Genomic DNA, 57,671 nt, shown 5'->3' on the forward strand with positions numbered 1-57,671 from the left:
GTGGCTCAAGCAATGTGGTAATGTCCGACAAGACTTCACGAATGCGTGGCTGCAACTCAAAAGCTCGCTCGGTTGGTGTCATGCCTTCGGACGAACGCACCAGCAGCGGATCATTAAACAGCGAACGCAATCGCCGCAAAATGTTACTCATCGCAGGCTGGGTAATGCCCAACTGCTCTGCCGCTCGTGTTACATTTTTTTCACGCAGTAGCACATCTAAATAAAATAATAAGTTTAAATCCACTTTTTGTAAATTCATACAGCCAACCTATGTCCAATTTGTCCATGTGCTTATCATGATTTGCTCATATTTACCAATGCTTGCCAACCGCCAAACCACTTTATCAAATTATCAGATTTTAGAAAATCTAAATATTTAGCATCTAAATGTTTATTTGCAAAATGTTCTTTTTAAAGTGCTTATCTATTAATGACATCAATGCCCATCGCTTGCAAAATTTGGCAATTTTAGCGGTTTTAGCAGTTTTGTATTGCCAGTTTGCGTTATCCAATTTGTGCTATTGAATCAAAACCGAACAGCCAACCGCCACTTGCTCATACAGCCAAACCAGCTCATCGTTTCGCATTCGCACGCAGCCATGCGACAGCGGCTCACCCATCGGCTCACTGTCAGGCGTGCCGTGGATATAGATATAGCGAGATTTGGTATCCACGCTGACACCATCGGCATTGACACCACGATTAAAGCCGTCTTCGCAACCTGCCAGCCACAAAATCCGCCCCAAAATCCAATCACGACCCACAAACTGCTCGCCTAGTGCCGCATCGTATAGCTCGCCAGTGAATTGACGAGCCACAAAAACCGCATTGGCAGGCAAATTATCGCCAAATTTTTCGCTGATGATGTGCCGACCCAATGGCGTGCAGCCCGAGCCTTCGGATTGACCTGTGCCATTTTTGCCTGTTGAGATGGCAAATTGGCGTAGCAAACGCTCACCAGCCATCAGTGTTAGCGTCTGTGTTTTGGTATCAATAATCAGATGCGTGTTATCCTGTGTCATCATTTGCCATCGGTTTGGTTTGGTGGTTTGGTGATTGATTTTGATGATAATTTTGGCTGGTGATTGTTTTGGTAAATTGGCAACTTTTGAGTATCTGACCATTTGACAGCTGATCAAATTTGTCATTTTAAAAACTTGCAAGCCTACAAATAATTTAGCAAAATCACACCATAAATCCTGATTAAAATAATCATCATTTCTAAAAATGATAGTATAGCAAAGCTCGCTGAATTTAACAGAGAAAAATCATCAAAAATGCCAAAAATTTGCGTTTATTTGTAAAATTTTTATAAAAATCGCTCCAGCAAGCCATCACAAAATTCCAAAAAATGCTATAATCTAGCAATAAGTTTATTTTTAGTGGATTTTGGTTAATTTATTTAATTAATCAGCTTAATCAATCAGTTTAACCAATCAAGGATATTGCCATGAGTAATGCAACCATCTTACAGCACTTGCCAGTCGGCAAAAAAGTCGGTATCGCTTTTTCTGGCGGTTTGGACACTTCGGCAGCACTGCTTTGGATGAAACAAAAAGGTGCTAAGCCATATGCGTACACCGCCAATTTGGGACAGCCTGACGAAGATGACTATAACGCCATTCCTGCCAAGGCTGAACAATACGGTGCTATCCAAGCTCGCTTGATTGATTGCCGCTTACAGCTTGCCCAAGAAGGCATCGCCGCTATCCAATGCGGTGCATTTCATGTAACCACAGGCGGCATGCCGTACTTTAACACCACGCCATTGGGGCGTGCGGTAACAGGCACAATGCTGGTCTCTGCCATGCGTGAAGACGATGTCAATATCTGGGGCGATGGCTCAACTTATAAAGGCAACGACATTGAGCGTTTTTATCGCTATGGTCTGCTTGCCAATCCTGAACTAAAAATTTACAAACCTTGGTTGGATCAGACCTTTATTGACGAGCTGGGCGGTCGTGCCGAGATGAGCCAGTTTTTGATTGATAATGGCTTTGATTATAAGATGAGCAAAGAAAAAGCCTACTCAACCGACTCAAATATGCTTGGAGCGACGCACGAAGCCAAAGATTTGGAATATCTGGACGCCAGCCATAAAATTGTTGAGCCAATCATGGGCGTTCGCTACTGGGACGAAAGCATCAAAATCGATGCCGAAACCGTCAGCATTACTTTTAAAGAAGGTGTTCCTACTGCCATCAATGGCGAAACTTATGACAGCCCTGTGGATTTGATTTTAAAGGCCAATGAAATCGGCGGCCGCCACGGTCTGGGCATGACCGACCAAATCGAAAACCGCATTATCGAAGCCAAATCTCGTGGCATCTATGAAGCACCGGGCATGGCACTGCTGCACATCGCTTATGAGCGTCTGGTAACAGGCATTCATAACGAAGACACCATCGAGCAGTACCGCATTAATGGCTTGCGTTTGGGTCGTCTGCTGTACCAAGGTCGCTGGTTTGATAGCCAAGCATTGATGCTGCGTGAGACGGCACAGCGTTGGGTCGCCAAAGCCATCACTGGCACGGTAACGCTTGAGCTGCGTCGTGGTAATGACTACTCTATCCTAAATACCGAATCGCCAAATCTAACCTACGAAGCCGATCGCCTGTCGATGGAAAAAGTCGAAGATGCCGCATTTACGCCGCTGGATCGTATCGGACAGCTAACCATGCGTAATTTGGATATTGCCGACACACGCCAAAAACTGGGTCTGTATGTCCAATCAGGCTTATTGGGTCTGGGCGGTGGCAATGCCGTGCCACAGCTTGAGCAACAAGACGAACAGCAGGGCAAATAACAACACAAATAAAGCCCAAATCAATGATAAAATTCCCAGTCCGAGCCGATTGGGAATTTTTTTAAACAATTTTTAAAATTATTTGACACCGTTTTTTTTTTGATATATTTCCCATAAACAGTTATTTTATAATATTGGGAGTATTCTATGGCATTTAATAGTGCAAAATATAAAATGGTGAAAAATACCGCCAAAACTTCTGGTGTCGCCTGCGATTTAGAGACCTTTGTTTATGCCAATCAAAAACTGATTAATAATTTTAAATACCTGAAGTATGTCAGTATTTTTTTATTGTTCTAGCAACTATCATGCTGCTAACAGTTATTTTAATCCCTGTCGGAATTTTGTTTTTGCCTATGGGTATATTTGGTTATATCTATACCAATAAACAGATTAAGGAACATCTCTCTTTTATTGAATACGCCACAAACCAAGACCCAGATTTTCGTTAATTCAAACACGCTTATTAGCACAGTCGCTTGCAATCTCTTTGCAAGCGACTTTTTATCTGCGTAGCAAATTTAAAACTTGACAAAATCGCCCCATGCTAGAATAATGGCAAGATATTCATTTTTAGCCATTTTATTGAGAAATATTATATAATTTATCAAATATTACTCAATAAATCAAATAGCCAAGTGAGCCAATTATGACCACACAACTGACCATGATTCAGCCAGATGACTGGCATATCCATCTGCGTGACGGCGATGCACTTGCCACCACTGTACCACATGCGGCAAGCAGTTTTAACCGTGTGATTTGTATGCCAAATCTCGTGCCGCCTGTCAAAACCGCCCAACAAGCGGTGGATTATCGTGAACGCATCTTGGCAGCCTTGCACCAAAGCGACATTGACACCAAACGCAAAGACAGCTTTGATCCACGCATGGTGCTATATCTGACCGACCACACAACTGCCGATGACATCAGTCAAGCAGTTGCCACAGGCGTGGTCTCGGCGGTCAAGCTCTACCCTGCTGGAGCGACCACCAACTCTGCCGATGGCGTAACCGATATTTTGGGGCGTGGTTCGGTATTTGATGCCATGCAAAAGCACGGTTTGCCGCTTTTGGTGCATGGCGAAGTTACGCACGCACAGATTGATATTTTTGATCGTGAAAAGCGGTTTTTGGACGATGTGCTAAGCCAAATTATCAAAAATTTCCCCGAGCTAAAAATCGTCATGGAGCATATCACCACCGCCGATGCTGCTGATTTTTGTCTGGCTCAAGGCAAGCACATCGCCGCCACCATTACGCCGCAGCATTTGTTATTTAACCGCAATCACTTGCTGGTTGGTGGTGTCAAACCGCATTATTATTGCCTGCCAATTCTTAAGCGTGCCGACCACCAAAAACGCCTGCTGCAAGTGGCAACCAGTGGCAATCCCAAATTTTTCTTAGGCACAGACTCAGCCCCACACGCCACACACACCAAAGAAGCGGCTTGTGGCTGTGCAGGCTGTTATAGTGCATTGCACGCCCTGCCGCTGTACGCCGCCGCCTTTGAGAGCGTGGACGCACTGGATAAACTGGAAAACTTTGCCAGCGTCTATGGTGCAAACTTTTATGGCTTGCCAGTCAATAACAGCACCATCACACTGGTCAAAAAACCACAAACCATACCGCAAAGTTTTGACTATTTGGGCGACAAAACGCTCACGCCACTGCTGGCAGGTGAAACACTGGATTGGCAAGTGGTGCAATGATGGATAAGCCAAATAAGCCCACCATTGCCAATCGTTTTCGTGGTTTTTTGCCTGTTGTTGTCGATGTGGAGACAGCTGGGTTTAATGCCCAGACTGATGCCCTGCTTGAGATTGCCTGCATTCCCATCTTGATGAATGATGATGGAAAACTGTACCAAGGCGAAGCGTTAAATGCTCACATTGAGCCTTTTGATGGTGCCAATCTTGAGCCGACATCGCTCAAATTCACAGGCATCAATCCTGACAGTCCGATTCGCAAAGCCATCAGCGAAGACGAAAAAACCGCCTTGCGTCGCATTTTTAAGGCACTCAAAGCCGTCAAAAAACAGCACGGTTGCCGTCAGTGTATCTTGGTTGGGCATAATGCCCATTTTGACTTGGGATTTTTGAATGCCGCCATTGCTCGCACGAATAGCAAAAACCAGTCGCCCTTTCATGCCTTTAGCGTGCTGGATACCGCCAGTTTTGCCGCTTTGGCTTATGGGCATACGGTGCTGGCACGCACTTGTGTGATGGCAGGCATTGACTTTGACAACAGCCATGCCCATTCAGCACTGTACGACACCCAAAAAACTGCCGAGCTGTTTTGCCACATTGTCAATCAAAGCACCCTACTGCCAGCCGTGGCTGATTCGACAGACAATACCGAATTGTCAATCAGAGTATCCGCCTGCCAGCCGTGGCCGATTTGACAGACAATGTCGATAATGTAGATAATTTAAACAATACAGATAATGCAGACAGTCAAAGTGACACCAGCGAATAAACCATTTTATCATTAATAAAATCAAGGAGTTGTTATGCCATCTTTTGATGTTGTATCCGAGTTACAAACCTTTGAAGTCAAGCACGCTGTGCAAAATGCCGAAAAAGAAGTCGGCACACGCTTTGACTTTAAGGGTAGTGATATTCAAATTGAGCTGAACGAAAAAGCCAAAACCGTTACCATCACCACCGACAACGAACTGCAAGCAGACAATGTCTATGCCATCTTTGAAAAGCAGCTCATCAAGCGTGGCGTGGATTTACAAAGCCTAGACCCACAAGACAAAACCCAGTCAGGCAAGCACACCAAGCAAGTCATCAACCTAAAAGACGGTCTGGACGCTAACACCGCCAAAAAAATCTCCAAAGCACTCAAAGAGTCTGATCTAAAGGTCTCTGCCAGCATTCAAGGCGATAAAATCCGAGTAACCGACAAGAAAAAAGACAATTTGCAGCTGGCGATGGCATTTTTGAAAGAAAAACAATTTGGCGTACCGCTACAATTTAACAATTTCAAAGACTGATTGCCAAAACTGATAAAGCCCACAACGGTAATCATCAACAAAGCTATCAATAAAAACGGCTTGAAAATCTGTGTTTTCAGGCCGTTTTATTTGACCATTCATCACATCGTCATTGCTGTAATTAATCCAAATATCCAAAATAATTATTTATAAATCAAATAGTTATAAACTTTTATCAGGTTTTTATAATTCAATGCTTGACGACTAAAAATATTTTGCTATAATAGCACCACTTTCGAAACAACGGTGAAAGCGTCGAAAGTTGGTAAAGCATCTGATGATGACTTTGCACACTGTGTCCCATTCGTCTAGAGGCCTAGGACACCGCCCTTTCACGGCGGTAACAGGGGTTCGAATCCCCTATGGGATGCCAATATTCTAAAATACGCTTGGTTAATCAATCAAGCGTATTTTTTTATTTGCCAAATCATCAGATAATTGGCTTGGCTTTAATATCAATATAAAACCGCTTTGGGTTTGATGAGATTCTAAGCAATGGATAAAACGCTTAAGTTTTACAACCAAGCGTTAAGGTTTTGGATTTGAAATTTTGAGCCTTTGGGCGAATTCATCTTTGGAAGATTTGCCCCATTGCCTAGCACGACACGCCGATAATCCACGCCTGCCCATCGGCACTGCCCTTATCCAAGTCCGCTCGGCGAACCAAAGGCTCGGTACAGCCCTTTGGCTCAATATATGCCACCGCCAGCTCTGCCGCCACTTCATGCAAAACACCGCCACCATGTTCGGCACGCACATAGATATAAAATGGCTGCTCAAGTGGCTTAACAAAGCTGTCAAGCACATATACCGCCCCTTGATGCTCCATCTTGGCGTGATAATCTTCAAAATGCAGCATTGGCTCACCGCCCACCACCGCATCAAACAGCTTGGATTTCACAAAAATCACCAAAGGCAACTGATCTGCTTGCACTTGGTTTGTGGCACGGTCAAAGGCCTTGCCAGCAGCATTGGCACATACGCCAACCAATAAAGATGCCAAAACCGACAAAGACAGCAGTAGCACATGTAGCGATTTTTTCATTATATATTCCTTAAAACGCATCATATTTTAACTGCGGGCGATTAAATCAGGTGGTTAAATCAAGTAATTAAATCATATTTCAACCCATCAATTATAAGCCATATTGTCCATCGTGTCATCAATCATGCCGTCAAGTATCAAGCACAAATTTAATCAACTCATACACTTATCCATATCATAGCAACCAACAAAAGCCAAAAGCAAAAATCCCCAAAGATAAATCTTTGGGGATTTGGTAGGTTTGCACTGTTTAAATTTAATGCAAAATCAATGGCTTGGACAATGTATTACATCATACCGCCCATGCCACCCATACCGCCCATGCCAGCAGCAGCCATCGCCGCACCGTTGTCTTTGGCTGGTAGGTCAGTAATCATCACTTCGGTGGTCAGCATCAGACCTGCCACAGAAGCAGCATGCTCCAGTGCTGAACGAGTAACTTTGGCAGGATCTAGGATACCCATAGCGATCATGTCGCCATATTCGCCAGTGGCGGCGTTATAGCCATAGTTGCCTGAGCCGTTTTTGACTTCGTTAATGATGACAGACGCTTCTTCGCCAGCGTTGGTAACGATTTGGCGAAGTGGTGCTTCCATCGCACGGCGTAGGATATTGATACCAGCGTTTTGGTCTTCGTTATCGCCTTTTAGGTCGCTTAGAGCAGCCAAGGCACGCACCAACGCTACGCCACCACCCGGTACGACGCCTTCTTCAACAGCGGCACGAGTGGCATGCAAGGCATCATCGACACGGTCTTTTTTCTCTTTCATTTCGGTTTCGGTTGCTGCACCGACTTTGATCACCGCAACACCGCCTGACAGTTTTGCCACACGCTCTTGCAATTTTTCTTTATCATAATCAGAAGTTGACTCTTCAACTTGACGGCGGATAGACTCAACTCGTGCTTCGATGTCGGCTTTATCGCCTGCACCATCAACAATCACGGTGTTTTCTTTGCCGATGGTAACTTTTTTGGCAGTACCCAAATGAGCAATCTCAGCCGCTTCAAGGCTTAGACCCACTTCTTCTGAGATAACCACGCCGCCTGTCAAGATGGCAATGTCTTGTAGCATGGCTTTACGGCGATCGCCAAAACCCGGTGCTTTGACCGCACAAGTTTTTAGGCCACCACGCAAAGTGTTCACTACCAAAGTCGCCAATGCTTCGTTTTCGACATCTTCGGCGATGATTAGCAATGGACGGCTGGTTTGCATCACTTTTTCAAGCAATGGCACGATTTCACGGATATTGCTGATTTTTTTATCCACCAACAAAATCAATGGATTGTCAAATTCGCAAGTTAGGCTGTCTTGCTTGTTGGCAAAATATGGGCTGATATAACCACGATCAAACTGCATGCCTTCAACCACTTCCAAAGCATCTTCAAAGCCAGAGCCTTCTTCGACAGTGATAACGCCTTGCTTGCCAACGGTTTCCATGGCTTTGCTGATAAGCTCGCCGATGGTGGTGTCTGAGTTGGCAGAGATTGAGCCAACTTGAGCGATGGCTTTGTGGTCATTGGCTGGCGTTGATAATGCACGGATTTCTTCGACGGCAGCACGCACGCCTTTGTCGATGCCACGCTTTAGATCCATTGGGTTCATGCCAGCGGCGACAGTTTTCATGCCTTCAACCAAAATCGCCTGTGCCAATACTGTCGCAGTCGTCGTACCATCACCTGCCACATCGTTGGTTTTGGCGGCAACTTCACGCACCAGCTGAGCACCCATATTTTCAAATTTATCTTCTAATTCAATCTCTTTTGCCACACTCACACCATCTTTGGTGATGGTTGGTGCGCCAAATGATTTGTCAATCACCACATTGCGACCTTTTGGGCCTAAGGTAACTTTGACGGCATTTGCCAAAATGTTCACGCCATCGATCATCTTTTCTCGAGCGTTAGTGCCAAAACTTACATCTTTTGCCATGGTTTTACTCCATATTCAATGTTAAAATTTTAAATGATTTATTTTATAAATAATAAAAGTCAAACAGCATTAGGCTTCCAAAACGCCCAATACATCACTTTCTTTCATGATAAGTAGCTCTTCGCCATCAACTTTGACAGTTTGACCTGCATATTGGCCAAATAGCACAGTGTCGCCAACTTTGACATCTAGCGGGCGTACTTCGCCGTTATCACGCACTTGACCGTTACCAGCGGCAATCACTTCGCCTTGTTGTGGTTTTTCAGCGGCACTGCCCGGCAGCAAGATGCCACCTGCGGTTTTTTGCTCTTCTTCGGTGCGGCGAACAACAATGCGGTCGTGTAGTGGACGAATTTTCATAATCACTCCGTTAATTTAAACTTAAAAGATAAAAGAAAAAGGTTAAATTTAATGTGTCATAAGTGGTGTTTTGTTGATGAATTTCAAGTTTTTTATGAAAAAAAATTACTAAAATTTTATTTTTTGGGTGAATTTATCGTAAAATAATGGCCAACAGATGAATACATTTAACATTGCAATAATGATGCTAGGGATAGCACCGATACACCCTTGCATCAGATTATCAAACCATCGGTAAATCTTAAGCAATATTTAATCAATATTAAAACCAAAGCCAAACCACCAAACCAAGGTCAATTGCAGGTTAATCATGACAAATACGCCCAATTCACCCCATTTGCCAAATACCGCCTTTGCCCAGCTTTTTGAGCATTGCCAACAAGCACAGTTGGATATTGGCTTGCCACCCAAGATTGTCGGCACTAGCCAAAATAACGCCGCCATACGCCAATATTTAGAAAATTTAAATATTGCCATTAATCAAAAAATGCTCACTCATGGCGTCAAGGCAATGTCGCACATTGAAAATTTGCTTGCCATTCGCACGCTGGCGATTGATGGGATTTTGATTGAGATGTTTGATTTTTATCAATTTCCCAAAGATTTTGCCCTGTTTGCGGTTGGTGGCTATGGCCGTGGCGAGTTGTCGCCTGCATCAGACATTGATATTTTATTGATTGGTGAGACGATTGCTTGTGCCAAAGATAATATTGAAAAATTTGTGGCAGATCTTTGGGATATTGGCATTACGCCAGCGTTTTCGGTGCGTAGCCTTGATGAGACACGCACAGCCGCCAGTGAGCAAACCATCGCCACTGCCATGCTAGAAGCACGAATTTTGGCAGGCAATTGGGATTTGGCAAATTTTCCTTATCAAGTTGTAAAGTCAGTTTGGACAATCCAAGATTTTTATGCCGCCAAAATGGCCGAAGCCAAAGAACGCTATCTTGCCTATAATGCCACAGCGTACAATCTGGAACCAAACATCAAAAATGCCCCGGGTGGCTTGCGAGATTTGCACATGATTGGCTGGCTGTGGCGGTTTTATTTTGGCAAAACTGGCATGGCAGAGCTGGTAGCGAGTGGCTTTATCAATGCCGATGAATGTGAAAGTTTGCTGGCAGGACAGCGGTTTTTGTGGTGCATTCGCCATCATTTGCACACCTTGACCGCTCGAGGTGAGGACAGATTGCTGTTTGATTACCAAAAAAGCATCGCCCAACATTTTGGCTATTATGCATCAAGCGACACCATCACGCACCATGAGATTACCGAGGCACTTGAGGCGATGATGCGGCTGTATTATCGCCATGTGATGCGTATTTCGGCATTATCAGAAGTATTGTGCGAATATTTTTATGAAAAATATCTGGCAAATGCCGTACAGACGACGGCGATTGATGATGATTTTTGTTTGGTGAAAACAAGCGTTGGGCAAAATCAACCAAACACACCAAAAGCCGTCAAAATCGCCATCGCTCATGCCGATACTTTTACCAAAAATCCTGCCAATTTATTAAAGATTTTCTTAATTATGGGACAACAAGGCATCAGCCAAATCACTGCCAGCACTTTGCGAGCCATGTATCTGGCAAGTGCTTTGGTTGATGAAAAATATCGCAGTATCGATGAGCATCGCCGCCTATTTTTGGCAAATTTACAAGAAAACAACTACCTGTTTCATCGCCTAAGACTAATGAAGCGTTTTGGGATTTTGGGCAATTATTTGCCAGCATTTGGCAAAATCATGGGGCTGATGCAGTATGATTTGTTCCATCGCTATACGGTTGATGCCCATACGCTGCTATTGGTGCGGATTTTGCACCGTTTTGCTGACAAAAATCAGCAGGACAAATACGATTTGGTGAGTGAAGTTTACCAAAAAATCGCCAGAAAAGACATTTTGGTAATTGCAGCGATTTTTCATGACATTGCCAAGGGGCGTGGCGGCGACCATTCGACATTGGGAGCCGTGGACGCTTATCAATTTTGTATCACGCACGGCATGAGCGAAGCAGACAGCCAACTGGTACAGTGGCTGGTGCTTGAGCATCTGACCATGTCGCTGACCGCCCAAAAACAGGACATCAGCGACCCTGAAGTGATTGCCAAATTTGCTGAATTTACTGGCTCAATCACACGGCTCAATCACCTGTATGTGCTGACTGTTGCTGATATGAACGCCACCAATAACCAGCTTTGGAACAATTGGCGAGCGTCTTTATTAAAGCAGCTGTATGTGAGCGTGCATCGTGTGCATAGCCTTGGCGTGCATGTTACCGATAAAGATGTGGTGATTGCCAGCCGTAAGCAAAAAGCCCAAGAGCTGCTGCCGATGATTGATAAGCATCGCTTAAATGCACTGTGGGACAGTTTTGGTGAAGAGTTCTTTTTAAAACAAAAACACCGAGACATTGCTTGGCAATCGGCACAGCTTTTACACGCCAAGCATAAACTGGAACAAAATCAGCCGATTATCGCCCTAAGACCGCACAGTGATGTGTCCTTGCGTGGCGTTCAGCTGCTGGTTTGTGCACCTGACCAAGACAATTTGTTTGCCACGACGGTGTGTTTTTTGGACAAAATGGGCTTTAGTGTGCTAGATGCGACCATTATCTCAGCGACCATTGATGGCATTAATATCGCCGTGGATTCTTATGTATTGCTTGATCAGCAGGCAGAAACCGCACGGGCGATGGCGGACGATACTTGCCCACAAATTGATGATAAGCGTACCGAGCAAATCATCGATGGACTGACCCAAAAGCTAAAAACTGGCGAGCTTTGCCAGCCAAATAAAATTTTTAAGGCAAATAAACTCAAGCATTTTACCGTGCCAACGCAGGTGCATTTTTCAAAGGCGACCACTTTGGCAAATCTAGGGCATCACAAAATGTACTTAGTGACTAAAGACAATCCGTCACTGCTTGCCAAAATCGGCATGATTTTTAGCCAACAAAATATCCAAGTGCATGGTGCACGCATCACTACTTTGGGCGAGCGAGCCGAAGATACTTTTTATTTGAGCGGCAGGCACGGCAAGCCACTTGATGAGATGCAGTTAGATAAGCTCAAAGATACGATTATTAAGACACTTGGTTAAATCAGTCAAATTCGCTTTTTAATTATCTGCTTGATAACCAGTGCATGATTTGTGAAAATTTTGATAAAAACAAGCAAGATTTTGTTGAATTTTTTGCACAAAAAACCGCCCAAAGACAGCTTTATGGCATGGCATTTTGGGCGTTTTTATGCCAAAATGGTGATGTTTATATTGACAAAAATAAGGATTTTTTTATGAATTTTTTACCCCAGCTGCGTATTTTTGCTTTGGCTGCTGCCTTATCATCAACCGCCTTGGCAAATCAAACCATCAGCACGCACGCCTTGGACGAAGAAGAGCTGCCAGCGTGTGCCAAAATGCAACTGTCGGTCGGTGTTGAATTTGCCAACATTTACCCAGATTGTGGTTATGCTGAAGGCTTGGCGGCGGTGATTAAAGACGGTAAATATGGCTATGTTGATAAATCAGGCAAAATCGTCATCGCCGCCGTTTACCAAGAAGCCTATCCGTTTAGTGATGGTCTGGGGCTAATTAAGCAAAATGATAAATATGGCTATCTAAATAAATCAGGCAAAATCACCATCAGTCCACAATATCGTGATGCTTGGGGCTTTTGGGAAGGGCGTGCCAAAATCAAAAAAGACGGCAAATATGGCTTTATTGACACCACAGGCAAAGTGGTCATTAAGCCGCAATATGACATACTGGGCGATTGGTTCGAAGAAGGTTTGGTGCTGTTTAAAAAAGACGGCAAATACGGCTTTTTAGACAAATCGGGCAAAGTTGCCATTCGCCCAGAGTTTGACTCGGCAAAAGATTTTTCAGAAGGCTTGGCGGCTGTAACCAAAAAAACAGGTCAAAAAGACGCTCAAGGCCGCTCTTTGCACAAATATGGCTTTATTGATAAAACTGGCAAAGTGGTCATCGATATCAAATACGATTTGGTCTATGATTTTTTGTCAGGGGCGGCGTATGTGGTCGATGGCGATGAAGCGTATTATATCGACAAACAAGGCAACCGCACCAGCATGCCCAATTATCGTGATTTTTAGGCGATTTGGAGCTTGGTTTTGATGGATTTGGCGTGATGGCGTGTAATAAAATCTTTGCTATTTGTCAAAAACCTGCTATAATAAAAAGTTCAAGGGGATGTTCTGGCTTCGACGCTGGTAGCGAAACCTAATGATGCATGTCAAGAGCGTGTGACTCTTGTAAATCAACATACATTTAAAATAGTCGCAAACGACGAAACTTACGCACTAGCAGCCTAAGGGCAGCTTGGGACGGCACGGATTGCCTTTGGTCTGGTTGCTCTCCCCGATGCGAACGTACAAAGGATAGTCAAATTTGGCGTTGCGACAAGTTTGGCGAAACTCTTAGCAAATCGTCCAAGCCTACCTGACTGTCGGTTCGGTGCGGATTAAAGCGATAGGCAGATTCTAAACATGTAGAGTCATAGATGTAGTGCTGGCGGACGCGGGTTCAACTCCCGCCATCTCCACCAGTTATATAACCAAACACCACCACATACCACCCAAAACCCTAAGAAAATCAACGGCTTAGGGTTTTTTCTTTGCCTTATATTGCCATGTATAACCACCTATAATATACTGTTTTTTGTATATCTATTTGTATCTCTCAATGTTCACCAAAGTAGAGATGCAAATTCACTTCACAGAGATACATTAAACCACACAAAATTGTCAGATTTTTGCTTTTAAAATGTGCAAAATAAACAAAGATAAAACCGAAAATTTCTTAGAGCCACAATTGGACGCTGACCCAAGCAGAATTGAGCTTACCGCCGCAGATGGCGAATTATTACAACAGCTATTGGATAATCCGCCGCCGCTTAGTCCTGTATTGCGTGATTTGCTATCAACAAATAAACAGGAACGCCCAAAAGATACCCCTGTTCATTTATCAAAAATTGTTGATTGAATTTATCTATTTTTAACAAAATGATAAACTTTTTTAAATAAAGACCACAGCTTGACTGTGCGACTTGGCTCAAAATCCGCCTTGCCATCAGGAATAATCACCGCATTGCCATCTTCATCGATGGTGCGACGAGCTTCATGGTCAAAGCCGTTACTGTCGCCTTCTTCGTTGGTGTGTTCATCGACAATTTGGGCAATCTCTTGCTTTTGACGCAGTGGTGCTGATTCAAACAAAACCGCCAAAGGCATCTCCAGCTCTTTGCTGGCGGTGCTTTCGATTTGGCTAAGATGGCGATACAGCTCAATAAACCACGGATCATAATCGGCCGACTCAAGCTGGTCAAGCTCATGGCGAATCGGCAATGGATAAGGCAAATTTTTATAAAATTGCCACAGGCTGATGGTATGCAGATCAGTTTTTAGGATATATTCGCCGTTTTTGGTCTCAGTAATCAAATCGTGATACCGCAGCTGCTCCAGATAAATGTTCCATTTTGGCATCTCTTTACGGCCAAGCATATGTCGCAACTCGTTTTCGCTGACGGTTTTGCCATCTTGGTAGCGTTTGTAGGTCAAATTTAGCATATCCAACAAACTGAGCAGTGGGTGGCGGACTGGCACTTCTTTGGTCTCAAAAATGGTCAGCGTGTGGCTAATTTGCACGCCAAGCAAAATCAAATTCCACGACAAATAAATCCACAGTAAAAAAATCGGCAAAGCAGCAAACGCCCCATAAATCGCTTCATAACTGGTAAAATTACTCATCACGCTGCCAAAAATGTGCTTAAGACTTTCAAACAGCACAGCGGTAATCAAGCCAGCGATGGCGGCATTTTTGATGGGAACTTGTGCTTTTGGGACGAACCAATACATCAGCGTAAAACCTGCCGTCATCAAGCTAAACGAGATGATATACGCCCAAACGCCCCAATCGATGCCATAGCCGCCGATTTGTCGATTGAGAAAATCAAGGCTACGAATGGCACTGGACGCACCAAAAGCCACACCTAAAATCACTGGCCCCAAAGTCAAAATCATCCAATAATGCACAATGCTGGCAACGCCGCCTGAGCGATCTTGGACACGCCAAATTTTATTAAACGCATGCTCAATGGTGTTTAGGGTCATGATGGCGGTTACGAACAACCCTGCAACACCGACAATGCCCAGATTGCTGGATTTTTCGGTAAAACTTTCAATATAGCCACCAATTTGGTTGCTGGCAGCTGGGAACAGATTTTCAGAAATCAGCTGCTGCAGATGCTCACGAAAATCCGCCAAGGCAGGCACGCTAGAAAAAATCACCAAAACCACCGTCAGCATCGGCACCAGCGACAGCAGCGTGGTATAGGTCAGACTGGCGGCTTTTTGTTGGCATTCATCTTCTATAAAATGGCGTGCCAACAACCGCAAATACATAAACCAAGCATGATGGGCAAAAGGCAATTTGTTCAAAAATTTTGTCATAATATCGATGAGATTTTGCTAAATGGCTTATTAGTCTAACAAATATTGTCAAATTATGCAGGTTAAGTTGTGTACAATTATGTATAAAAGTTTTACAAAGCGGCAATTTTTCCAAAACAAATCCCAATTCAAACTCCAGCCAAAACCGCTTTTTATTCTGCCAAATTTGCCAATTATTAAAATTGCCAATTTTGCTCGATAATTTGGACAAAAACCAACCCAAACGCCAGTTTTGCCATTGGATTTGCCCCATTTGATAAAAATCTTGGTATAATGCATTTTTGGCAAAATCATTCAAATTAAATCTTATCTCATGAACAATACAATCTCACCGTATGTTTTGGTGCTGTACGACACCAACAAAGATTCAACCAAGCAGCTTGCCTACTTTATCGCCCAAGGTGTAACTGATGCTGGCGTGGCGGTAAAAATTCGCCGTGTGCCAAAGGTGTCGGCGGTCAGTGAGCAGACCATGCCAGCGATTCCAGACGATGGGGATTTGTATTGTACGGCCGATGAGCTGATTGACTGTGCAGGGCTGGCAATGGGCAGCCCGACGCATTTTGGCAATATGTCGGCAAGTTTAAAATATTTTTGGGACAATACCGTCTCAGCCTGGCTGGCTGGCAATTTACAAGGCAAGCCTGCGTGTGTGTTCACCAGTACTGGCAGTCAGCATGGCGGTCAAGAAAGCACTTTATTATCAATGATGTTGCCGCTACTGCACCACGGTATGCTACTTTTGGGTCTGCCTTATGCCCACCCTGAGCTGTCAAACACCGTTCGGGGTGGTACGCCATACGGTGCTAGCCATGTCGCTGGCACGCAGCACCAAAACAGCATCACCCAAGACGAGCAAACGCTGGCCATCGCTCAAGGCGTGCGACTGGCAAATTTGGTCAAACAGCTACAAGGCAATCACTCATGAAAAAAACCAAAACCCAAGAACCGCCCAAACCCACAAAACCCGTGCAGCAGGCTTTAATCATCACTTGGGGCATTTGGCTGCTGGTTGTACTGATGGCTTATCCTTTGGCGGTTTTTGTTGCCACTGCTGCCAGCTTTTGGGCAGGTGTGGGCGTGCAGCTGCTTGGCTTGATACCAGCACTGCTTTGCACGCCAGCGGTTTTGCGGGGCAATTCGCCCTATGCTTTGATGTGGGTGAGTATGGTAGCGTTGGTGTATTTGGGCATAGCAGGCGTGTTGGCGTTGCTGCGTATTTATGAACAAGCCCCTACGGCAGTCTGGATAGTGCAGGTGGTTGAAGCGGTATTACTGCTATTGATTAATGGTCAATTATTTGTCCTACTAAAACGCCTGCCTGCCTTGCACCGCCAAAATGAAAATTAAACAAATTGATTTTAAATTAAAAATAATAATTTCAATTTGAAAATTTTGCCATTTCATTGATTAAATTGCTTTTTGAACTTACCAAAATAAAACATCAGCCACGACAATCACGGCTGATGTTTTTTAATCCACATTTATAAATTTAATTTAAATTAAAATATCAATTTAATTTAGTCAATTCCATCGAGATAACTTTGCCGTCTGAAGTTTGGCTAACTTTGACTGGCAAATAATTTAGGCTGGGTGCTAGCCAAAAACTGGTCGCACGGCTGTGGTCGTCATGGATACGATCGATGCGTACGGTTTCGTAAGTGCCTGCTGGTACTGTGATTTTGCCATGATTGACACGGCGAAAGCGTGTGTTTTCGATGTCGGTGCGTTTGACCAGCAGATACGAGCCGGTAAATTTGCCGTTAATCAACTCTTGGCGGATTTGGGCTTCTAGGCTTAAATCATCATAAGCCTGTTTTGGCATTTTAAGGGTCGTTGCTTTACTTTTATAAGTGCTGACAACGGTTTTGGCAGCGTTATTAAAGCGGATACTGTGCGTGCTGCCGATACCCAAAATGCGAGCAGACATATTGGCACTGCTTGGCACGATATGCCCATTTGACAGGCTAAAGCTGGCATCTTGGTTTAAGGTAGCAATGCCCACCGCACGGGCATTGACGGTGTATTTGTATTGATTGCCTGTTTTGGTCAAGGTGCGTGTGGCCGTGCCAGTTTTGCCATCAGCATTGACACGGTAAGTGGCCGAATAGCTGGGCAAATCCGCCGCTGCTGCCATCATAGGTACTGCAGCGATGGTGGCGGTTGCCGCCGCACAAAATAGAGCTTTTGAGAATTTATTGGTGTTTTTGGTATTCATAGCGTTGCATTCCTTAAATGTTCAAAGAATCTGTGCTTATAATGGATATATTTTGTTACAATTTCAAGTTTTTTCGTGCTATCTTTTGTGGTTTTTATGTCAAATTTATGCCAAAAGGTTGCTTAATCTGGCAACATTTGCCATGAATTTGCTGTAAATGTGTCAAAACTTGGGCTTTTCTTGCCAAAATACTTTTTATTTTTATTATACGATTTAAAAAAATTAATTGCGTCTTTATCAAAAAAACAAAGCGAACAATTTTAACTGCTCGCTTTGTGGATATTTGCAATTTTATGAATTGATAACAAATTATTGATTTAAAAAACTCAAATCTTCATCAGGGCGTGCCGTGGTAACAATACAGCCATTGTCCGTAACGATGAGCGTATGCTCCCATTGGGCGGATAATTTGCGGTCTTTGGTGATTGCTGTCCAGCCATCTTTCATCACTTTGGTTTGCCAGACGCCTTGGTTAATCATCGGCTCAATGGTCAATGCCATGCCTGTTTTTAGCTCAACGCCAGTGCCTGCCTTGCCATAGTGCAGCACTTGTGGCTCGGCATGAAAAGTCTTGCCAATGCCATGTCCGCAGAACTCTCGCACGATACTAAAGCGTTCAGGCTCAACCACCGCTTGGATTGCCGCACCGATGTCGCCCAATCTGGCTCCATTTTTGACAACTTTCATGCCAGCGTATAGGGCTTCTTGGGCGACACGGCAAATGCGTTCTGCCATCACCGAACCTTGACCAACAATCCACATTTTTGATGTATCACCATAATAGCCATCTTTGATGACTGTAACATCGATATTGATAATATCGCCATCTTTGAGCAGACGCTCATGGTCTGGAATGCCGTGACAGACGACATGATTGATCGATGTACAGATGGATTTTGGGAAACCGTGATAATTAAGCGGTGCAGGCGTTGCTCCTTGCACTTCGGTGATATAGCGGTGAGCAATGTCGTCCAGCTCGCCAGTGCTGACGCCAGCTTTGACATGCTCATCAAGCATAATCAGCACATCGGCCGCCAGTTTGCCAGCGATTTGCATTTTTTCAATGTCGTGTGCGTCTAAAATTGGGATATTTTTACTCATGATAATCAGTTAGTTAATTTTTAATAAAGTATTTTGGGAAATGTGCCATAAAACACAAATGAAAATGGGCATAAAACTGCCCATATTCTAGCACAAAAGCCACCCTAACGCTATCTTTGGCGACATCTGTTTTTTTGTCAAAATTTTGTCAAATGTATCAGACAAAACCTATCATTCTTCGTCAAGCAAATCCTGCTCTCTGGCTGCTTGCAAAATGATGCTTGAGCGGTTGCCACTGCGACAAAACAGATGCAGCGGACGCTCACTGCTGTTATAAAAATCAGCAAATGCCTGCACATGATGCATCTCAAGCATACCACCAGCAAACGGAATGTGGCAATACTCAATGCCATACTCGGCGGCGGCATGGGCAATTTCATCAGACAATGGCTGGTTTGGCTCTTCGTGGTCTGGGCGGTTATTGACCAAAGTCTTATAGCCTTGCTCTGCCAAGGCTTTAACATCATCAACGCTGATTTGGCCAGAAACGGTAATCAATTCACTCATAACAATCCTTAAATTTACCGATTAAAATGGATAGATTACTCTGATTTTTTGATTTTGGCAAATGCAAATCATTGGCTTATGATTTTATTGATACTTTATTAACAATTTATTGATGATCTATTGATAAATTATGCCCCAAAATTTGGGTAAAAACTGACCCAGCGGTCATCTGCCAAAATTTTGATTTCAGTTGTCCAAAAATGTGCTAAAATCGCAAAAATTGCCAAATATTTACCGTGATTTGATAAAAGCGTGTGATAAAAGCAAAGGCATTTGTCAAGCCGCTTGCATCTTGTATAAAGCCATTTATATAAAGCCAATTACACCAATCATTGGTATCAAGGCAATGATAAACGATAATACCATTTGTATTTGAGCATAATTTAACCACAGTTTAACCATTGTTCGCTGAACTTGATACAGCCATCATGATTTGACCGCCAAACACTGCCAGCTAACAGGACGATAGCCATGCCATTGCCATTTTTAAAAAAACGCCTAGCCAGCATCATGCCCAAAAGCCCTAGCGATACAGCCATCAACTGCGATTATCCGCATTTGTTTGAGCCTTTAGAATTAGGATTTACCACCCTAAAAAATCGCATCGTTATGGGTTCGATGCATACAGGGCTTGAAGACAGGTTTTATAATTATGGCAAATTGGCGGCTTATTTTGAAGCTCGAGCAAAAGGCGGCGTCGGTCTGATCGTTACTGGTGGTATCGCCCCCAATCGCTCAGGCTGGCTGACACCGCTGGGCGGTACGCTAAACCGCTTGGCAGATGTGATGCATCACGCACGCATCACTCGTGCCGTGCATAGACATGGGGCAAAAATCCTGCTGCAAATCCTGCATTCTGGGCGTTATGGCTATCATCCATTTGTGGTTGCTCCCAGTGCCATCAAATCGCCGATTTCACCCTTTAAGCCACGGCAGATGAGCCTAAAAAATATCCAGGCCACCATTGGCGACTTTGCCCATACCGCCACGCTTGCCAAAAAAGCTGGCTATGATGGCGTGGAAATCATGGGTTCTGAAGGTTATCTAATCAATCAATTTTTATCCGCTCGCACCAACAAACGCACAGACGCCTACGGTGGCAGTTTACAAAATCGCATGAAATTTGCCTTGCAAATCGTGCAGGCAGTGCGTGCGGCGGTCGGTGCTGATTTTATTATCAGTTTTCGCCTATCCATCATTGAGCTTGTCGAAGATGGAGCAACCACAGACGAAGTGATCACACTTGCCAAAGCTCTGGCCGATACTGGCGTTAGCCTGATAAATACTGGCATCGGCTGGCATGAAGCACGCATTCCCACCATCGTTACCAGTGTGCCCCGTGCCGCCTTTACTCGCTACACGGCGGCGGTCAAAAAAGCGGTCAATATCCCTGTCATCGCCGCCAATCGCATCAATATGCCTGCCACTGCCGAAGCAATCTTGGCAAGCGGACAAGCGGACATGGTGCAGATGGCACGCCCATTTTTGGCAGACAGTGAATGGGTCAATAAAGCCGCCAATAATCAAGCACACCTTATCAATACCTGCATCGGCTGCAATCAGGCTTGTCTGGATCATACTTTTAATAATGAGCGTGCCAGCTGCTTGGTCAATCCTTCGGCATGCTTTGAGAGCGAAATTGCCATCAAACCCACCAAAAAACCCAAAAAAATCATCGTTGTCGGTGCTGGTGTCGCTGGCTTATCCGCTGCCGTTACCGCTGCCGCTCGTGGCCATCAGGTGAGCATTTATGAAGCTCGTCCGTTTATTGGCGGTCAGTTTAATCTAGCAAAAGTCATACCAGGTAAAGAAGAATTTTTTGAGACCATTCGTTATTTTCGTGAGCAGATTAAGCGGCTCAATATCACAGTTTATCTAAATACACCAGTTAGCAAATCAATGCTTGATAATGCCGATGCCGATCATATCATCATCGCCACAGGTGTCGTGCCACGCCAGTTGCCAAGCCTAGCAGGGGCAAATTTGCCCAAGGTAATCAGTTACAGCCAGCTGCTGACAGGCGAGCAAATCGCAGGTGAGCGTGTGGCGGTGCTGGGGGCTGGCGGTATCGGCTTTGATGTTGCTGAATTTTTGGTGCATGGCGGATTGGTGTCGCCAGCGGTTAATCAAGCCGATTATCAGCCCACCGCTCAGACGGCAGATGCGTTTTTTGAGCAATGGGGCGTGGCATCTGATGCCAATTATACGCATCGTGGTGCATTAATCCCCGCCAAGCCACCCAAAGCCGCTCGCCAAGTGTATCTGCTACAACGCAGCACAGGCAAACTGGGCAAAACCCTGAACAAAACCACAGGCTGGGTACATAAAGCCGCCATTAAGCAAGCTGGCGTAATACAAATCGCTGGGGCGAATTATGACAAAGTTACCGATGAAGGGCTGTGGATTACTGTCGATGGCAAATCGCAGCTGCTTAGAGTGGATACCGTCGTGCTGTGCGTCGGTCAAGAGTCAGTCAATGATTTGATGCCAAAACTCGGCGACACGCCAAAAGCGGACTATCGCATCATCGGCGGTGCCAAATCTTCAGAGCGGCTCGACGCCAAGCGTGCCATCAAAGAAGGTTTTGAATTGGCAGTTAAGCTATAAAAACAAAAATAAAAAAAATGAAAACACATTAAAACCCACCGTGATAACGCTGATGTTTATCACGGTTTTGGGTGTATTGGCGTTTTGGTTAATTGTTGATGGCTTGGTATTTTTAAATTGATTGTAATAAATACTAAAATTTATCCCCTTTAACGATAGCTCAACGCTTCGGCAATGTGCGATGTGTTAATGGCATCACTGTCCGCCAAATCGGCAATGGTGCGAGCCACTCGCAAAATGCGATGATAGCTGCGTGCCGACAGATTTAAGCGTGATTGTGCCATCTTAAACATTTGCTGCTCGCCCACGCCCAATGTCGCCACTTGATCCAGCTCGCTTGGGCTAAGCTCATAATTTGCCTTGCCTTGGCGTGCCAAAGCCTTATTGCGTGCTGCCACCACTCTTTGTCTGACGGTCGCCGAACTTTCACCTGCAGCGGCATTTTGCAAATCATCAATCGGCATGGCAGGCACGGTAATGTGCAAATCAATACGATCAAGCAGCGGCCCTGAAATTTTGTCTTGATATTTTTTGACTTGCTCAGGTCGGCAGTGGCAACGGTTTGAGATGTCGCCATGATAGCCACACGGACAAGGGTTCATCGCTGCAATCAGCTGAAAATCCGCTGGAAAAGACACCTGTGAATTGGCTCGTGAGATGATGATTTCTTTGGATTCGATTGGCTGACGCAAAGTTTCTAGAGTTTTACGGTCAAATTCTGGCAGCTCGTCCATAAAAACCACGCCACGATGCCCCAGACTGATTTCACCGGGCTTGGGTCGTGAGCCGCCACCCACCAATGCCGCCGCTGATATGGTATGGTGAATGGTGCGAAATGGCCTTTCACCAAAGCGATAATCCACGCCAGCAATGGAATAAATGCTCGCCACTTCCAACGCTTCATCTTCGCTCAATGGCGGTAAAATGCTCGGCAAGCGTGATGCCATCAAGGTCTTGCCTGAACCGGGTGAGCCTTTGAATAACAAAGAATGTCCACCAGCAGCGGCGATTTCTAAGGCACGGCGTGCGTGATGCTGACCTTTGACATCGGCCAAATCCAATGCATACGCCACCGTTTGCTCAGCAGTCGGCATGGTCGCTACTGGCAACAAATCCGCTGGATTGTTATTTAGCCCACTGACCACATCGAGATGGCGACACACCGCCGCCAACGAATCTGCCGCCAATACGCTGATATCGCCGACTTTGACCGCTTCATTGGCATTGGCAACTGGCGTGATGAGCGTGCGTGCTTGACTGTCGGTTTTGTTGTGCATTTTGATTGCACGAGCCACCGACAGCACGCCAGTGATGGCTCTTAGCTCGCCATTGAGTGCCAATTCTCCGACAAATTCAAATTTTTCAAGCACTTGGGCATCAATCTGACCGCTGGCCGCCAAAATCCCCATGGCAATCGGCAAATCCAGCCGTGAGCCATCTTTGGGCAAATCTGCTGGAGCAAGACTGATGGTCAGGCGGCGATTGGGAAATTCAAAGCCAGAGTTAATCAGTGCCGAACGCACTCGATCCTTACTTTCTCGCACTGACGCCTCAGGCAGCCCCACGATGGTCAATGCTGGCAAACCCGGGGACAAATGCACCTCCACCAACACTTGTGGTGCGTGCAGCCCAATCACCGAGCGTGTATAAACTTTGGCAAATGACATAATTCAATCCGCAGAAAATTAACTCAACTTAGCCCAATCAAATGTGGTTTGATTTGATTTAACTCAATTTTATTGACAATATTTGTTAAATAATATAATCATTTAACAATCAAACCAATCACCAAAAATCGCCAATCCGCCAGACATCAATCAGGGGCGACCGTTACCAGCACACGGATACTGTCTGGCACTAAGGATAATCCAGACAATGCCTGCAAGCCTTGCTCCTTAAGCTTAACCAAGGCTTGGATTTCGTCTGGACGCACATTGGGGTTAATTGCCTGCAGACGCATCAAGCGGCCAATTTCTTTATCCATATACTCACCAAAAGTGGTGATGGCTTGGCTGCTGATTTGGGTCAATTTATCAGCGGCAATGCGTTTGGCGTCTTGGACTCTGGCATCAATCACCGCCGCACGAGCCTTAGCGACTTGACGGGCTCTGGCCTTATCCAAGCGGTCAATCAGCGGCATAATTTTTTCGCTGGTGGCAACTTGGCTCAAATCATCGCCACGCTCACTCAAAAACACTCGCAGATTTTGTTGGGGCAGATAAGCGGACAAATTCAAATGCTTGGCGGCGATGGCTTCGATGCGAAATTGATGCTCAACCATTAGCATGCCTTTTGGCAGTGCTGCCGATTTTAGTAATGCCACTTGTGTATTGCCAAAGCTGCCAGACAAAATCATCTCAAGAATCGCCTGCACCAACGGGTGTTCGTAGGTCATGTAGTGCATGTCTTCTCGTGCCAATGCCTGCTGGCGGCTAAAGGTCAAAGTCATGCCGTCTTCGTCCAGCGGCAGGCTCTCAATGCCCTCAATATCCACCTCGGACGCATCGATGGGGTGAATCACCCAAGAGCCATCACGCTGCACACTATAATCCATACCGACAGCGGTCAAATAGCGATCCAAAAATCTGGGCAGCAGCTGATTATTATCCAGCTCATACATCGCCGCTTGGATACGCTGAGCCACGCTTGGGCGGCATGAGTTATACTCAAGCAAGCGATCACGCCCTGCTTGTAGCTCTGCCTCCAGCGTCTGACGATACACCCCTGCCTCGGCGATCAGTTGAACCAGCTGCTCGTGATTATTCTCACTTGGCATGCTTTCAAGCAAAGGCTTGAGTTTAGCGATATACGCCTCTTGGACAGATTGGGCGGTTGGGCTGATTTGGTGAAAGATATTTAACGCACCATCGTACCAATTGTATAGCCGCTCTTGAGCTGTTCCCATCACAAACGGCACATGCAGACGGATTTGGGCAATTTGTCCGATGCGATCCAGTCGCCCAATGCGTTGCTCAAGCGTATCAGGATTGGCAGGCAAATCAAACAGCACCAAATCTTGGGCAAACTGGAAATTACGCCCTTCTGAGCCAATCTCTGAGCATAACAAAATCTGCGCCCCTGCTTCATCGGCAAAATACGCCGCCGCCTGATCTCGCTCCAAAAGGCTCATCTGCTCGGTAAAAATCGCCGTCTTAATCCCAGCATGCAAGCGTAACACCGCTTCTAGGCTCTCAATAGTCGCCCCACTGCGAGCAATAAGCAGTACTTTTTTGTGCTTGAGTTCATCACGCAGCTGACCAATTAGCCACGGCACTCGTGGATCATTTTCTAGCCATGAGCCATCTGGGTAATTTTCTTCGCCCCACAGTTGCTCACGCAATTTGCCCTGCGTGTAATGGGTGTTTTTCCACGATTCTGGCAGTGGCAGCGGACAAGGAATGCTGGTTCTGCCAAAAAATCCCTGCACGCTGTCTCGAGTGTTGCGAAACAGCACACGGCCAGTACCGTGGCGATCAAGCAGCTCATTAATCACATGATGACGCAGGCGTTCGTTGGCGTTGATGTCTGCCAATTCGCTCTCATCAAAGCCCAAAAGCCCTGCCACGGCACGGATTTGTTTGGCGGATAAATCTTGTCCATCAATCAATAAAGTTGCCACCATCGCCACATCAGCAAAGGCATCTTGAGCGGCGATAAAATCGTCCAAATCATCAAAGCGGTGCGGATCGAGCAGTCTTAGCCGTGCAAAATGACTCTCAACACCCAGCTGCTCAGGTGTGGCGGTCAAAAGCAGCACGCCTGCGATGTGTGCAGCAAAATCCGCCACCAGTTCGTATTTGTCATTGCCGCCTTGCTCGCTGTCCCAGTGCAAATGGTGTGCTTCGTCCACCACCAACAAATCAAAACCAGCGGCAAACGCCTGTTCGTACAAGTCATGATGATCAAGGAGCAAATCAATGCCTGCAATGATAAATTGCTCGGTCAAAAAGACATTTTGTTCTGGATTATGCTCTTTGATAGAAGCGGTACGCACCAAGTCAAATAACGCAAAATCCAAATTAAAGCGGCGTTTTAATTCAATCATCCATTGATATTGCAAGCTGTCAGGCACCAGCACCAGCACACGATTGACCTTGCCTGTCAAAATCTGCTGATGGATAATCAGTCCCGCTTCGATGGTCTTGCCCAGCCCCACTTCGTCCGCCAGCAGCACACGGGGCGACAGACGCTTGCCCACTTCGTGAGCGATATACAGCTGATGCTTGATGGTATCGACACGAGCACCGATAAGACCACGCAATGGGTGGCGACTTAGCATCGCTTGGATACGCAAGGCATCTTGGCGTAAGTCATACCAATCCATGCCTTCGATACGCCCAGCCAGCAGACGCTCAAGCGGCTTGGCCAAAGTGATATTTGCCGCCAAGCGTGTTTCCATCAGGCTTTTGCCGCAAGTCAGATGATAACGCATCACCCCAGAGATGTCTTCGCACCGCTCAACCGTATATCGCACGCCGTCTTGGTCGGTAATCTCATCACCGACCGAAAACACCACACGAGACAGCAATGCCGATGCCTTGGCATACACTCGGGTTTCTTCACTTTGGGGAAATAAAATATGCACACAGCGATCATCAACATCGATGACCACGCCAAGCCCTAGGCTTGATTCGCTATCAGATAGGTAACGCTGACCAATGGCAAAATTTTCACTCATAAAACGCCCAATGACTTATCATTATTCTAAATTCTAAAAATATTTGCTAACAAGCAAAAACATACTATTTTACTTGAGTTGAACAAATTTTACATCATTTTTCTTTTATGTTTCTTTTTATGGACACCATTTGGGCGTTTTTCAAGCCAAAATCATGCGTGGGTTGGGGGTGGTTTATCTCCACTGGTAGGCTTGCCTGTTATAAATTTTATTCAAATCAATCATCAAAGTCATGCCAAACACCGTAGATTTTATAGTGTATTGGTCAAAATACGGCAAATTGCCCAAAATTTGATGCCCGCCAACTGATGGCAAATGTGCTAAAATAAACAAATCCTTTGCAATTTACCCACAATCTTTTAAAGAGAAAAACAAGTTATGAAAGCTGTATTTTTGGACGCAGGGACATTTTCTGCCGAAGCTCATCTGCCTGCCCCAGATGGCATCAGCGATTATCAAGTCTATGACAGCACGCCCAATGATGCCGCCACTATCATCGCACGCTGCCAAGATGCTGATATTATCTTGACCAACAAAGTGCTTTTAAGTGCCGAAATTATCCACGCCCTGCCCAAGCTAAAACTGATTCAGCTGACCGCCACAGGGACAAATAATGTCGATAAAGCCGCCTGCGATGCTTGCAATGTAGCACTGTATAATGTCGCTGGCTACTCGGTCGATAGCGTGCCTGAACATACGCTGATGATGATGCTATCAGTCATGCGTGCTGGCAGTTATTATCACAGCAAAGCTACCGATGGCACTTGGCGGAGTGATGGTAAGTTTTGCCTACTAGATATGCCGCTGTTTGATTTGGCAAATCGCACGCTGGGGATTATTGGTGCAGGGGCGATTGGTCGGCGTGTTGGTGAGCTTGCCACCGCCTTTGGTATGCATGTCTTATACGCCGAGCGACAAGACAAAACCGTCTGCCGTGCTGGTTATACTGCCTTTGATGAAGTGCTGGCAAATAGCGATGTGATTAGCCTGCATTGCCCTTTGACCAATGACACAGCCAAGCTGATTAACGCCAAAACTCTTGCCAAAATGCACAAAAAACCCTTAATTATCAATGTCGCTCGTGGTGGCGTGGTCGATGCTGCCAGTATCGTGCAGGCTATCCATCAAGGGCAAATCTTGGGCTATGCGTCAGATGTGTTTGATAATGAGCCGTTTGCTGATGATGATTGCTTGCTTAATATCGCTGATCACCCCCGTGTGCTTTTTACACCGCACAACGCTTGGGGTAGTCTGTCGGCACAGCAGCGATTGTGGCAAATTTTATCAACGCAAGTCAGCCAGTTTATCCAAACATACAGCCAAAATGGTTAAATACTACCAAATCAACACGCAAACTGCTTAAAATACGCAATAAAAAAAAGACAGTACACATGGCACTGTCTTTTTGTTCTTAGGTCAAGCCCAAGATTAGAAGCGGTAAGTTACACCAACTTTGGCGATTGGGAACCAGTTAGAGTAATCCTTATCTTCGATGCCTCGTTCAGCATCTTTGGCAGCTTGTTCAGCTTTCGCATCATCTTTCGCACCAACAGCTTTGATGTCAGCATCAACTTTACCTAGGTAGGTTGCACCGATTTCACCAAATACACCCCAGTTATTGTTTAGGTTTGGACGGAAACCAACAGTCAAATATGGGGCAACTTTGTTGCGGTGTTCTAGCTTACCTTCTAGCGTACCGATTTCATCAAATGTGTATTCTTTGCCTTTGATGGTGTAACCATTAGCAGTGCTGCCATTTGGGTTAGCACGAACTTTGATGTCGTTATCAGGTACGATAACACCAGCACCAACAGTGAACCAGTTGGCTGCAGGACGCATTTGTACGCCTAGGTATGGGTTGGAAAAATCGGTGTCAAGTTGGTAGTTTACGCCATCAGCGTCAAAATTATCATTAACCATCTTGGCAACATCGCCACCAGCCCAACCAGCTTGTAGCTCAACTGTGTCATTCACCGCCCAAGCGATGTTTGCACCATAGCCCAATGTACCAACTTCAGCACTCACTGCTGCAGGTTTGGTTAGGGTTTTAAAAATAGTACGACCACCGTCAACGACAGTGCGAGTACCGTCAGCAACTGCGTGACCTGCGTTAGTAACGACATTTGCCATTGCAGAAGTAGATAGTAATACTGCTGCAGAGATTGCAGCCAATTTTACAGTTTTCATTGCTTTCTCCTAAAACGACACATCAAATATCAAAATCAATCTTTGATCTTTAATGCGTCTTGTTATTGATGGTTACATTTTAATACGATGATTCGCACAATGTAACCCCAGTTTTTATGGTTTTTTATGCATTTATGTAAAAAATCATGAACGATTGCTCAAGAATTTTACAAGCAGATAAAAATTTGCGAATATGGTTACAATTAGTTACAATTTTAACCGCGGCATCAACAGTATCAATCTGCCATTTTGCACCACAAAAAATTGCCAGTTATTTTATCACAACTGACCGAGCAATTCACCTGTGGCGTTATTTTTTTGTGAACCACTGGTCATTTATGAGAATTAAAATTATTTACATAAAATCGGATAGATTGACCAATTTTACCAACTGGCAACTGGACGCACATCATAAATACGCAGCGGCACAATCTGAATGCTTGGCGATGATTTGGGTTGGTTTATGGCATTATCCTGATTGCCTTGGTTACTCCAGTTATCTTGATTGTCTTGATTGGCGGTATGTTCTTGCTCACCTATCAAAGGCACCGCCGCCAGCCATTCAACCGCCACGGTCGATGCAGCAATCCCTAGATTTGCCAAGCATTTGGCGGCTTGGTGCTGATACATGGATTGGTTTTGGCAAAGGTTTTGTGTAAGCGTTGGGCGGTGGGCAACGGTATATAACAGCAAATGATAATACTGCCAAGTCGCCTGCGGTGCCGCTGGCTCAGCGTTAGGCATGCTATCCGTATGATGGGGAATCGGTGCCGCCACTTGCTTGGTCAAATAATGCGAGTCATCAAGCAAAACGGCATACAGCCAATGACGAATCATCATGGCACTTGGCGGACAATCTCTTAAATGACTGTCGGTCTGTGTATCACTGGTGCCAACGGTCATTTGGCTCATATTTTCACAAAAACCCAGAGCGGCGATGCCCTGCTCTTTATGTGCCGTGGTGATGGCGGTGTTTAGCCATGAGCCTTTATCGTTTGCCAATTTGTTAAGCTGCACAGGCGAGATTTGCCAAACTGCCATGGCATCAGCATCGGCACGCATCAGCAGGCTTTGTTGCCGCTCATACACATAGGCGGTGGTCTGGTCGGTGGTGTTTTGGGTGATTAGCCAAGTGGTCATCAAAGCAATGAATAAAATCATCACCAACACAATAAGCAGCACAAATCCTGACTGTTGGGTTGTTTGTTTCACGGTTGCCCTACCTGCTCATCGGTTGGATTGCCGAGATTGGCAGTGTTTGCACTTGCATTTATCGCATTTGTATTCATCACATTGACAAAAGCCACATCGATTTGATTGAGTTGCCTTGGTAAATTATCCTTTGGCAAGGTGAATGCTTGTCCAAAAATCTTAATGCTGTCTTGGATTTTTTGGCTGTGATTGATGGCAAAGGCAGCTCGATTTAGCACCAAAAGGCTGACGCCAACAATCGGCTGATTTTGGTATTGATCAATGGGCAATTGGTAAATCTTATCACGATCTGCCACCGTCAGACGCACCCAAAAGCCATCAATGTTTGGCACCAAAACCACGCCCAAGCCACCGCCACCACGCAGCTGATAGGATTTGCTAATGTTAAGCCTTTTGTCGGTTCTGTCGGCTTTATTATCATTGACACGCTCATCAATGATGGCGTTAATATAAATCGAGCCGCCACGCCGATCTCGTGTGCCATCACGCTCAATGGCATCAGTGATATAGCGAGCAGCATCACAACGCAATGCCGTCGTGCCGTCATCTTCACGTTGCACAAAATACCGCTCAATGATCACTTGACCATCAACCCATGCCAGCGTGCCATCTGTCAATCTGACACGCCGCCTGCCAAGTGCCAAATTCCCTTCACAATCCCACATGTCCGCTGGGGCGGTGTATTGCACGGTGAGCTGGTCGGACGCTGGTAGGTTTTTGATGGTCGCTGGCGTATAAGCCGCCTGCGTGAGCTGTTTTGGAGAAATGGGCGAGCCGCTGCCATCTGTCAATGCCGCCAGCTGCCCAGCATTTATCAAAACTGCTTGCGGCCAACTGTCCATCATGCCAAGACCTGCCAAGCGTAACTGCTCACTCATGGCGGCGATGCCGTGGATTTCTTTATCCATCACGGTGGCGGTGTTGTGCATATCGGTCGCCCTGTGCAGACTTGATGCGTACAGACTGACCGTCATCAGCACAATCATCGCACCGATGGCCAACGCCACCACCAATTCCAAAAGGCTAAAACCCTGCTCACGATAACTCATAAGCCGCCCATACTCACGCAATTGTTCTGATGAGCCAAATTGTCTTTTTGGTCAATCTGACAGCGGTGTAATTTGGTCATGGCGTCATTGCCCCATGCCGCCACCCAGCATTGCCCTGCTTGTCCCATCTGACCCATTTGGCAAGGCACAACACCAATGACAATACCAAAATCGGCGGCGGTTTGGGCGGTTTGACTTGCCAGCCATTTGGCATAATCATCAGGCTGACAGCCTTGATGACACGACATTTGCACTGCATGGGCAGCACGGCGATAGCGACTCATCGCATCAGTGCCATTTGCCTGCCCGACCAGTTGATTGAGCTGTCTGGCATAACTGTGCTTTTGCTTATCGCTGAAGGCACGCACGGCGTGATAATCATTGCCAATCAACTGCACCGCCTTGGCATGCTGGCTGGCATTTTCAGAACGCACCGACAGGCGAGCCTGCACGCTTAACAGCCCCAAAACCACCACGGACAGCAGCGTCAAAGCAACCAGCACTTCTAATAGGCTCATGCCACGCTGACGGTCTGTCATTTGCTGATAGCTCATGGATTATCCGCCCGAGTTAATGACAAATCCTGCGTGCCGTGTGCCACACAAACGCCCAGCAACCGCACACTGGGATAATGGCTCAAAATAAGCTTGGCAACCGCCGATAAAGTCGCCCCTGTGGTAACCACATCATCAAAAATAATCACCTGTCGCTGCTTAATCTGCTGGCACAAATAAAAATCCATCTGCGTACTATCAAGCCGCTCATGGCGACTCAAACCCCGCTGATGTCGTGTGCCGTCATGCCGTGCCACCGCTTGGCAAATGGGCAACTGCCAATGCCAAGCCAAGTAGCGAGCCAATATCAAAACAGGATTAAACCCACGATGGCGAATGCGGCTTACCGTCGTCGGAACAGGCAAAATCACCGTATTGCCCACATGACAGCCTTCTGGCTTAGGCAGTGTGCCAATCAATGCGTATAACGCCAGCAATGACTGGATTTGCTCAATGTCTTTAAAGTTTTTAATTAAAAAATTAACAGGATATTGATAATAACTGATGGGATAAATTCGCAGATGCCGAATGGCATGACCAAAATCCGCCGATGATGAATTGGCAGGCTGGGTCAAATGTGTCGCTGTCAGGGCAATTTTTACTGGTGGTACTGGCGTGATAATTTGCTCATGGCAGTGCTGGCAAATCATGCCCTGTTGTGATTTTTGTGCAGTGGTGTCGGTCTGCTGGCAAATTACGCAATGCCGATGCAGCCTGTGCAACCAAATCGCTGGCTGATAATGCACCCATTTTGGAACGGTGGCAGCTGCTTTTGGTACATGAGCAAAATGATCACGCTGGCTGGGCGTTGCTTTGCTCATGGTGGCTGTGAGCGGCTTTTGGCGGATTTTTTGCAACCATTTCGTTTTTTGCAAAAATTTGGTCTGAAACACTTTCATCAATGCTTGCCATCATGACAAATGGTAAAATTGGCAAAGCGTTTGGGCGAAGTTATTATCAATCCCGACCCAAAATCACGCCATCTGACCCATCATTATCCAATCATTTTATGTCAAATTACAGTCCCATCCAATCATTGAGCATCAAGCCGACACCGATTGATGTGGATTCATGATTATAATCAATAAACGATTGACCATAGCCTTGGAACAGCTGTACATAACCGCTCACACCCCTGCCCAGCGGACGCACATAGTCAAGCTGCAACGCTCCTTTGTGCGTGCCGGGGTTATAACGCACCGTACCTGAAATGTTGGATTTATTTTCTAGCTGATACAAAAAACGCACATCGCCATAGCCATAATAATCCAGTACATCTGGGTTGTCATCTGGCGCACCGCTGTCATTTTTTACCACTCTTGTCCACAGGCGTGGCATGACGGTCAGTTTATCCCATTCCATGCCTGTCATCAGATAAGCCCTGTTCCATGAGCGAGACAGTGGGTTGTCTTCGCCATTGGAATGATGCACCACGCCTGCACCCAACATACGCAGCTTGCCACCAAACGGTAAATCTGCATGCACCGGCTGCGTCACAAAAAGCTCTGGCTGATAATCATGGACACGGAATGGGCGTGATTTGTTTTCATTATATACTTGCCAATGCGACTGCTGCGTATAACCAAACCACAAATCGGCATCGGTCCCCAAAAGGTTTTCGGCGGCTTTGACCTTAAAGGACAGCTGGAATTTTAGCTCGGTTGCTCGCAAATCATTGGGCGTAAACCGCTCGCCGTGCTGAGTTGGTGTCTGTGGCTCACGGTTAGGCTTGCCGTTAATGTACAGGGGCAAAATGTACATCGGATTGTGTGGGCGAGTGGACCACAGTGGTGCATTATTGCGATCCAAATCATAAGCCAAACTCAGCGGTGTAAATCGCTTGGCGATTTGTTCAAGCTGCCGATCGCTTTCTTTGGTGCTTTGACCCTGTTCATCAATGGCAAACAGTCTATCCGTCTCAGGTTTGGACTCATTATAAATGACCTGCGGCTTGCCTTTGATGGTCTGTAAAATGGTGTCGCCAAGTTTGATGGAGCGTTTGGCTTCGGTTTGACTTGGTGTATCACCCACCGCCAATGCATCATAGCACGCCAGACGCATCGCATCTTGGATTAGTGTTGAGCAATTAATCAGCATCGCCTTTTCGTCAATGGTGATACTCGGCATGGTAGGCGATTCTGCTGGCATTGCCATCGGATTGAACTTGGCAGTCGCATCAGCACCATTAATATCAGCCGACACAGGCGTTACAATCTCAGCATTCATCTGCTCGGTTAAGACAGCGGCGTCTGCCACTGTGGTGCTGGCATCATCTTGGGTTTCTTCGATAAATGCCACAGGATTTGGCACGGCATATGCCGAATTGACCTGCATCATGCCCAAGCAAGCAAGCACCGACGCCGACAAGGTTGAAAGTGAAATTTTCATGAAATATTACTCTAAAATCAATCCATCTGAGCAAGCAAACGCCAGACAAACAAAACAATCATAAAATAACGGTATAATAACACAGATATCAGCGATGGCAAAGATTGCTTTGGTGAAATATGCCACCGCCGTCATTTTAAATGCAAATACAGCATATCTGTTATAAATTTAATTATAAAATTAATTTAAATTTATTTAAAATCATCACTGATAACGCCGCCCATTATGCTCAATATAGCCATCTTGGTGGCGACCTGCTGGATCGTGATGCGTCCAATGCACCACGCCGCCTTTGTCGGTATATTCATATTCACCATAAAAATCCACCCAATCACCCTTTGCCAAGCCCTGCACTTTTGGTGCCAAATCAATATTGTGGGCAATCAGCACTGTTGGCGATTTGGCGTGAGATTTGGCGTGTAAGCTATCATCTAAGCTAACGATGAATTTTTGATGGCGACTGCCCTTAAGATCATCTGGCAAAACTGCCTTTACCTTGCCGCAGCCACGCACCTGCACATCAGAACGCTGCGACTTAAAACTGTCAATAATCAAGCGATTATTGCACAATTTGTCCGATGATTTTACAGCCACGCTTTGAGCGTCCACCTGCTGATTGTCCGCTTGGGCTTGAGCAGTTGCTTGGTTTGGGCTTGGCTGTTTTGGCGGTGCTTGTTCAGGCTGACAAGCAGCCACGCATAATGCCACCAGCGGTAGGGCAAATTTGGCTTTTATCATGCTTTGATGAATGATGTTTGTTAAGTTTATTTTCATTATCGCTCGCCCAAGCCTTCTGATAAGGTTTTGGTAATTGGCTTGGTCAGATATGACAAGACGCTACGCTCTTTGGCTTTAATATCCACGCTGGCAGTCATACCCGGGCGTATCACGACATCTTCGGCACGGCGACCTTCAAACTCAGTGCCAGAAATGCGAATTTGCACACGATAATATGGTTTTTCGCCTTGCGGTGTCGCTTCTTTTAGGGTATCTGGACTGATATACACCACCTTGCCTTTCATTGCACCAAAAATGGAATAATCATAAGCATCTAGCTTGACGCTCGCCACTTGCCCTTCTTTGACATAGGCAATATCAGCAGGGCGAACTTTGGCTTCAACCACCAAATCACTGTCGGTGGGCAAAAGCTCCATAATTACTTCGCCAGGCTTAACCACGCCACCAATGGTGGTGATGCGAATGTTATTAACCTTGCCTGCCGTGGGGGCAAATAGGCGTTTTTCTTGCAATACTTGGCTACGATCTCGCAGCTGTTCTTGTTCAGATTGTAGCTCTTCTTGGGCGCGCGTCATCTCGGCTTGTGCATCTTCAAAGTATTTATTACGCTTGTTGGTGATTTGTGCTTTGATATCTGCCACTTGGCGACGCAGGCGAATCACATCGGCTTGGCTGACATCACCATAATCCAAAAGCGGCTCATTGAGCGACAATTCTTGAGTTGCCAAAGACAGCATCTGCTCAAGCGATGAAATTTCTTGAGAAATTGCCTGACGGCGACGATTGTACAGCTCAGTTTGGTTTTGGACATATTCAGGATAACGCTTGATGCTGTCAGGAAATGACAATGGGCGGTTTAGGATTTCGGCTTCTAGGCGAATCACTTTGGCTTGCAAGGCGGCAACCTTAGTCGCCGAATTGTCCACCGCTGCCTGTGCCCGCTCTTCTTCTAGCACCAAAAGCAGCTGTCCACGCTTGACTTCTTCACCTTCTTTGACCAAAATCGATGACAACACACCGCCATCAGACGCTTGGATTTCTTGGGTGCGAGAGCTGGCGATGACCGTTGCTGTTGCCCGAGTTACTTGGTCAATCTTGGCAAAATACGCCCAAGTCAATAAAACCACCACCGTAATCAAAGCCGTCCAAATAATAATGCGTGCCTTATTTGAGTTGGGTTTGTGTGGCTGATAGCGATATGAGTTTGACATTCTAAATTCCAAAACAAATATGAGTATAAATCATCAATACTAATGAATATTTTTCAACAGCTTATTGTTCAGTTTTGACAGGCGGCAACTGATTGCTATTGATGGCATCGGTTTTTTGGGCTTGGCTTGCCTGTGTTTGAGCTTGTGCCTGAGCCTGTGCTTGCTCCAGCTGTGCTTGGCGTCTTGCCACCGCAGCTTCTTCATTTTTACGCAGTTGGTCTAGCACCGCCTGCTTTGGTCCGTCCATCACCACTTGGCTATCGTTCATGATGATAATGCGATCCACCAAAGACAATAATGCTGGCTTATGCGTAGATAAAATCAGCGTTTTTTGTGGGTCTTTAAATTCTTGGGCAAGTACATGAATACATTGCTGCTCTTGGTTATTATCCATCGAAGCGGTCGGCTCATCAAGCAGCCACACAGACGGCTGCGTCAGCACCAAGCGAGTAAACGCCACCAGCTGCTTTTGACCACCAGACAAACCCTTACCACCTTCACTAATCATCAAATCCAAACCGCTAGAATGTCCAGACACCAAGCGAATTAGACCTGTTCTGTGCAAGGCACGGCTTAATACATCATCTGGCGGCGTCGGCATACCGATCAATAAGTTGTCTCGAAGTGTGCCTTGGAATAATCGGTGATCCTGCTGCAAATAACCCACTTGCTCGCTTAGGCTTTCTCGGCTGATTTGTAGCATATCCAAGCCGTCCAGCAAAATATGCCCTGAAGTCGGTGCATACAAGCCTGATAGTAGCTTAAGCAAAGTGGATTTGCCAGAACCAATCGCTCCCAAAATCGCCACACGCTCGCCAGCTCTGATGGTCAGATTTGGCACTTGTAGGGCTGGGCGGTCGTTGTCTGGATAATTAAAACCCAGCTGCTGGCATTGAAAATTGCCATAAATCTTTGATGGCGACAACGGATAATTGACGCCTTGGTTATCCTGCTCAAGTTTGTACAGATTTTCAATATTTGCCTGAGCGGCTTTGGCGTGCGAATATTGCACCAGCATATTTGGCACATTCATAATTGGCGATAAGATCCGTCCACCCAAGATGGTCGATGCAATCAAGCCACCCATGGTCATCTCACCAGACATCACAATGTACGAACCTGTAATCACAATACCGACATAGCTGATTTGTTGTAGCATTTGGATAAAGTAGTTCAGGTTGTCATTGGCATGACGCATGCTGATATCATTATTGATGGTGATGTTCATGACTTTTAGCCACTTGGACAAAAATTTCCAATTGCCAGAACCCGCCTTAATCGTCTCAATGCCTTCAACCGCTTCAACCAAAATCCCCGTTTTTTGGTAAGATGCCTTGGCACCTTCTTGGGCGATTTTGTCAATTTTATTGCGACTATAAAAACCCAATGCCAAACCAATCAACGCCGCTGTCAAAGGCACGACCGCAATCATCGGCGATGCGATGGCTGAAATCAGTGCCATAAACAGCAAACTCATTGGCAAATCCACCAAGGTAAACAAAGTGGTGGCGGTAAAAAAGCTGCGAACTTGCTCATAACCACGCAACTGAGCTGCCAGTGAACCGACCGAATTTGGCATTCTGTCCACACGCACCTTAAGCAATCGCTCAAAAATCGAGCGTGACAAATCCTGATCCATGCCAGCAATCATGCGATCCATCACACGAGAGCGGGCAAATTTCATGAATGCTTCAAACAAAATCACCAAAAGCACCCCAGAGCTTAGGATAATCAAGGTGTATTCACTGCGTGTCGGAATCACACGGTCATAGACTTGCATCGAAAACAAAGATGCCGCCAACGCCAGCAAACTGATGATAAACGACGCAATCACCGCTTCGACCACGACGCTTTTGTGCTGCAAGATACTTTCACGCAGCAGCCCAGCAAAAGTGGTTTTTTGCCCTTGTGCCGCCTTGGCTTTGATGTCAAGCTTGACCACCAATTCAAACTCTTCGGCACGCAGTCGGTGCGTCTGATGCTCTTGGGCAAATAGCCAAATATCCTGATCAAGTTTGACAATCCGACCAAAACCCAAACTTGGGTGATAAGCAATCAACGGCATAAACGCCGCATCAGGTGCTGGCAGCACTTCAAAGCCATCGTTAATCCCAAGCGACTGCAACATCGTCTCCAAAGACGCATAAGGGTTGAGTGCTTTTTTGGCAAGTGCCAGACTTGATTGCAAGCGGTTTTTATCAACAGGATAGCCCTGCTCTTTTAGGATAACGCTGACGGCATTGGCAAGCTCTTGGGCGTTTACGCTGGGTTGGTTTTTGACATCTTGCATCGGCGAAGACATGGCTAAAATTCCTTGGTTTTGGCATCAGTTGGCACATGGCCGCACTGGTTTAATAATTTGAAATTTTAATTTAAATACACCAAATTTGGACAAATTTGATTTAACATACAAACGACACTTAAGCCAAACACACTAACTTTCGCTGGATAGCTGTTTTGCTGGTGTCGGCTCGCTCATTTCATCAATTGGCAAATCCTGCGGTGATGGCTCATCGGTCGGCACATCAGCAATTACCGCTGTCGGTGCGGTTGCAATTGGCTCTGGCATCTGACTTGTCTCATCAGCTGATAGATTTTGAGTAGGTGTTTGCTCTGGCGTAGCTGCAGCGTTTGGGGCAGTTTGCCCATCTTGTATCTCATCATACTCCCAAGGCACGATTTCTGGCTCACTTCGCACCATCGGCCCTGTGTCTGGTAGTGCTGAATTGGGAGAATCAGCAGTGGCAATCGGCATACTTTGCTGAGCAGATTGCTTTTTGGCAAAATATTCGTCCAGCTCGTTTTTGGCATATTGAAATGGTCGAAACTCGGTCGATGGCTGTTTGATAAAATCAATCGATTGTTGCTGCCACGGCATCAACGCAAAATCCACCTGTAATTTATAAAAATTTGCCACCATTTGTGCCTGTACTTGGCGAAGCTGCTGCTCGTATTGCGACTGTTCACGCACGGCGTTTAGCACTTCCAGCCAGCTTTTTCGCCCTGCGATAAACTGGCGGCGATAAGAGTTCAGGACAATCTGCGCCCCAGCCACCGCTGCTGTTAGCGACAGTTCTTGATCTCTGGCACTGACAAATTGTTGGTACTGGGTTTGGATATTTTCCATCACCGATCGTCTGGACGCTTCTTGGCTTTGGATTAGGCTTTGGACTCGTGATTCAGACGCTCGTGCTAGGGCAATGTTTGAAAACCCTGCACCCGGATTGTAGCTGACACCTACCGTAAAATTGTCTTCAAAGCGGTGGTTGCGATGATTATAGTCGTTTTGGTATTGCACATAGACGGTGGGCATTTGGCTGGCTCGCTGCGATTTGACTTCATAGCGTGCCGCTTCAATCTCAAAACGCTGGCGAATGATGCTTGGGTGATTTTCGCTAACTTCCGAAAATGCCAATTCACCATAATTTTGTGACTGGGCTTTAACTTGCTTTGCCATCTCGGCGATATTAACATTGCTTGGCATACCCACTGGCACGCCGATCATCTGCTGCAATCTGGCTTCTGCGATGCGTTGCTGCTCGATAGCACCCTGCAAGGAATTTTGGTCTTGCAAGATACGGTTGGTAATCAAATCCAGCTCAATCTTGGCAGAAACTCCTTGAGCGACACGGCGTTTCATCATCGCTTCAAACTCCGCCAACTGCTGCAAATTATTGGCATACAACTCTTGCAAGGATAACGCATAAATGTAGCTTTGCCACACATCAATGGTGTTTTTGGCGACTTCGTTTTGTCGCTCCATGATTTTGGCATTGGCGGCTTTGTCATCATTGATGGCACGATTGACATCTGCAGTCAGCTTGCCCCCTGTCCACAGTGGTTGATTGATGGCAAAACGGGTAACATTGCCATCATTGTCATTATACTGCGATGATAGGCTTGGTGTTGGCAAATAGCCCAATTTGGCAGCTGTCACCCCTTCGGTAGCCGCTTGTCTATCAGCAACCGCTGCACCCACCAAAGGGTGCGTTTGTACAGCCAAACTGATCAGTTGATTAACTTGCAATGGATTAGCATCAGCGTGAGCGACAGGCAGCACGGACGCAGCAACCAATGCCACCGCCAGCTGAGTTAGCCGCAGTTTTTTTGATACAGTATGAACAGAGCGTTTGCAAAAAAAATGTATCATGTAATTTACTCACAACACGCAGTAGAGCCAAGCCACACCATCTACCGCTTGCATTTTATTGGTAATCAAATGTCTTTTATAGCCAAAAAAAACATCACAAATCGATAATAAACAGATAATCAGAATCCAAACCATGAATCTATGCCAAGCGTCCCATGCCTATCCATAAATCATAACCGATTATTATAGCAGATTACCCAATAAAGCTTTTAAATTTTTGTTGTGAGTTTTGTAAAAAAAATACCACACCAGTTCAGCTTATTACTTGCTTATTTGTCAAAAATTGATTAGATATGGGCAAAATGTGCTATACTAATGCATCGCATTTACCATTTTGTCAGTATCATTAGCATTTTTATCATCATTTCATGAAAAATCACAACCCACCTCCTACCAAGCCCAGTGCCAGCCAAGCCAAAAATTTTAAGCCGTCCATCATGGTGGTGATGCTTGTTGTGTTGTTGATGTTTGGTCTGTTGGTGATTAGCGTAACTTATCTGCTATCGCAATATGAGCCAAAACCAAGTGCCGACAGCCAAGCCGTTGCTGACAATCTGAGCGTCCAGCCACTGTCCGATGAAGAACAGCAGGCACTAAAAACCTTAAGCGAAGATGAGCTTGATGAGACGGCTGATGGTAAAGATGATGAAAATTCTGATGAAGCAGACAGCGACTCAAGCGATGAGCCTGCCACGCCAGCGGTGCAGAATCGCACGGACGAATCTGAAAAATCAGACACCAAAGACGAACCAAAAAACGACGACAAGGATAAAGACAAGAGCAAGAGCAAAGATAAAAATCTGACCCCAGCAGACAAACCCAGCTCTACTGGCACACAAACCAGCTCCGATCTGTATCTACCATCTCGGCAGCTGCCCAACACGCCTACTGCCGATCAAGAATACATCAATCACGAAGCTGCCGCCCAAGCCGATGCCATCGATGAGCAGTTATCCATTGCCATCAATCAAGTACGCCAGCTTAATGACCAAAAACTTGCCGCCGTCTTAGAACGAAATAACAACAAGCCTGCCAATGCCAATTCTAATGCTGGCAACAATACTGGCAATGCCAGCAGCAATAATGAGCAGTCCCAAACTGGTGAATAACTCTCAAATTTGGCACAGTTAGGTAAGGTTGGCAAATTTTAATCAGCCACTTTTTAATAAACGGTTCAATTAAAATCATGCTGTCACATTGGGCTATCTGCTTACCAACTTAACAGCGACTTGATTGGCTTGAATGCTTTTGCCTGCCAGCACCTGCTGGGCAATCATCATCTCTTTATTGTCATCAAATCCTGTAAAGCGATACTCCACCATGCCATCTTTGACAATCAACCAGCCTGCTTGCTGCTCAATGACTGCCTTATCGGTCAATGTCAGGGCTTTATTGTCAATCTCAAAGCGTCTGGGGGTTAATCGCAGCCGACCTTGGGCGAAAGTATGACAAGTTTTTAGCTGATTGCGTTTATGATTAAACACAAACATCATCACCGCAAACACCGCCAACGCACCGATGGCATACGCCACAGGTGCTATAAAGCACACCCAAGCCACCGCCACACCGACAACGAGCAACACCAAAGACCACCAAAACATCAAATCATTGACCTGTCCATTTAGTGCAATGACCACGCCGTCATTATCCACCGTCAGCATCTTACCAGCCCAGTGCTTGTTTTTGGGCGGTGATGATTTGGTTAATGCCTGCTTCTGCCAAACTTAGCATGGCATCGGTTTGGGTGCGTGAAAATGACTTATCCTCTGCCGTGCCTTGGATTTCAATAAATCCGCCTGCTTGTGTCATCACAACATTTAAATCTGTATCGCAAGTTGAGTCCTCGGCGTAGTTCAGATCCAGCAGTGCCTGACCGTCTTTTAGCCCCACCGACACCGCCGCCACCAATCCCAGCAGCGGATCTTGGCTAAGTTTTTTATCACGCTGCAAGCATTCTAAGGCATCAATCAGTGCCACCGCCGCACCGCTGATACTTGCTGTGCGTGTGCCGCCATCGGCTTGGATAACATCACAATCAATATAAATGGTATTTTCGCCAAGTTTTGACAAATCCAGCATCGCTCGCAACGAACGGCCAATCAATCGCTGAATCTCTTGGGTGCGACCTGACTGCTTGCCTCGTGCCGCCTCACGCTGGGTGCGTGTGCCTGTGGCTCTGGGTAGCATGCCGTATTCTGCCGTAAGCCAGCCTTTGCCCTGACCTTTTAGCCAGCGTGGTACGCCTGCTTCGATGCTGGCGGTGCATAGCACTTTGGTATCACCAAAACACACCAAAACCGAACCTTCGGCGTGTTTGGTGTACTGGCGGATAAAGCTGATTGGGCGAAGTTCATGATTTTGACGGTTATCGATACGCATCTGATGTCTCATTGGTTTGGGAAGTTGGGTTTGGTAAAATGGGTAGATTGGATAAATTGGTCATTACAATTGATTAAACTTACAAGCAGTTAAAATTTACCAATCAAAAATTGTCTTAAATGCAGTCTTGCAACTTGGTCTTAAACTCATCATTTTACCAAGTTACTTGCCAAAATACAAAACAAACCTGCCAACAATTGCCAGCAGGTTTGATTTTTGCCAGTTTATATGCAGCTTTCAATCGCATAACACCAGATTATTTGCTCTCTTCGAGTTTTCGCAGCTCTTTGCGCAAAATTTTGCCGACATTGGACTTAGGCAACTCGCCGATAAATTCGATATATTTTGGACGCTTGTAGCCTGTTAGGTTTTCTTTTGCCCAAGCTCGCACTTCTTCGGTGCTGAGTGTGGCGTCTTTTTTGACGACAAAAACCTTGACCACTTCGCCACTGTGATCGTCTGGCACGCCAATCACGCCGCACTCTAGGATTTTTGGGTGCATGGTGATGACATCTTCGACTTCGTTAGGATAGACATTAAAGCCAGAAACCAAAATCATGTCTTTTTTGCGATCGACAATTTTAACAAAGCCTTTCTCGTCCATCACGCCAATATCACCTGTGCGAAAATAACCGTCTTTGGTGGTTACTTTTTCGGTTTCGTCTGGGCGTTTCCAGTAGCCTTTCATCACCTGCGGGCCTTTGGCACAGATTTCGCCAGACTCGCCAAGCGGCACTTCATTGCCATCATCATCTAGGATTTTGATATCAGTACCCGGCATCGGAATGCCGATTTTGCCTGTGTAACCGCCCGGCGGATTTAGGGTTAATACAGGCGATGTCTCGGACAAGCCATAGCCTTCGATGATACAACTGCCTGTCAAGCGCTCCCACGCTCTGGCGGTGTCTGACAGCACCGACATACCGCCGCCCAAAGACAGACGCAAATTGCTGTGATCCAAAGCCTTAAAGCCTTCGTCATGCACCAAGCCATTAAACAAAGTATTGACCGCTGGGAAAAATACTGGCTTGTATTTTTGATAATCTTTACAAACCGCTGCAAAATCTCGTGGATTGGTAATCAGCAGCATGCTAAAGCCCATCTTCATGCCCAAAAGACCACAAGCGGTGAACGAAAAAATATGATACAGTGGCAACGCCACAGCAATGTATTTGCCAGACAAATCTGGCTCAGGAAATGCTTTGAGTAAAAATGGCACGCATTGCTCGACATTGGCAATTAAGTTGCCGTGCGTAAGCATCGCCCCTTTTGCCACGCCTGTTGTGCCGCCAGTGTACTGCAAAACAGCAATATCATCGAGCGACAAATCAGGACGCTGATAAGCCGATACCGATACTTTATTTAGAGCATCTTTAAAGCTGACATAGCCAGGGATATTCCAAGTTGGTACCATTTTTTTGACATGGCGAACCACGGCATTGACCACAAGACCTTTTAAACCCAGCATATCGCCCAAGGTTGCCACCACCACATGCCGCACCTGACCTTTGTTGGCGACTTTTTCGAAAGTGTGAGCAAAGTTTTCAACGATAAACAACACCTTGGCTTCAGAGTCGTTCAGCTGATGCTCAAGCTCGTGAGCGGTGTACAGCGGATTGACATTGACCAGCACCAAGCCTGCTCGCACAACGCCCAGCATGGTTATGGGATATTGCAAAATGTTTGGCATCATCACCGCCACCTTGTCGCCTTTTTGCAGCCCCAAAGATTGTAGATAAGCGGCGATTTGGCGGCTATAATTGTCCAATTCACGATAAGTGATGGATTTATCCATACAAGTAAAGGCAATTCTGTCGCCAAATCGTGCAAATGCCTGCTCAAAAGCATCAATCAAAGCATTGGTATTGCTTGGTATCTGAAAATCAAAGTCAATGCCCTGCTCTTGATAGGTTTTGTACCATAATGCATCGGTTGTTGGGTGCGTGGTTGCCATGTTGTTATCCCTTAATAGTCCATGATTTTGATGATTTTTATACAAATTGATAAGTTTGCACATTTGTACAAATCTGTATTAATTTGCATAAATCCGCCAAAGCGAGATGATAAGCATTCAATCTAGCACAAATTATCCAATTGGACAAGTACCAAACCCGAATTATTATAGACAAAATCGGCAAAACATGGGCAAAGCACGCATAAACAAAATCCAACACAAAAAAAGCAAGCCTAAGCCTGCTTTTTTATTTTTAAACATTTGCTAAACACTTGCCAAAAATTACCAAGAAAAACTGGCAAAGTGTTTGGTATTTGATATTTTTGATGTTTAATATCTGGTATTTAGCCCAATTTTCGCAACTCTTTACGCAAAATTTTGCCAACATTGGACTTTGGCAGCTCGTCCACAAAGGCGATTTTTTTGGGGCGTTTGTAGCCTGTGAGCGTTTGTTTTGCCCATGCTTTGATGTCCGCTTCGCTCAAATTTGGGTCTTTTTTGACAATAAACACCTTGACCACTTCGCCACTATGCTCGCTTGGCACGCCGATTGCACCGCACTCTAGCACGCCAGCGTGGGCGGCGATGGCTTCTTCGACTTCGTTGGGATAGACATTAAAGCCAGAAACCAAAATCATGTCTTTTTTGCGATCGACAATCTTAAAATAACCCTGCTCGTCCATCACGCCAATATCGCCTGTTCGAAAATAGCCGTCAGCAGTCATCACTTTGGCGGTCTCGTCAGGCTGCTTCCAATAGCCTTTCATCACCTGCGGGCCTTTGGCACAAATCTCGCCAGATTCGCCTTGCGGTACTTCATTGCCATCATCGTCAAGCAGCACAATGTCGGTCGATGGAAATGGTACACCGATTTTGCCAGTATAGCTGCCCAAAGGATTAAAGGTCAGCACAGGCGATGTCTCGGATAAGCCATAACCTTCGATGATATAATTGCCAGTGATTTGCTCCCACGCTTCTGCCGTGCTTGGCAATACCGCCATGCCACCACCCAAAGAGATTTTTAGGTTGCTGTGATCCAATGCCTTAAATCCCTTATGGTGTGCCAAAGCGTTAAACAAAGTATTCACCGCTGGGAAAAATTGCGGACGGTATTTGGCAAATTGCTTGGTCAAATCATCAAAATCTCGTGCATTGGGAATCAACAGCAACGCAAAGCCCAGCCGCATGCCCAGCATCGTTACCATAAACGAAAAAATATGATACAGTGGCAACGCCACCGCCATATATTCGCCATGCTGATAAGGCTGCTCAAAGCCGCTTTTGACATAAGTCATGCACTGCTCGACATTGGCAATCAAGTTGCCATGTGTCAGCATCGCCCCTTTTGCCACGCCTGTCGTACCACCCGTGTACTGCAAAATCGCCACATCGTCCAACGACAGATTTGGTCTGGTATAAGGGTGGTTTTTCTTTAGAATATCTTTAAAATTAATCCTATTTGGAATACAAAAACTTGGCACCATTTTTTTGATATGGCGAACCACGGCATTAATCAGCACGCCCTTGATGCCCATCATATCGCCAATGCCTGTGGTAATCACATGGCGGATTTGCCCTTTATTTTTAACCTTTTCAAAGGTGTGAGCGAAGTTTTCAACGATAAACAGTACTTTGGCTTCAGAGTCGTTGAGCTGATGCTCAAGCTCGTGAGCGGTGTACAGCGGATTGACATTGACCAGTACCAAGCCTGCTCGTACAATGCCCATCATCACCGCCAAATATTGGGGCGTGTTGGGCATCATCACCGCCACTTTATCACCTGATGACAGCCCCAAGGACTGCAAATAGCCAGCGATTTGTTGGCTGATGGCGTCCAGCTCATCATAGCCGATATGCACACCCATAAAGGTAATGGCACGCTGACCACGATTGGCAGCAAAATTCACATCAAAAAAATCCAGTAGCGATGCCACACCATCAGGCATTTTAAGCCCAATGTCCAGCTGGTTTTTTTGATAAGTGGCTTGCCATGCTCTATCGACAGGCGTAACAAAAGCAGCGTAATCAGTCATTCTGTGTCCTTTGTGTGATTTTTTCAATCAACTGTTCAATTAAAATTAACAAACTAAAACTAACATTAACCAACAAATTAATAAACCAAGCCAAATCCATGCCAAGCAAATTGCCAGTAAATTACTAAGCAAATGACAAATGCATTTATCATAATTTACCCCAAGTTTAAGCAAAATGGCAAACGTCCATTGGGTTTTAGGCAATTGGCTTATAAACTACTCATCTTGTGCGTACTTGACAATGATTTTTTGTGAACCGATTTTCATGATTTTTCATTGACAAATATCGCAAATTGCTTTATGCAAAATAACAAAATCAAAATTTCAAACAAATGCCCACTCACCATCAATTGACGGCTTTTTTGGGCATGATTTTGGCAAGGCATGCCACCAATTGGGCGGCGATTGTCGCTTTGGTAGCCTTGGGCAATTGCACCAAAGGCTCATCATAACGCTCAGCAAAAAACACCGTCATGGCATTATCATCACTACCAAAGCCAATACTTTTATCTGACACATCATTTACAGCGATCATGTCTAGGTTTTTGGTGATAAGCTTGGCTTTGGCGTAATTTTCGGTATCTTGGGTCTCAGCGGCAAAACCCAGCGTCAAAAGCCTTGGGTAAGTCTTGGCAATCGTCGCCAAAATATCTGGATTTTTGATAAGTTCAAGCGTCATGGTGTCTTGATTGTGCGTTTTTTTGATTTTGTGATTGGCGATATTTGCCATCTTAAAATCCGCCACCGCCGCCGTCGCAATAAACACATCTGCCGCCTTGCAAGCGTCCATGCATGCAGTGAGCATCTCATCGGCCGTACCGACATTGAAACGCTCCACGCCATAAGGTGTCGGCAAAGCGACTCGCTTACCGCTAATCAGTACCACTTTTGCCCCTGCATCACGGCACGCCTGTGCCAAGGCATAGCCCATTTTGCCAGTTGAGTGGTTGGACAAATATCGCACAGGGTCAATCGGCTCTAAAGTCGCACCAGCGGTAATCACCACGGTTTTATTTGCCAAATGCTGCACCAAACGCTGACGAGTGATAAGCGCCAACACCTGCTGGCACAACTCTTCTGGCTCAGGCAACCTTCCTGCCCCCACATCGCCACACGCCTGCTCACCGCTGTCAGGCGTGATGATATGATAACCAAATCGCTTGAGTTTTGCCAAATTATCCTGCGTGGCAGCGTTGGCATACATCGCTTGATTCATCGCAGGGGCAAGCCATATCGGTGCGGTACTTGCCAAACAAACCGTGGTCACCAAATTATCCGCCAAGCCATTTGCCAATTTGGCAAGTGTATTGGCAGACGCTGGTGCAACCAAAATCATATCCGCCCACTTGGCAAGCTCAATATGCCCCATGCCACGCTCAGCTTCGGCGTCCAAAAGCTCGATATGCACCTGATGACCTGTCAGTGCCTGCAAGGTGAGCGGCGTAATAAATTCGCACGCTGCCGCCGTCATCATCACACGCACCTGACAGCCTGCCTTGATGAGCAGGCGTGCCAACACGGCAGACTTATAAGCAGCGATACCGCCTGTGATGGCAAGTAAAATCTTGGGGGAGTCGGTCATAGCAAACCCATTGGATAAATTACATCAAAATCAAAAATAAAAAAGGGCATTATACACGATAATGCCGTCATTGTTGGTGTAAATTATCACCCGCTGGGTTTATCGATAATCCACTACCCACCCAGCTGTTACATTTGTGAGAGAAAATGCCAAAAGTTTACAATATTGGGGTTTATTAATGACACATTTTTATGGTACAGTTGCCAATCTATACAATTTAGTTTTGGTATTTTGCGACGCTGCCACATCGCTACGCTGCCAGATACCCAAAAATAGGAATTGCCATGTTTGCACAAATCAAACGATTCTTGGAACTTGAAGCAGCTGGCGGCATCGTACTTGCCCTTGCTGCCATCGTTGCCATGATTGTTGCCAACTCGCCACTTAATGACTTGTATCATGCCTTTATCCATGCCCCTGTGGTGGTGCAGATTGGGCAATTTGCGATTGCCAAAGACGCTCATCATTGGATTAATGATGGCCTGATGGCGATATTTTTCTTTTTGGTGGGGCTTGAGCTAAAGCGTGAAGCCTTGGTCGGTGAGTTGTCCGATATTAAGCAGATTTTGATGCCTGCCTTGGCAGCTGTTGGCGGTATGATTGCTCCAGCACTGATTTATGTGCTGTTTAATTATGACAATCCAGCACAGCTGGCCGGCTGGGCGACGCCTGCTGCCACCGACATCGCTTTTGCACTGGGTGTGCTGAGTCTGCTGGGCAGTCGTGTACCAAATGCACTCAAGGTATTTTTGGCATCGATTGCCATTTTTGATGACCTTGGGGCGATTATCATCATTGCGTTGTTTTATACCAGTGATTTGTCCTTGGCATCGCTGGGCGTAGCGGCGGTTTGCTTTCCGTTTTTATTTTTGTTAAATAAAATGAATGTCGTGCGTCTGACGCCGTATTTGCTGATTGGCGTGGTTTTGTGGGCGGCATTGCTAAAATCTGGCGTGCATGCCACTTTGGCAGGCGTGTTGTTGGCATTTTTTATTCCACTGCGTAACAAAAAAGACCCTGAGCATTCGCCACTTGAAGAGCTTGAGCATGATTTGCATACGACGGTTGCCTTTGGGATTTTGCCTTTGTTCGCCTTTGCTAATGCTGGGATTTCGTTTGCTGGCACAGGCATTGACACCCTGTTGCACCCTGTGCCGATTGGCATCGCTGCAGGTTTGTTTATCGGCAAACAAATTGGCGTAATGGCGGCGGTGCTGTTTTGTCTAAAATTGGGTCTGGCAAACCTACCAAAAGGCACTAACCTTAAGCAAATTTATGGCGTTTCGCTGCTTTGCGGCATTGGTTTTACCATGAGTTTATTCATCTCTGGGCTGGCGTTTTTGGAAGTACCGACAGACTTCGATCCACGCTTGGGGATTATTCTAGGCTCGATTGTCTCTGGGATTGCTGGCTATGTGGTGCTGCGTGGTAGTATCGATAATGCCGATCACCCCACGCTTGCCAAAGATAACCACGAAGGCTTTATCCCTGATGCCAAATCATAATCAGTCAATTTATCGACAACAATAACAATCCAAATCCCAACAAAATAAGCCAGTGCTAATACTGGCTTATTTTCTTTTATATCCAATTGCCAAGTGGTTGATTTACCAATCAGCCAAATCGGCATTAGAATCAATCATCAATAAAGTCAATCAGCATGAGCATTTAAGCGTGCCACCAACTCCGCCCCCGTCTCATCTTGGCAATGATGCACATTGACGCCTGCCCACAGCGACATCAGCTCGGTATTGCCTGTTTGACCGCCATAAGCACGCAGTGATTTGGTCATGGCGTTGAGCGTTGGGTAAATTGGCACAGCATCGTGGCGAACCATACCGTCAAATTGGGCAAATTGCCGCATATAATCGGTTACTAGCCCACGAGCCAGCTTGCCAGAGTACAATCTGGTCAATGCCGTCTCGCCTGCTTTGGCAGCAAGTAGCCGAGATTGCCACGATTTGGCGATGACAGACTCAGCCGTGGTCAAAAATGCCGTCCCCACCGCCACCGCCGACGCCCCCAAATCCAAATAATGGCGTACGCTATCAGCTGTGGCGATACCACCTGCCGCCACCAATGGCAACGCATGACCTGCGTCCGCCAATGCCTGCCGACTGGCAACCAATAGCGGCTCCAGTGGCAGTGGCTCTGCTTCTTCATACAGCCAGCCGCCACGGTGTCCGCCTGCTTCCATGCCCTGCACAATCACCGCATCAGCACCGACATTTGCCCATGCGACCGCTTCATCGGGGTGATTGGCTGTACCGACCACCAGTGTACCAACCTTGTGTAACGCCGCCACTTGCTCTGTCGTTAAAATACCAAAAGTAAAGCCTGCCACTGGCACAGGATTGTTTAGCAGTACTGCAAATTGTTCATCAAAATCATAAGCAGGCCGACTGGCGACATCTGCCACAACGCCCAAGTTGTCATAAAAAGATACCAACCATGACGGCATCTTGCTGGCGAGTTTTTCGGTCAAATGTGTTGGCAAAACCATCAAATTCACCAAAAAACTGCCGCAATCTGCCGATTTTATTGCTCGAATCTGAGCATCAATCTGCTCAGCACTCATCATACCTGCTCCCAAAGACCCCAAAGCCCCTGCCTGACAAGCAGCAATCACAAAGTTGGCATCGCTCGCCCCTGCCATCGGTGCTTGGATAATTGGCGTTTTTAGGTTAAGTTTTTGTAAAAAATCATTCATAAAAATCTCCCTTTGATTGCTTAAATCATTTTAGGTAATAACAAATTGATAATAAATAAATTGATTGGATAATTTTGATATCAGTCCAGCAATCCTGTGTGCATTGATAACAATTTTTAACACAACTTACATCTTTGCTACAATTATTCGCAGTTTTATCATGCCATATTTGCATTTTTATATGATTTTTTATATTATAATAACTGCATCGCCATTGCAAGTTGATGGCTTGTTTTGTCAGATGACTTTTTAAAGACAATTGGGACAATTATGAAAAAACTGCTTATTGCTTCTACCGCCATCGCATTTGCCATCACTGGCTGTGCCAGCAATCCGATCAATGTCGCCAAAGACAAAGTGCAAAAACTGCAACACCGCAAACATGGCGAACACACACCAACTCAGCAAAATACGCAGCATGCCACCCCCAGCGACAAACTGACCACTGGCACACGCACAGACAAGCCAGTCGCCATCTATCAATGCGAGCAAAATGCCAATCTTATCGCCAAATATCTGCCTGCACAAAGCCGTGCCATCTTGACGGTCTATGCCCCAAGCTGGCAATTACACCACCAAGAAATCACCATGGAATCTGCGGTAACTGGCTCAGGCATGCGTTTTGTGAATAACACCAATCCGCACAGTGCTTATGAATGGCATGTTAAAGGTAGTGAAGGCATCTTGGGCGTTACCATTGACGGCAGTGAGTACACCTTGCACTGCCAAGCCACCGCCCAATCCATCTGATGATTGACTCATTTTAATCATCAAGCCAAATCAGCCCAAGAATGCCGATGTATGGATTGCATTTTTGGGCTTTTTGGTTTTTATAAATAAAATAATTGTGAAAAGATTGTTTTTTTTGATAAAATTGCACCAAATTCAAATGATTTTAGTAACATATCTTTATGATAATTACCAAAGCTGACAAGTTTGCAAGTTGGGGCGTGACTGCCGATGAGCTTTACGCTTATCGCAGCAAAATCAAAAACCTAACTTGGCTCATTCCTACAGATTTACTTTTTGGTGGTCAAAAAGGCATTTATGGCGGCAGAGGTTCTGGAGCATTTCACCATGAGCTTGGCGTGCTTATTGATAACAGCCAAAATTTACAAGAATTTCATGCTGGTTTAATAAAATTGGCTGAGCGCTGGAGTATTATTAATATACCATTAATAAAATAACTTAATAGGATTAAACAATGTATCGCATTTATATTGGATATTTTACCGAAACCAATGAAAACAAACTGCACGCCGCTTTTGATATTTATGGCGAATTTATGAAAGTGCTTGCCAAAGGTTATTTGGAAGATGGTTGTTTCGAAATGTACACCAAAAAGGACAGCTCTTGGTATTTTGATAGCTATGTTGCCTTGCAAAAACACTTACCTTTTCATGTTGATATAGAAAGACTTGAAAAACTTGACATAGATAATGTTTTTGGTGTTTTTTGGGTAAACTATGAAGAAGATCTTGTTTGCAAAAAAGGCAAAATATTAACGATTGTTGATGATTTTTATATTGACAAGTTTTTGTGGGAAGATTGATAAAACTTCAATTTCTGGTAAAACTGATTGTTTTTAATCATAAAATAAACTTATATATTTCTTTATATCTTAGACACGCCTGCACTCTATGATTGTGGGCGTGTATCACATAAGACACATCATCTCAATTTAAAAATCAAAACACCATCTTTATCAACATAATGATAATTGACAAGGCAACAATAATCACCTATGCTTATAAAACTTGTTTAACAACCAAACAAAATTGATAAACCATGAAAAAACAAACGCTATTTTTGGCATTAGGCTTACCCTTGATGCTTACTGGCTGTGCCACCATGCATAGCAATCAGCAGCCAGTGGATTGTGCTGCCGTCGATTGGCAAAGTCTTGGCGTGGCTGATGGTCAAGCTGGTCGCTACCCTTATGAAATCACACGCCATCAAAAAAGCTGCCCCATGCTTGCCATCACGCCTGATGTTATCAAAACTTGGGAAGAAGGTCGGCAAATTGGACTAAAACAATACTGCACCAAAGCCTACGCCTACCAAATCGGTCAGCGTGGTGAGTCACTGAACCAAGTCTGCCCAGAAGACGGCTTGTTAGAAATCCAACAATCGCACGCACTGGGCTATCAGCAATACTACCGTCAATCGCAGCTCAACCGTGATTGGCTGTATCCGTTTTATCAGCCGTGGTATGTGCCGATGCCGTATCGCTATTGGCGGTAGTGGTGATTAAATTGTTAAAATCCAAACCAAAAAAAAAGCAGAAAACCCCAATTTTCTGCTTTTTGTTTGTCAAATTAAAATCAATAGCGATTAAACGCTGGGATTGACCTTAGCCAATTTAGCAATTTTGGCGGCTTGCTTGGATAACACCTTTCGCTTACCCATCGGATCAATCGTCAAGGCACGATAAATTTCCACACGATCGCCATCTTGTAACACCGTGTTTAGTGATTTTTTTTGGCTAAAAATACCGACATACCACGCTTTATGGTTGGGTTCATCGTCCTTATGCGTCTGACACCAAGCCCAAAACTCAGCAAAATCCTGATCGTGTATCCAGCCACTTGCCGCCAACGCATCATAAATGCAGCTGCCTGCCGCCAGCTCAAGCTCGGTATAATACTGCCTGTTCGTCTGTGAAACGCAAGCGATGGCAATTCTCATCATGCCACCCACTCAAGCACCAAGCCAACGATGGCAACCAGTACCGCCACTGGCACGACAATCCGCACTAGCACACGCCAAAGATTATAACGCAGCTCGCTGGATAAGTTAAAAGTTTTTCTCAAGTGGCTGATTTTCATCACAAAACCAGAGAACACCGCCAACAAAAGCACAGCCACAAGGCTTAGGCAAATCATCAAAATCAGCAAGAACTTGGCTGGTATCAGACCAAACGCCAACGCCAGCACTGGCACCACAACCACAGCAATCAGCAGGCCAAAGCGAGCCGACAACTGCGTCCACACATAATACAGCAAAAATGCCGAAATCAGCAACATACCCAGACTTGTGGCGATAAACGATGGCGTATTAACCAACGCACTGCCTGCCAAAATCGCCAACGAACCAAAAATCAGCTGCGTAAACCAAATTGGCAAAATATAGCCTGCCAAAGATTTTTTGGTGTGCATCAGACTTGGTGTCGTCGCCATACCGCCAAACCAATACAGCCCAGTCCCTACGCCAACACACAATAACGCCAACACAACCGCACGAGACCACTCGCCCAAGCTGACATCGGTCATCACAGGCACGCTCACCGAGCTATCAAACACCGACCACAGCGAACCTGCCAAAATCAGCAGCACACCGATAAACAACAGCCGTGTTCTTAATAAACTCAAAATCAATGCCATCACCGTCAAGCCTGCGGTAATGCCCATCACTGGCACATCTTGCACCATCGACGAATAAGACATCGCCAAACCTTGAGCGATACGCCCTGAAATGCTGGCACTAGTCAGCAACGCCACAAGCACCGACAACACCGCAAAACCACGCCAAACCAAACTGGCATCTGCTTCACGGGTTAGCTTTTGCATGCCTTGCCACGGCGTATCGCCTGAGCGTGCCGACAAAGCAAACTCAGCAAACAGCACTGGCAACCCCACCAACGCCATCGCCAGTAGCCAAAGCAGCCAAAAATCCAGCTCTCGTGCCATATTCGGTGCAATTTGCCCAACAAATAACAGCGGCAAGGCACACGCCACAAAAAACACGGTATATCGATGTTGCATAGTTTTTACCATAGAAATTTATAAATACTTATAGATACTTTTGATATTTGCAGTATTGTAACACAAAAACGCACCAAGTATAAAAGTGTAAACTCTTCACCCGCGCACAATAAAACCCCAAAGGTTAAAATTTAACTTTTGGGGTTTTTGCATCATTTCACCAATGGCATCGCACGGACACCAAAAGCAAATCAGTGAACCGCTGACAAAAATTCAGACAAAATCTTAATGTCGTTATCAGACAAGCGAGCAGCAACCATCTGCATCATGCCTTTTTCGCCTTTTTTGGCGGCGTCATTGGTACGCACTTCTGAATCCATTGATACTTCATCTTCACGACCTGCGGCACGGAACAGTTTTAGCTGAGTTGCCAAATAAGTCGCATGCTGACCGCCCAAGCGTGGGAAACCAGCGAACGCATTGCCCATGCCTTTTGGATCATGACAGCCTGCACATGGAATCACGCCACGAGTTTTGTCGCCGCCAAGGTACAATTTGCTTGCTTGGGCGGCAGTGGCTTTGTTGCCATAGCCTGGTGTCCATGGATCTTGGCTGGCATAGTAGCCTGCAAGGTTGGCAAGGTCTTGCTGAGTTAGGCCTGCCAACTGTGCTTCCATGATACCGTTGCGGCGTGCTTTGGTCTTAAAGTCCACCAACTGCTTATATAGGTATTTGACATTTTGACCACCAAGGTTTGGTTGGGCTGGGGCGACACTTACACCGTTAGCACCATGGCAGGCAGCACAATTAACATCAACGATTTTTTTACCTGCTTCGATATCATAGGCAGGCACAGGATAGGTAAAAGCATAAGCCGACAGACTGGCAAAACCAATCCCTGTTGCTAAAGCGAATTTGGCTAAAGTTGATTTTTTTGCAGGTTTCATAACAATTTCCTACTAACTTGGCTAAGTCTTGGGTGATGTTGTGGGCTGAATTTTGTCCAAAATCCAACGCATCATTTTATTTTTAAAAACCAATCATGGTATCAGCTGAATAACACTTGCTATTATAGCAAGAGTTGGCTAAATTTTCCTACAAAAATTGTGGTTTTAGTAACATTTTTTTAAAAAAATCGTGATTTTTTGGCAAATTTGGGCAAAAAATCGACTGTTTGCCAAAAATCGGTGGGATTTGTCAAGATTAACGCCCATTGAATACGCCAACGATATGCCAACAATACACCAATAACATACCAAAATGTTATCATCGGCTCATATAATCAATCAAATCTGCAAAATCTTTATCGCTGCAACTTTGGCACAGCCCCATCGCTGGCATTTGCGGCATGCCTTGGCGAGTCGATTTTACCAGTTTTTCGATGCCTTTTTGGGATTTGAGTTGTTGCCATGTGGCGGTGTCGCCTTTTTTAGGGGCATCAAACGCCCCAGTATCATGGCACGCCGCACAGCTTTGCTCATAGGTTTTGCCAATATCGGCTTGCACATGGACACTCATCACGCCCAACGCCAACGCACCTGCCATCATTAATGTTGTTGTTTTCATAAAAACTCAAAGTTTACCAATGGTGGGTTTATTATTGATGTTTTTGGATATGATTACAAGTGGATTTTGGTAATCAAATTGATAACGCCGTGTTAAAAACTGGCAAAATCGGCATGATTAAGCGGCGATTGAGTGTATAAATGGGCATTTAATCAGCGTATAAATCGGCTTTTAAATTCACCACACGACAAAATATGATAGCCGTGCTGGTATTGACAAGTAAATTATGATGCCAAAAGCGGCAAATATCGCTATTTTTGAGCTTTCATGATACACTAGCCGATGATTGTTATCATGATGATTATTTGATATGAATAGCCAAGATTTTTTAAAAAAAATTCAGCAAACCGAATTTTTATTATCCGCACCGACCTTTCGGCTTTGCCCTGATGATGTCGGTTTTGAAGTGGCATTTGCAGGACGCTCAAATGCTGGCAAATCGTCTGCCATCAACACCATCACTCACCAAAAGCAGCTGGCACGCTCATCAAAAACGCCCGGCCGCACACAGATGATTAACTTTTTTACCGTCGGCAGTCCCCAATCTCGTATTGTCGATTTGCCCGGTTATGGCTACGCCGCCGTCCCTGAGAGCATGAAAATCAAATGGCAAAAAGAGCTGGAAGAATATCTGGTTTCTCGCAAATCCTTGGTTGGGCTGGTGCTGATGACCGACATTCGCCACCCGCTCAAATATTTTGATGAACAAATGCTACATTGGGCAAAAGATGGCAATCTGCCTGTGCATGTGCTTTTGACCAAAGCCGATAAGCTCAAGCGTGGTGCACAAAAAGCCGCCCTACTTGCCACCAAAAAACAGCTACAAGCCTTAGAGCTGCCATTTAGCATTCAGCTGTTTTCGGCACTCAAAAAACAAGGCATTGATGAGCTTGCCGATGTGCTGGGCGATTGGCTGCATTTGGCGGAGCCAGTTTTGGACGAAAATTTGGCAAATGCTGATAGCCAAGATAATTTGGATAATTTGGACAATCCTTCCAACGCCAATCATTCCAACAACAATCATCATGACGGTGAAACATCATGAGCGGTGTGCTATATATTGTCGCCACGCCCATCGGCAATCTGGGCGATATGACCGCCAGAGCCATTGACACACTAAAATCTGCCGATATTATCGCCTGCGAAGACACTCGCACATCAGGCAAATTACTGAGCTTTTTTAATATCAATACGCCAACCATCGCCTATCATGAGCATAACGCCGACAGCCAAACCCAAAAACTGATTGACAAGCTGACGGCTGGGCAATCCATCGCCCTAATCAGTGATGCTGGTACGCCCTTGGTGTCAGACCCCGGATTTCGCTTGGTCAAGGCGGCACATAATGACGGCATCACGGTCGTGCCAATCGTTGGGGCTTGTGCGATGATTGCAGCATTATCGGCGGCAGGTTTGCCATCGGATAAATTCAGTTTTATCGGCTTTTTGCCTGCTAAGTCACACGGCCGCATCAAGACACTGCAGGCTTGGCAAGCACGCACCGAGACGCTGATTTTTTATGAAGCACCG

51 protein-coding genes, 1 tRNA gene and 1 other RNA gene (2 of these 53 running past the window's edge) are annotated in these 57,671 nt (G+C 45.6%); 21 read left to right on the forward strand and 32 right to left on the reverse strand.

The window, feature by feature from the left end; genetic code table 11:
- Positions 1-259: the start of a LysR family transcriptional regulator gene (locus ACFBZI_RS00775; protein ID WP_375714572.1), read on the reverse strand. 713 nt of this gene lie to the left of the window's left edge; the window shows 259 of its 972 coding nt (coding positions 1-259); the start codon lies at positions 257-259; the stop codon falls past the left edge of the window.
- A gap of 259 nt (positions 260-518) precedes the next feature.
- Positions 519-1,022 carry a L,D-transpeptidase family protein gene (locus ACFBZI_RS00780; RefSeq protein WP_375714573.1) on the reverse strand — a complete coding sequence of 168 codons (504 nt, stop codon included), beginning with the start codon at positions 1,020-1,022 and terminating at the stop codon, positions 519-521.
- 428 nt (positions 1,023-1,450) lie between these two features.
- Here ACFBZI_RS00780 and argG point away from each other — a divergent pair, with 428 nt between their 5' ends.
- The 5 genes from argG (at position 1,451) to ACFBZI_RS00805 (ending at position 6,179) form a co-directional block, all read left to right on the forward strand.
- A complete protein-coding gene (gene argG, locus ACFBZI_RS00785) occupies positions 1,451-2,806 on the forward strand; it encodes an argininosuccinate synthase (RefSeq protein ID WP_375714574.1) in 1,356 nt (451 codons plus the stop codon).
- Between the two features lie 649 nt (positions 2,807-3,455).
- Entirely contained in the window at positions 3,456-4,517 is a 1,062-nt protein-coding gene (gene pyrC / locus ACFBZI_RS00790) for a dihydroorotase (protein WP_375714575.1), read from the forward strand.
- A complete protein-coding gene (gene rnt, locus ACFBZI_RS00795) occupies positions 4,517-5,209 on the forward strand; it encodes a ribonuclease T (RefSeq protein WP_375714576.1) in 693 nt (230 codons plus the stop codon). Before pyrC ends, rnt begins: the two co-directional genes overlap by 1 nt.
- A 108-nt stretch (positions 5,210-5,317) precedes the next feature.
- A complete protein-coding gene (locus ACFBZI_RS00800) occupies positions 5,318-5,806 on the forward strand; it encodes a YajQ family cyclic di-GMP-binding protein (protein ID WP_375714577.1) in 489 nt (162 codons plus the stop codon).
- Between the two features lie 297 nt (positions 5,807-6,103).
- Positions 6,104-6,179 (forward strand) — tRNA-Glu (locus ACFBZI_RS00805).
- Positions 6,180-6,401: 222 nt separating this feature from the next.
- Here the strand turns inward: ACFBZI_RS00805 and ACFBZI_RS00810 are convergent.
- The 3 genes from ACFBZI_RS00810 to groES all read right to left on the reverse strand — a co-directional run bounded on the left by ACFBZI_RS00810 (position 6,402) and on the right by groES (position 9,145).
- On the reverse strand, positions 6,402-6,851 hold the full coding sequence (locus ACFBZI_RS00810) for a hypothetical protein (RefSeq protein WP_375714578.1): 450 nt from the start codon (positions 6,849-6,851) through the stop codon (positions 6,402-6,404).
- A gap of 287 nt (positions 6,852-7,138) precedes the next feature.
- Positions 7,139-8,782 (reverse strand): chaperonin GroEL, encoded by a 1,644-nt coding sequence (groL, locus tag ACFBZI_RS00815; protein ID WP_375714579.1) that lies wholly within the window; start codon positions 8,780-8,782, stop codon positions 7,139-7,141.
- 69 nt (positions 8,783-8,851) lie between these two features.
- Positions 8,852-9,145 (reverse strand): co-chaperone GroES, encoded by a 294-nt coding sequence (gene groES / locus ACFBZI_RS00820; RefSeq protein ID WP_375716276.1) that lies wholly within the window; start codon positions 9,143-9,145, stop codon positions 8,852-8,854.
- Between the two features lie 334 nt (positions 9,146-9,479).
- On the opposite strand from groES, the gene glnD reads away from it, so the two are divergent.
- The 4 genes from glnD (at position 9,480) to ACFBZI_RS00840 (ending at position 14,147) form a co-directional block, all read left to right on the forward strand.
- Positions 9,480-12,245 carry a [protein-PII] uridylyltransferase gene (gene glnD, locus ACFBZI_RS00825; RefSeq protein ID WP_375716277.1) on the forward strand — a complete coding sequence of 922 codons (2,766 nt, stop codon included), beginning with the start codon at positions 9,480-9,482 and terminating at the stop codon, positions 12,243-12,245.
- Positions 12,246-12,439: 194 nt separating this feature from the next.
- Complete coding sequence (locus ACFBZI_RS00830) at positions 12,440-13,258, forward strand: WG repeat-containing protein (protein ID WP_375714580.1); 819 nt, start codon at positions 12,440-12,442, stop codon at positions 13,256-13,258.
- A gap of 93 nt (positions 13,259-13,351) precedes the next feature.
- Positions 13,352-13,710: a transfer-messenger RNA gene (gene ssrA, locus ACFBZI_RS00835) on the forward strand.
- Between the two features lie 218 nt (positions 13,711-13,928).
- Entirely contained in the window at positions 13,929-14,147 is a 219-nt protein-coding gene (locus ACFBZI_RS00840) for a hypothetical protein (protein WP_375714581.1), read from the forward strand.
- 2 nt (positions 14,148-14,149) lie between these two features.
- Here the strand turns inward: ACFBZI_RS00840 and ACFBZI_RS00845 are convergent, their stop codons facing one another.
- Positions 14,150-15,565, reverse strand: coding sequence for a YihY family inner membrane protein (locus ACFBZI_RS00845; RefSeq protein ID WP_375714582.1), 1,416 nt, complete (start codon positions 15,563-15,565; stop codon positions 14,150-14,152).
- Entirely contained in the window at positions 15,525-15,911 is a 387-nt protein-coding gene (locus ACFBZI_RS00850) for a hypothetical protein (RefSeq protein WP_375714583.1), read from the reverse strand. Before ACFBZI_RS00850 ends, ACFBZI_RS00845 begins: the two co-directional genes overlap by 41 nt.
- 15 nt (positions 15,912-15,926) lie before the next feature.
- Here ACFBZI_RS00850 and wrbA point away from each other — a divergent pair, with 15 nt between their 5' ends.
- Together wrbA and ACFBZI_RS00860 are read left to right on the forward strand one after the other, a co-directional pair.
- Positions 15,927-16,541, forward strand: a complete 615-nt coding sequence (wrbA, locus tag ACFBZI_RS00855; RefSeq protein ID WP_375714584.1) for an NAD(P)H:quinone oxidoreductase — start codon at positions 15,927-15,929, stop codon at positions 16,539-16,541.
- Positions 16,538-16,963, forward strand: coding sequence for a hypothetical protein (locus ACFBZI_RS00860; RefSeq protein ID WP_375714585.1), 426 nt, complete (start codon positions 16,538-16,540; stop codon positions 16,961-16,963). Before wrbA ends, ACFBZI_RS00860 begins: the two co-directional genes overlap by 4 nt.
- Positions 16,964-17,123: 160 nt before the next feature.
- On the opposite strand, the gene ACFBZI_RS00865 is transcribed toward ACFBZI_RS00860, so the two are convergent.
- The 3 genes from ACFBZI_RS00865 to ACFBZI_RS00875 form a co-directional block, all read right to left on the reverse strand.
- Positions 17,124-17,753, reverse strand: coding sequence for a DUF3108 domain-containing protein (locus ACFBZI_RS00865; protein WP_446221238.1), 630 nt, complete (start codon positions 17,751-17,753; stop codon positions 17,124-17,126).
- Between the two features lie 387 nt (positions 17,754-18,140).
- Complete coding sequence (gene map / locus ACFBZI_RS00870) at positions 18,141-18,932, reverse strand: type I methionyl aminopeptidase (RefSeq protein ID WP_375714587.1); 792 nt, start codon at positions 18,930-18,932, stop codon at positions 18,141-18,143.
- A gap of 171 nt (positions 18,933-19,103) precedes the next feature.
- Entirely contained in the window at positions 19,104-19,439 is a 336-nt protein-coding gene (locus ACFBZI_RS00875) for a protein tyrosine phosphatase family protein (protein WP_375714588.1), read from the reverse strand.
- Positions 19,440-19,949: 510 nt separating this feature from the next.
- Between ACFBZI_RS00875 and ACFBZI_RS00880 the strand changes: the two genes are divergently transcribed.
- Complete coding sequence (locus tag ACFBZI_RS00880; RefSeq protein WP_375716278.1) at positions 19,950-22,046, forward strand: FAD-dependent oxidoreductase; 2,097 nt, start codon at positions 19,950-19,952, stop codon at positions 22,044-22,046.
- Positions 22,047-22,195: 149 nt separating this feature from the next.
- Here ACFBZI_RS00880 and ACFBZI_RS00885 read toward each other — a convergent pair whose 3' ends face one another.
- Both ACFBZI_RS00885 and rapA read right to left on the reverse strand, forming a co-directional pair.
- Positions 22,196-23,713, reverse strand: coding sequence for a YifB family Mg chelatase-like AAA ATPase (locus ACFBZI_RS00885; protein WP_375714589.1), 1,518 nt, complete (start codon positions 23,711-23,713; stop codon positions 22,196-22,198).
- 146 nt (positions 23,714-23,859) lie between these two features.
- Positions 23,860-26,724 carry an RNA polymerase-associated protein RapA gene (gene rapA / locus ACFBZI_RS00890; protein WP_375714590.1) on the reverse strand — a complete coding sequence of 955 codons (2,865 nt, stop codon included), beginning with the start codon at positions 26,722-26,724 and terminating at the stop codon, positions 23,860-23,862.
- A 378-nt stretch (positions 26,725-27,102) separates the two neighbouring features.
- Between rapA and ACFBZI_RS00895 the strand changes: the two genes are divergently transcribed.
- Positions 27,103-28,056 (forward strand): D-2-hydroxyacid dehydrogenase, encoded by a 954-nt coding sequence (locus ACFBZI_RS00895; RefSeq protein ID WP_375714591.1) that lies wholly within the window; start codon positions 27,103-27,105, stop codon positions 28,054-28,056.
- 96 nt (positions 28,057-28,152) lie between these two features.
- On the opposite strand, the gene ACFBZI_RS00900 is transcribed toward ACFBZI_RS00895, so the two are convergent.
- From ACFBZI_RS00900 to ACFBZI_RS00945, 10 genes are all read right to left on the reverse strand, one after another.
- Entirely contained in the window at positions 28,153-28,911 is a 759-nt protein-coding gene (locus ACFBZI_RS00900; RefSeq protein ID WP_375714592.1) for a hypothetical protein, read from the reverse strand.
- Positions 28,912-29,295: 384 nt separating this feature from the next.
- On the reverse strand, positions 29,296-30,123 hold the full coding sequence (locus ACFBZI_RS00905) for a hypothetical protein (RefSeq protein ID WP_375714593.1): 828 nt from the start codon (positions 30,121-30,123) through the stop codon (positions 29,296-29,298).
- Positions 30,120-31,172 carry a PilW family protein gene (locus ACFBZI_RS00910; RefSeq protein WP_375714594.1) on the reverse strand — a complete coding sequence of 351 codons (1,053 nt, stop codon included), beginning with the start codon at positions 31,170-31,172 and terminating at the stop codon, positions 30,120-30,122. Before ACFBZI_RS00910 ends, ACFBZI_RS00905 begins: the two co-directional genes overlap by 4 nt.
- Entirely contained in the window at positions 31,169-31,726 is a 558-nt protein-coding gene (locus ACFBZI_RS00915) for a prepilin-type N-terminal cleavage/methylation domain-containing protein (protein ID WP_375714595.1), read from the reverse strand. The genes ACFBZI_RS00910 and ACFBZI_RS00915 overlap by 4 nt, the downstream gene beginning before the upstream one ends.
- Positions 31,723-32,547 (reverse strand): ComF family protein, encoded by an 825-nt coding sequence (locus ACFBZI_RS00920; protein ID WP_375714596.1) that lies wholly within the window; start codon positions 32,545-32,547, stop codon positions 31,723-31,725. Before ACFBZI_RS00920 ends, ACFBZI_RS00915 begins: the two co-directional genes overlap by 4 nt.
- 196 nt (positions 32,548-32,743) lie before the next feature.
- Positions 32,744-34,114 carry a phospholipase A gene (locus ACFBZI_RS00925; RefSeq protein ID WP_375714597.1) on the reverse strand — a complete coding sequence of 457 codons (1,371 nt, stop codon included), beginning with the start codon at positions 34,112-34,114 and terminating at the stop codon, positions 32,744-32,746.
- A 204-nt stretch (positions 34,115-34,318) separates the two neighbouring features.
- Positions 34,319-34,888, reverse strand: a complete 570-nt coding sequence (locus tag ACFBZI_RS00930; protein WP_375714598.1) for a DUF3465 domain-containing protein — start codon at positions 34,886-34,888, stop codon at positions 34,319-34,321.
- Positions 34,888-36,063, reverse strand: a complete 1,176-nt coding sequence (locus ACFBZI_RS00935; RefSeq protein WP_375714599.1) for a beta-barrel domain-containing protein — start codon at positions 36,061-36,063, stop codon at positions 34,888-34,890. The genes ACFBZI_RS00930 and ACFBZI_RS00935 overlap by 1 nt, the downstream gene beginning before the upstream one ends.
- A 61-nt stretch (positions 36,064-36,124) precedes the next feature.
- Positions 36,125-38,365 (reverse strand): type I secretion system permease/ATPase, encoded by a 2,241-nt coding sequence (locus tag ACFBZI_RS00940; protein ID WP_375714600.1) that lies wholly within the window; start codon positions 38,363-38,365, stop codon positions 36,125-36,127.
- 132 nt (positions 38,366-38,497) lie between these two features.
- Positions 38,498-40,213: a TolC family protein gene (locus ACFBZI_RS00945; RefSeq protein ID WP_375714601.1), complete on the reverse strand. Its 1,716-nt coding sequence runs from the start codon at positions 40,211-40,213 to the stop codon at positions 38,498-38,500.
- Between the two features lie 368 nt (positions 40,214-40,581).
- On the opposite strand from ACFBZI_RS00945, the gene ACFBZI_RS00950 reads away from it, so the two are divergent.
- Complete coding sequence (locus ACFBZI_RS00950; RefSeq protein ID WP_375714602.1) at positions 40,582-41,322, forward strand: hypothetical protein; 741 nt, start codon at positions 40,582-40,584, stop codon at positions 41,320-41,322.
- 93 nt (positions 41,323-41,415) lie between these two features.
- Here ACFBZI_RS00950 and ACFBZI_RS00955 read toward each other — a convergent pair whose 3' ends face one another.
- The 5 genes from ACFBZI_RS00955 to coaBC form a co-directional block, all read right to left on the reverse strand.
- Positions 41,416-41,874, reverse strand: a complete 459-nt coding sequence (locus tag ACFBZI_RS00955) for a hypothetical protein (RefSeq protein WP_375714603.1) — start codon at positions 41,872-41,874, stop codon at positions 41,416-41,418.
- A 1-nt stretch (position 41,875) separates the two neighbouring features.
- Positions 41,876-42,592: a ribonuclease PH gene (rph, locus tag ACFBZI_RS00960; protein ID WP_375714604.1), complete on the reverse strand. Its 717-nt coding sequence runs from the start codon at positions 42,590-42,592 to the stop codon at positions 41,876-41,878.
- A 256-nt stretch (positions 42,593-42,848) separates the two neighbouring features.
- Positions 42,849-44,546, reverse strand: coding sequence for an AMP-binding protein (locus tag ACFBZI_RS00965; protein WP_375714605.1), 1,698 nt, complete (start codon positions 44,544-44,546; stop codon positions 42,849-42,851).
- 344 nt (positions 44,547-44,890) lie between these two features.
- Complete coding sequence (locus ACFBZI_RS00970; RefSeq protein WP_375714606.1) at positions 44,891-46,579, reverse strand: AMP-binding protein; 1,689 nt, start codon at positions 46,577-46,579, stop codon at positions 44,891-44,893.
- 346 nt (positions 46,580-46,925) lie between these two features.
- Complete coding sequence (gene coaBC, locus ACFBZI_RS00975; protein WP_375714607.1) at positions 46,926-48,161, reverse strand: bifunctional phosphopantothenoylcysteine decarboxylase/phosphopantothenate--cysteine ligase CoaBC; 1,236 nt, start codon at positions 48,159-48,161, stop codon at positions 46,926-46,928.
- A 284-nt stretch (positions 48,162-48,445) separates the two neighbouring features.
- On the opposite strand from coaBC, the gene nhaA reads away from it, so the two are divergent.
- A complete protein-coding gene (gene nhaA / locus ACFBZI_RS00980) occupies positions 48,446-49,666 on the forward strand; it encodes a Na+/H+ antiporter NhaA (protein WP_375714608.1) in 1,221 nt (406 codons plus the stop codon).
- 146 nt (positions 49,667-49,812) lie between these two features.
- On the opposite strand, the gene ACFBZI_RS00985 is transcribed toward nhaA, so the two are convergent.
- Positions 49,813-50,871 (reverse strand): NAD(P)H-dependent flavin oxidoreductase, encoded by a 1,059-nt coding sequence (locus ACFBZI_RS00985; RefSeq protein WP_375714609.1) that lies wholly within the window; start codon positions 50,869-50,871, stop codon positions 49,813-49,815.
- Between the two features lie 270 nt (positions 50,872-51,141).
- Between ACFBZI_RS00985 and ACFBZI_RS00990 the strand changes: the two genes are divergently transcribed.
- The 4 genes from ACFBZI_RS00990 to ACFBZI_RS01005 all read left to right on the forward strand — a co-directional run bounded on the left by ACFBZI_RS00990 (position 51,142) and on the right by ACFBZI_RS01005 (position 53,115).
- The gene (locus ACFBZI_RS00990; RefSeq protein ID WP_375714610.1) at positions 51,142-51,621 is read left to right on the forward strand and encodes an MliC family protein; all 480 of its coding nucleotides are present in this window, start codon (positions 51,142-51,144) and stop codon (positions 51,619-51,621) included.
- 161 nt (positions 51,622-51,782) lie between these two features.
- On the forward strand, positions 51,783-52,058 hold the full coding sequence (locus ACFBZI_RS00995) for a hypothetical protein (RefSeq protein ID WP_375714611.1): 276 nt from the start codon (positions 51,783-51,785) through the stop codon (positions 52,056-52,058).
- A gap of 17 nt (positions 52,059-52,075) precedes the next feature.
- On the forward strand, positions 52,076-52,423 hold the full coding sequence (locus tag ACFBZI_RS01000) for a hypothetical protein (RefSeq protein ID WP_375714612.1): 348 nt from the start codon (positions 52,076-52,078) through the stop codon (positions 52,421-52,423).
- Positions 52,424-52,659: 236 nt separating this feature from the next.
- Positions 52,660-53,115, forward strand: a complete 456-nt coding sequence (locus ACFBZI_RS01005; protein ID WP_375714613.1) for a DUF2799 domain-containing protein — start codon at positions 52,660-52,662, stop codon at positions 53,113-53,115.
- Between the two features lie 90 nt (positions 53,116-53,205).
- Here the strand turns inward: ACFBZI_RS01005 and ACFBZI_RS01010 are convergent, their stop codons facing one another.
- The 4 genes from ACFBZI_RS01010 to ACFBZI_RS01025 all read right to left on the reverse strand — a co-directional run bounded on the left by ACFBZI_RS01010 (position 53,206) and on the right by ACFBZI_RS01025 (position 56,093).
- Positions 53,206-53,562, reverse strand: a complete 357-nt coding sequence (locus tag ACFBZI_RS01010; RefSeq protein WP_375714614.1) for an RnfH family protein — start codon at positions 53,560-53,562, stop codon at positions 53,206-53,208.
- Entirely contained in the window at positions 53,559-54,635 is a 1,077-nt protein-coding gene (locus ACFBZI_RS01015; RefSeq protein ID WP_375714615.1) for a hypothetical protein, read from the reverse strand. Before ACFBZI_RS01015 ends, ACFBZI_RS01010 begins: the two co-directional genes overlap by 4 nt.
- A gap of 191 nt (positions 54,636-54,826) precedes the next feature.
- Positions 54,827-55,522 (reverse strand): c-type cytochrome, encoded by a 696-nt coding sequence (locus tag ACFBZI_RS01020; protein WP_375714616.1) that lies wholly within the window; start codon positions 55,520-55,522, stop codon positions 54,827-54,829.
- A gap of 319 nt (positions 55,523-55,841) precedes the next feature.
- Positions 55,842-56,093 carry a c-type cytochrome gene (locus ACFBZI_RS01025; protein WP_375716279.1) on the reverse strand — a complete coding sequence of 84 codons (252 nt, stop codon included), beginning with the start codon at positions 56,091-56,093 and terminating at the stop codon, positions 55,842-55,844.
- A gap of 358 nt (positions 56,094-56,451) precedes the next feature.
- Here ACFBZI_RS01025 and yihA point away from each other — a divergent pair, with 358 nt between their 5' ends.
- Both yihA and rsmI read left to right on the forward strand, forming a co-directional pair.
- A complete protein-coding gene (gene yihA / locus ACFBZI_RS01030; protein WP_375714617.1) occupies positions 56,452-57,186 on the forward strand; it encodes a ribosome biogenesis GTP-binding protein YihA/YsxC in 735 nt (244 codons plus the stop codon).
- On the forward strand, positions 57,183-57,671 hold the 5' portion of the coding sequence (gene rsmI, locus ACFBZI_RS01035; protein WP_375714618.1) for a 16S rRNA (cytidine(1402)-2'-O)-methyltransferase. Its footprint extends 351 nt past the window's final position; the window shows 489 of its 840 coding nt (coding positions 1-489); its start codon is at positions 57,183-57,185; its stop codon lies off the right edge, out of view. The genes yihA and rsmI overlap by 4 nt, the downstream gene beginning before the upstream one ends.

The sequence above is a fragment of the Moraxella marmotae genome (assembly GCF_042219885.1).
GTDB classification, from domain to species: domain Bacteria; phylum Pseudomonadota; class Gammaproteobacteria; order Pseudomonadales; family Moraxellaceae; genus Moraxella; species Moraxella marmotae.

What these genes read in the sequence shown, in the direction of transcription:
- ACFBZI_RS00780 (WP_375714573.1), bottom strand. Translation starts at nt 1,022, where the DNA reads ATGACACAGGATAACACGCATCTGATTATTGATACCAAAACACAGACG.
- argG (WP_375714574.1), top strand. Translation starts at nt 1,451, where the DNA reads ATGAGTAATGCAACCATCTTACAGCACTTGCCAGTCGGCAAAAAAGTC.
- pyrC (WP_375714575.1), top strand. Translation starts at nt 3,456, where the DNA reads ATGACCACACAACTGACCATGATTCAGCCAGATGACTGGCATATCCAT.
- rnt (WP_375714576.1), top strand. Translation starts at nt 4,517, where the DNA reads ATGGATAAGCCAAATAAGCCCACCATTGCCAATCGTTTTCGTGGTTTT.
- ACFBZI_RS00800 (WP_375714577.1), top strand. Translation starts at nt 5,318, where the DNA reads ATGCCATCTTTTGATGTTGTATCCGAGTTACAAACCTTTGAAGTCAAG.
- ACFBZI_RS00810 (WP_375714578.1), bottom strand. Translation starts at nt 6,851, where the DNA reads ATGAAAAAATCGCTACATGTGCTACTGCTGTCTTTGTCGGTTTTGGCA.
- groL (WP_375714579.1), bottom strand. Translation starts at nt 8,782, where the DNA reads ATGGCAAAAGATGTAAGTTTTGGCACTAACGCTCGAGAAAAGATGATC.
- ACFBZI_RS00830 (WP_375714580.1), top strand. Translation starts at nt 12,440, where the DNA reads ATGAATTTTTTACCCCAGCTGCGTATTTTTGCTTTGGCTGCTGCCTTA.
- ACFBZI_RS00840 (WP_375714581.1), top strand. Translation starts at nt 13,929, where the DNA reads ATGTGCAAAATAAACAAAGATAAAACCGAAAATTTCTTAGAGCCACAA.
- ACFBZI_RS00845 (WP_375714582.1), bottom strand. Translation starts at nt 15,565, where the DNA reads ATGTATTTGCGGTTGTTGGCACGCCATTTTATAGAAGATGAATGCCAA.
- wrbA (WP_375714584.1), top strand. Translation starts at nt 15,927, where the DNA reads ATGAACAATACAATCTCACCGTATGTTTTGGTGCTGTACGACACCAAC.
- ACFBZI_RS00860 (WP_375714585.1), top strand. Translation starts at nt 16,538, where the DNA reads ATGAAAAAAACCAAAACCCAAGAACCGCCCAAACCCACAAAACCCGTG.
- ACFBZI_RS00865 (WP_446221238.1), bottom strand. Translation starts at nt 17,753, where the DNA reads ATGATGGCAGCAGCGGCGGATTTGCCCAGCTATTCGGCCACTTACCGT.
- map (WP_375714587.1), bottom strand. Translation starts at nt 18,932, where the DNA reads ATGAGTAAAAATATCCCAATTTTAGACGCACACGACATTGAAAAAATG.
- ACFBZI_RS00875 (WP_375714588.1), bottom strand. Translation starts at nt 19,439, where the DNA reads ATGAGTGAATTGATTACCGTTTCTGGCCAAATCAGCGTTGATGATGTT.
- ACFBZI_RS00880 (WP_375716278.1), top strand. Translation starts at nt 19,950, where the DNA reads ATGCCCAAAAGCCCTAGCGATACAGCCATCAACTGCGATTATCCGCAT.
- ACFBZI_RS00885 (WP_375714589.1), bottom strand. Translation starts at nt 23,713, where the DNA reads ATGTCATTTGCCAAAGTTTATACACGCTCGGTGATTGGGCTGCACGCA.
- rapA (WP_375714590.1), bottom strand. Translation starts at nt 26,724, where the DNA reads ATGAGTGAAAATTTTGCCATTGGTCAGCGTTACCTATCTGATAGCGAA.
- ACFBZI_RS00895 (WP_375714591.1), top strand. Translation starts at nt 27,103, where the DNA reads ATGAAAGCTGTATTTTTGGACGCAGGGACATTTTCTGCCGAAGCTCAT.
- ACFBZI_RS00900 (WP_375714592.1), bottom strand. Translation starts at nt 28,911, where the DNA reads ATGAAAACTGTAAAATTGGCTGCAATCTCTGCAGCAGTATTACTATCT.
- ACFBZI_RS00910 (WP_375714594.1), bottom strand. Translation starts at nt 31,172, where the DNA reads ATGAGTTATCGTGAGCAGGGTTTTAGCCTTTTGGAATTGGTGGTGGCG.
- ACFBZI_RS00915 (WP_375714595.1), bottom strand. Translation starts at nt 31,726, where the DNA reads ATGAGCTATCAGCAAATGACAGACCGTCAGCGTGGCATGAGCCTATTA.
- ACFBZI_RS00920 (WP_375714596.1), bottom strand. Translation starts at nt 32,547, where the DNA reads ATGAGCAAAGCAACGCCCAGCCAGCGTGATCATTTTGCTCATGTACCA.
- ACFBZI_RS00925 (WP_375714597.1), bottom strand. Translation starts at nt 34,114, where the DNA reads ATGAAAATTTCACTTTCAACCTTGTCGGCGTCGGTGCTTGCTTGCTTG.
- ACFBZI_RS00930 (WP_375714598.1), bottom strand. Translation starts at nt 34,888, where the DNA reads ATGAAAATAAACTTAACAAACATCATTCATCAAAGCATGATAAAAGCC.
- ACFBZI_RS00935 (WP_375714599.1), bottom strand. Translation starts at nt 36,063, where the DNA reads ATGTCAAACTCATATCGCTATCAGCCACACAAACCCAACTCAAATAAG.
- ACFBZI_RS00940 (WP_375714600.1), bottom strand. Translation starts at nt 38,365, where the DNA reads ATGTCTTCGCCGATGCAAGATGTCAAAAACCAACCCAGCGTAAACGCC.
- ACFBZI_RS00945 (WP_375714601.1), bottom strand. Translation starts at nt 40,213, where the DNA reads ATGATACATTTTTTTTGCAAACGCTCTGTTCATACTGTATCAAAAAAA.
- ACFBZI_RS00950 (WP_375714602.1), top strand. Translation starts at nt 40,582, where the DNA reads ATGAAAAATCACAACCCACCTCCTACCAAGCCCAGTGCCAGCCAAGCC.
- ACFBZI_RS00955 (WP_375714603.1), bottom strand. Translation starts at nt 41,874, where the DNA reads ATGCTGACGGTGGATAATGACGGCGTGGTCATTGCACTAAATGGACAG.
- rph (WP_375714604.1), bottom strand. Translation starts at nt 42,592, where the DNA reads ATGCGTATCGATAACCGTCAAAATCATGAACTTCGCCCAATCAGCTTT.
- ACFBZI_RS00965 (WP_375714605.1), bottom strand. Translation starts at nt 44,546, where the DNA reads ATGGCAACCACGCACCCAACAACCGATGCATTATGGTACAAAACCTAT.
- ACFBZI_RS00970 (WP_375714606.1), bottom strand. Translation starts at nt 46,579, where the DNA reads ATGACTGATTACGCTGCTTTTGTTACGCCTGTCGATAGAGCATGGCAA.
- coaBC (WP_375714607.1), bottom strand. Translation starts at nt 48,161, where the DNA reads ATGACCGACTCCCCCAAGATTTTACTTGCCATCACAGGCGGTATCGCT.
- nhaA (WP_375714608.1), top strand. Translation starts at nt 48,446, where the DNA reads ATGTTTGCACAAATCAAACGATTCTTGGAACTTGAAGCAGCTGGCGGC.
- ACFBZI_RS00985 (WP_375714609.1), bottom strand. Translation starts at nt 50,871, where the DNA reads ATGAATGATTTTTTACAAAAACTTAACCTAAAAACGCCAATTATCCAA.
- ACFBZI_RS00990 (WP_375714610.1), top strand. Translation starts at nt 51,142, where the DNA reads ATGAAAAAACTGCTTATTGCTTCTACCGCCATCGCATTTGCCATCACT.
- ACFBZI_RS00995 (WP_375714611.1), top strand. Translation starts at nt 51,783, where the DNA reads ATGATAATTACCAAAGCTGACAAGTTTGCAAGTTGGGGCGTGACTGCC.
- ACFBZI_RS01000 (WP_375714612.1), top strand. Translation starts at nt 52,076, where the DNA reads ATGTATCGCATTTATATTGGATATTTTACCGAAACCAATGAAAACAAA.
- ACFBZI_RS01005 (WP_375714613.1), top strand. Translation starts at nt 52,660, where the DNA reads ATGAAAAAACAAACGCTATTTTTGGCATTAGGCTTACCCTTGATGCTT.
- ACFBZI_RS01010 (WP_375714614.1), bottom strand. Translation starts at nt 53,562, where the DNA reads ATGATGAGAATTGCCATCGCTTGCGTTTCACAGACGAACAGGCAGTAT.
- ACFBZI_RS01015 (WP_375714615.1), bottom strand. Translation starts at nt 54,635, where the DNA reads ATGCAACATCGATATACCGTGTTTTTTGTGGCGTGTGCCTTGCCGCTG.
- ACFBZI_RS01020 (WP_375714616.1), bottom strand. Translation starts at nt 55,522, where the DNA reads ATGAAACCTGCAAAAAAATCAACTTTAGCCAAATTCGCTTTAGCAACA.
- ACFBZI_RS01025 (WP_375716279.1), bottom strand. Translation starts at nt 56,093, where the DNA reads ATGAGTGTCCATGTGCAAGCCGATATTGGCAAAACCTATGAGCAAAGC.
- yihA (WP_375714617.1), top strand. Translation starts at nt 56,452, where the DNA reads ATGAATAGCCAAGATTTTTTAAAAAAAATTCAGCAAACCGAATTTTTA.